Annotated in this window: 42 protein-coding genes (1 of these 42 only partly in view); 7 read left to right on the forward strand and 35 right to left on the reverse strand. The window is 69.5% G+C overall.

Annotated features, from left to right (window positions below):
- Nucleotides 1-239 precede the first annotated feature (239 nt).
- The 4 genes from AC07XP_RS10110 to AC07XP_RS10125 all read left to right on the forward strand — a co-directional run bounded on the left by AC07XP_RS10110 (nucleotide 240) and on the right by AC07XP_RS10125 (nucleotide 5,168).
- Nucleotides 240-2,825 carry an FtsX-like permease family protein gene (locus AC07XP_RS10110; protein WP_495264567.1) on the forward strand — a complete coding sequence of 862 codons (2,586 nt, stop codon included), beginning with the start codon at nucleotides 240-242 and terminating at the stop codon, nucleotides 2,823-2,825.
- 293 nt (nucleotides 2,826-3,118) lie between these two features.
- Nucleotides 3,119-4,258, forward strand: coding sequence for an acyl-CoA dehydrogenase family protein (locus AC07XP_RS10115; protein WP_495264568.1), 1,140 nt, complete (start codon nucleotides 3,119-3,121; stop codon nucleotides 4,256-4,258).
- Between the two features lie 36 nt (nucleotides 4,259-4,294).
- Nucleotides 4,295-4,735, forward strand: a complete 441-nt coding sequence (locus tag AC07XP_RS10120; RefSeq protein ID WP_354345040.1) for a MaoC family dehydratase N-terminal domain-containing protein — start codon at nucleotides 4,295-4,297, stop codon at nucleotides 4,733-4,735.
- A 16-nt stretch (nucleotides 4,736-4,751) separates the two neighbouring features.
- Nucleotides 4,752-5,168 (forward strand): MaoC family dehydratase, encoded by a 417-nt coding sequence (locus tag AC07XP_RS10125; RefSeq protein ID WP_062482834.1) that lies wholly within the window; start codon nucleotides 4,752-4,754, stop codon nucleotides 5,166-5,168.
- A gap of 52 nt (nucleotides 5,169-5,220) precedes the next feature.
- Here the strand turns inward: AC07XP_RS10125 and AC07XP_RS10130 are convergent, their stop codons facing one another.
- From AC07XP_RS10130 to AC07XP_RS10210, 17 genes are all read right to left on the reverse strand, one after another.
- A complete protein-coding gene (locus AC07XP_RS10130) occupies nucleotides 5,221-6,201 on the reverse strand; it encodes a tripartite tricarboxylate transporter substrate binding protein (RefSeq protein ID WP_495264569.1) in 981 nt (326 codons plus the stop codon).
- A 22-nt stretch (nucleotides 6,202-6,223) separates the two neighbouring features.
- Nucleotides 6,224-7,933, reverse strand: coding sequence for an AMP-binding protein (locus tag AC07XP_RS10135; RefSeq protein ID WP_495264570.1), 1,710 nt, complete (start codon nucleotides 7,931-7,933; stop codon nucleotides 6,224-6,226).
- 25 nt (nucleotides 7,934-7,958) lie between these two features.
- Entirely contained in the window at nucleotides 7,959-8,789 is an 831-nt protein-coding gene (locus AC07XP_RS10140; RefSeq protein ID WP_495264571.1) for an SDR family NAD(P)-dependent oxidoreductase, read from the reverse strand.
- A gap of 25 nt (nucleotides 8,790-8,814) precedes the next feature.
- Nucleotides 8,815-9,234 (reverse strand): MaoC family dehydratase, encoded by a 420-nt coding sequence (locus AC07XP_RS10145; protein WP_307585625.1) that lies wholly within the window; start codon nucleotides 9,232-9,234, stop codon nucleotides 8,815-8,817.
- Between the two features lie 4 nt (nucleotides 9,235-9,238).
- Nucleotides 9,239-9,691: a MaoC family dehydratase N-terminal domain-containing protein gene (locus AC07XP_RS10150; RefSeq protein WP_495264572.1), complete on the reverse strand. Its 453-nt coding sequence runs from the start codon at nucleotides 9,689-9,691 to the stop codon at nucleotides 9,239-9,241.
- 13 nt (nucleotides 9,692-9,704) lie between these two features.
- The gene (locus AC07XP_RS10155) at nucleotides 9,705-10,892 is read right to left on the reverse strand and encodes a lipid-transfer protein (RefSeq protein WP_062474020.1); all 1,188 of its coding nucleotides are present in this window, start codon (nucleotides 10,890-10,892) and stop codon (nucleotides 9,705-9,707) included.
- A gap of 57 nt (nucleotides 10,893-10,949) precedes the next feature.
- On the reverse strand, nucleotides 10,950-12,089 hold the full coding sequence (locus AC07XP_RS10160; protein WP_492736280.1) for an acyl-CoA dehydrogenase family protein: 1,140 nt from the start codon (nucleotides 12,087-12,089) through the stop codon (nucleotides 10,950-10,952).
- A gap of 126 nt (nucleotides 12,090-12,215) precedes the next feature.
- On the reverse strand, nucleotides 12,216-13,187 hold the full coding sequence (locus AC07XP_RS10165; RefSeq protein ID WP_492727702.1) for a Bug family tripartite tricarboxylate transporter substrate binding protein: 972 nt from the start codon (nucleotides 13,185-13,187) through the stop codon (nucleotides 12,216-12,218).
- 77 nt (nucleotides 13,188-13,264) lie between these two features.
- Nucleotides 13,265-14,266 carry a Bug family tripartite tricarboxylate transporter substrate binding protein gene (locus AC07XP_RS10170; protein ID WP_062474026.1) on the reverse strand — a complete coding sequence of 334 codons (1,002 nt, stop codon included), beginning with the start codon at nucleotides 14,264-14,266 and terminating at the stop codon, nucleotides 13,265-13,267.
- A 57-nt stretch (nucleotides 14,267-14,323) separates the two neighbouring features.
- Entirely contained in the window at nucleotides 14,324-15,511 is a 1,188-nt protein-coding gene (locus tag AC07XP_RS10175; RefSeq protein ID WP_495264573.1) for a lipid-transfer protein, read from the reverse strand.
- Nucleotides 15,512-15,530: 19 nt separating this feature from the next.
- Entirely contained in the window at nucleotides 15,531-16,373 is an 843-nt protein-coding gene (locus AC07XP_RS10180; RefSeq protein WP_159276127.1) for an enoyl-CoA hydratase/isomerase family protein, read from the reverse strand.
- Complete coding sequence (locus tag AC07XP_RS10185; RefSeq protein WP_495264574.1) at nucleotides 16,370-17,941, reverse strand: acyl-CoA synthetase; 1,572 nt, start codon at nucleotides 17,939-17,941, stop codon at nucleotides 16,370-16,372. Before AC07XP_RS10185 ends, AC07XP_RS10180 begins: the two co-directional genes overlap by 4 nt.
- 45 nt (nucleotides 17,942-17,986) lie before the next feature.
- Nucleotides 17,987-18,925, reverse strand: a complete 939-nt coding sequence (locus AC07XP_RS10190) for an SDR family oxidoreductase (protein WP_495264575.1) — start codon at nucleotides 18,923-18,925, stop codon at nucleotides 17,987-17,989.
- A 140-nt stretch (nucleotides 18,926-19,065) separates the two neighbouring features.
- On the reverse strand, nucleotides 19,066-21,828 hold the full coding sequence (locus tag AC07XP_RS10195) for a winged helix-turn-helix domain-containing protein (RefSeq protein ID WP_495264576.1): 2,763 nt from the start codon (nucleotides 21,826-21,828) through the stop codon (nucleotides 19,066-19,068).
- Between the two features lie 60 nt (nucleotides 21,829-21,888).
- Nucleotides 21,889-22,998 (reverse strand): CaiB/BaiF CoA transferase family protein, encoded by a 1,110-nt coding sequence (locus AC07XP_RS10200; protein WP_495264577.1) that lies wholly within the window; start codon nucleotides 22,996-22,998, stop codon nucleotides 21,889-21,891.
- Nucleotides 22,999-23,052: 54 nt separating this feature from the next.
- Nucleotides 23,053-24,069 carry an acyl-CoA dehydrogenase family protein gene (locus tag AC07XP_RS10205; protein ID WP_495264578.1) on the reverse strand — a complete coding sequence of 339 codons (1,017 nt, stop codon included), beginning with the start codon at nucleotides 24,067-24,069 and terminating at the stop codon, nucleotides 23,053-23,055.
- A gap of 24 nt (nucleotides 24,070-24,093) precedes the next feature.
- Nucleotides 24,094-25,251, reverse strand: a complete 1,158-nt coding sequence (locus AC07XP_RS10210; protein WP_495264579.1) for an acyl-CoA dehydrogenase family protein — start codon at nucleotides 25,249-25,251, stop codon at nucleotides 24,094-24,096.
- A gap of 144 nt (nucleotides 25,252-25,395) precedes the next feature.
- Between AC07XP_RS10210 and AC07XP_RS10215 the strand changes: the two genes are divergently transcribed.
- A complete protein-coding gene (locus AC07XP_RS10215) occupies nucleotides 25,396-26,319 on the forward strand; it encodes a LysR family transcriptional regulator (RefSeq protein ID WP_062474040.1) in 924 nt (307 codons plus the stop codon).
- Here the strand turns inward: AC07XP_RS10215 and AC07XP_RS10220 are convergent.
- The 11 genes from AC07XP_RS10220 to AC07XP_RS10270 all read right to left on the reverse strand — a co-directional run bounded on the left by AC07XP_RS10220 (nucleotide 26,307) and on the right by AC07XP_RS10270 (nucleotide 48,932).
- Entirely contained in the window at nucleotides 26,307-27,278 is a 972-nt protein-coding gene (locus AC07XP_RS10220) for a Bug family tripartite tricarboxylate transporter substrate binding protein (protein ID WP_495264580.1), read from the reverse strand. The two genes, AC07XP_RS10215 and AC07XP_RS10220, sit on opposite strands and share 13 nt — an antisense overlap.
- A gap of 60 nt (nucleotides 27,279-27,338) precedes the next feature.
- Nucleotides 27,339-28,319 (reverse strand): tripartite tricarboxylate transporter substrate binding protein, encoded by a 981-nt coding sequence (locus tag AC07XP_RS10225; RefSeq protein ID WP_495264581.1) that lies wholly within the window; start codon nucleotides 28,317-28,319, stop codon nucleotides 27,339-27,341.
- A 15-nt stretch (nucleotides 28,320-28,334) separates the two neighbouring features.
- Complete coding sequence (locus AC07XP_RS10230) at nucleotides 28,335-29,138, reverse strand: crotonase/enoyl-CoA hydratase family protein (RefSeq protein ID WP_492727713.1); 804 nt, start codon at nucleotides 29,136-29,138, stop codon at nucleotides 28,335-28,337.
- 1 nt (nucleotide 29,139) lies between these two features.
- Nucleotides 29,140-29,562: a hotdog family protein gene (locus AC07XP_RS10235; protein ID WP_354345135.1), complete on the reverse strand. Its 423-nt coding sequence runs from the start codon at nucleotides 29,560-29,562 to the stop codon at nucleotides 29,140-29,142.
- Nucleotides 29,563-29,644: 82 nt separating this feature from the next.
- Nucleotides 29,645-30,868, reverse strand: coding sequence for a CaiB/BaiF CoA transferase family protein (locus AC07XP_RS10240; RefSeq protein ID WP_495264582.1), 1,224 nt, complete (start codon nucleotides 30,866-30,868; stop codon nucleotides 29,645-29,647).
- Between the two features lie 276 nt (nucleotides 30,869-31,144).
- On the reverse strand, nucleotides 31,145-31,825 hold the full coding sequence (locus AC07XP_RS10245; RefSeq protein WP_495264583.1) for an RNA polymerase sigma factor: 681 nt from the start codon (nucleotides 31,823-31,825) through the stop codon (nucleotides 31,145-31,147).
- Nucleotides 31,812-43,490 (reverse strand): filamentous hemagglutinin family protein, encoded by an 11,679-nt coding sequence (locus AC07XP_RS10250; RefSeq protein ID WP_495264584.1) that lies wholly within the window; start codon nucleotides 43,488-43,490, stop codon nucleotides 31,812-31,814. The genes AC07XP_RS10245 and AC07XP_RS10250 overlap by 14 nt, the downstream gene beginning before the upstream one ends.
- A gap of 404 nt (nucleotides 43,491-43,894) precedes the next feature.
- Nucleotides 43,895-44,890, reverse strand: a complete 996-nt coding sequence (locus tag AC07XP_RS10255) for a FecR family protein (protein WP_495264585.1) — start codon at nucleotides 44,888-44,890, stop codon at nucleotides 43,895-43,897.
- A gap of 72 nt (nucleotides 44,891-44,962) precedes the next feature.
- Entirely contained in the window at nucleotides 44,963-45,490 is a 528-nt protein-coding gene (locus tag AC07XP_RS10260) for an RNA polymerase sigma factor (RefSeq protein ID WP_307635466.1), read from the reverse strand.
- Nucleotides 45,491-45,493: 3 nt separating this feature from the next.
- Nucleotides 45,494-46,126: an STN domain-containing protein gene (locus AC07XP_RS10265; protein ID WP_495264586.1), complete on the reverse strand. Its 633-nt coding sequence runs from the start codon at nucleotides 46,124-46,126 to the stop codon at nucleotides 45,494-45,496.
- 298 nt (nucleotides 46,127-46,424) lie between these two features.
- Nucleotides 46,425-48,932, reverse strand: a complete 2,508-nt coding sequence (locus AC07XP_RS10270) for a penicillin acylase family protein (RefSeq protein WP_495264587.1) — start codon at nucleotides 48,930-48,932, stop codon at nucleotides 46,425-46,427.
- Between the two features lie 98 nt (nucleotides 48,933-49,030).
- Between AC07XP_RS10270 and AC07XP_RS10275 the strand changes: the two genes are divergently transcribed.
- Both AC07XP_RS10275 and AC07XP_RS10280 read left to right on the forward strand, forming a co-directional pair.
- A complete protein-coding gene (locus AC07XP_RS10275) occupies nucleotides 49,031-50,110 on the forward strand; it encodes a PLP-dependent cysteine synthase family protein (RefSeq protein WP_495264588.1) in 1,080 nt (359 codons plus the stop codon).
- 5 nt (nucleotides 50,111-50,115) lie between these two features.
- Nucleotides 50,116-51,207, forward strand: a complete 1,092-nt coding sequence (locus AC07XP_RS10280) for a lipocalin-like domain-containing protein (protein WP_495264589.1) — start codon at nucleotides 50,116-50,118, stop codon at nucleotides 51,205-51,207.
- Nucleotides 51,208-51,228: 21 nt separating this feature from the next.
- Here AC07XP_RS10280 and AC07XP_RS10285 read toward each other — a convergent pair whose 3' ends face one another.
- The 7 genes from AC07XP_RS10285 to AC07XP_RS10315 form a co-directional block, all read right to left on the reverse strand.
- Entirely contained in the window at nucleotides 51,229-51,987 is a 759-nt protein-coding gene (locus AC07XP_RS10285) for a hypothetical protein (protein WP_495264590.1), read from the reverse strand.
- Between the two features lie 141 nt (nucleotides 51,988-52,128).
- Nucleotides 52,129-52,578: a cupin domain-containing protein gene (locus tag AC07XP_RS10290; RefSeq protein ID WP_495264591.1), complete on the reverse strand. Its 450-nt coding sequence runs from the start codon at nucleotides 52,576-52,578 to the stop codon at nucleotides 52,129-52,131.
- A gap of 107 nt (nucleotides 52,579-52,685) precedes the next feature.
- Nucleotides 52,686-53,672 carry a branched-chain amino acid ABC transporter permease gene (locus tag AC07XP_RS10295; RefSeq protein WP_174254353.1) on the reverse strand — a complete coding sequence of 329 codons (987 nt, stop codon included), beginning with the start codon at nucleotides 53,670-53,672 and terminating at the stop codon, nucleotides 52,686-52,688.
- A 10-nt stretch (nucleotides 53,673-53,682) separates the two neighbouring features.
- Nucleotides 53,683-54,558: a branched-chain amino acid ABC transporter permease gene (locus tag AC07XP_RS10300; RefSeq protein ID WP_062474069.1), complete on the reverse strand. Its 876-nt coding sequence runs from the start codon at nucleotides 54,556-54,558 to the stop codon at nucleotides 53,683-53,685.
- Between the two features lie 45 nt (nucleotides 54,559-54,603).
- Nucleotides 54,604-55,800 carry an ABC transporter substrate-binding protein gene (locus AC07XP_RS10305; RefSeq protein WP_095746043.1) on the reverse strand — a complete coding sequence of 399 codons (1,197 nt, stop codon included), beginning with the start codon at nucleotides 55,798-55,800 and terminating at the stop codon, nucleotides 54,604-54,606.
- Nucleotides 55,801-55,831: 31 nt separating this feature from the next.
- Nucleotides 55,832-57,031: an ABC transporter substrate-binding protein gene (locus tag AC07XP_RS10310; protein WP_062474073.1), complete on the reverse strand. Its 1,200-nt coding sequence runs from the start codon at nucleotides 57,029-57,031 to the stop codon at nucleotides 55,832-55,834.
- A gap of 37 nt (nucleotides 57,032-57,068) precedes the next feature.
- Nucleotides 57,069-57,671 carry the 3' portion of an ABC transporter ATP-binding protein gene (locus AC07XP_RS10315; protein WP_062474075.1) on the reverse strand. Its footprint extends 105 nt past the window's final position, so 603 of the gene's 708 nt are visible here — the last part of the coding sequence; the start codon falls outside the window, past its right edge; its stop codon occupies nucleotides 57,069-57,071.

Raw genomic sequence — 57,671 nt, forward strand, 5'->3', positions numbered from 1 at the left:
GCGCTCGGCGCCGAGCGCGGTGCGGGCCAGCACGGCGGGGTCGCTGGCGAGCGAGAGCGGTGCGGTGGGCGGTGCGAGTTGCGCACTCGCCGCGCCCGCCAGCCAGGGCACGAGAAGCCAGGGCGCCAGCCAGCGGCGGCACCAGGCGGAGGGCAGAAGCCGCATCGTCGGAATCCTCGGGCGTGAAGTCGTCATCGTCGAAAGAGCCGCCATCCTGCCACGGCGGCCACAATGACCCCATGCGTGCATTGCTTTCGACTTTCTCCTGGCAGGAACTGCGCCACCACCCCTGGCGCAACGCGGCGGCCGTGCTGGCCGTGATGCTGGGCGTGGCGCTGGCGTTTTCGGTGCAGCTCATCAACGCCTCGGCGCTCGACGAGTTCTCCAGCGCGGTGCGCTCGGTGAACGGCCAGCCCGACCTCGAGGTGCGCGCCGCGCAGGGCAGCTTCGACGAGGCCGTGTTCGGCCGGCTCGCGCGCCGGCCCGAGGTGGCGCTGGCGAGCCCGGTGCTCGAGTTCCAGGCCCTGGCCCTGGGCCACGACGGGCGCCAGGTGCCGTTGCGCGTGATCGGCGTCGATGCGCTCGCGCTGCCCACGATCGCGCCCGCGCTGATGCCGCAGCCGGCCGCCGGTGCCGACCGCTTCGCGCTGTTCGCGCCCGGCCATGTGTTCCTCAACGCGGCGGCACGCCAGGCATTGCAGCTGCCGCTGCAGCCCGCGTCCGTTGAAAGCCTGCAGCTGCGCAGCGGTGCCGCGTGGCAGCGCCTCGCGGTGTCGGGCCACGTGACCGCCGGCGGCGCGGCGTTGGCGGTGATGGACATTGCGGTCGCGCAGGAGCTGTTCGGCCCGCTCGGCCAGCTGAGCCGCATCGACCTGCGGCTCGCGCCGGGCACCGACCGCGCGGCCTTCGTGGCCGCGCTCGAGAAGTCGCCCGATTGGCCGGCGGGCCTGAAGTTCGCCGAGCCGGGCGACGCGGCCGAGCGCGTGAGCAACCTGTCGCGCGCCTACCGCGTCAACCTCACGGTGCTGGCGCTGGTGGCGTTGTTCACGGGCGCGTTCCTGGTGTTCTCGGTGCTCGCGCTCAGCGTGGCCAAGCGCGCGCAGCAGTTCGCGCTGCTCGGCGTGCTGGGCCTCACGCCGCGCGGACGGCTGCGGCTGGTGCTGGCCGAATCGCTGGTGCTCGGACTGATCGGCAGCGCGGCCGGCTTGGCGCTCGGCACCGCGCTCGCGACTTTCGCGTTGCGCGTGCTGGGCGGCGACCTGGGCGGCGGCTACTTCGAAGGCGTGGCGCCCCGGCTGCACTGGAGCAGCGGCGCCGCGCTGCTGTACGGCGGGCTCGGCGTGGTGGCCGCGCTGGTGGGCGGCTGGTGGCCCGCGCGCGCCGCGCAGGCATTGCCCGAGGCGCAGACGCTCAAGGGCCTGGGCGCGGCGCCCGCGCAGGGCCGCCACCACTGGCTCGCGCTCGGGCTCATCGGCGCGGGCGCGGCGCTGGCCAACCTGCCGGCCATCGGCGGCATTCCGGTGGCGGCGTACCTGTCGGTGGCCTGCCTGCTGGTGGGCGGCATCACCGCCCTGCCCTGGCTCATCGCGCTGCTGTACGACCGCGTGGCGCCGGCGTTCGCACGACGCGTGCTGCCGATGCTTGCTGTCGAGCGCGCGCGGCGCATGCGCGGCACGGCGGCCGTGGCGGTGAGCGGCGTGGTCGCGAGCCTGAGCCTGGCGGTGGCGCTCACGGTGATGGTCGCGAGCTTTCGCGAGTCGGTCACGCACTGGCTCGACGTGGTGCTGCCGGCCGACCTGTACGTGCGCGCCACCTCGGGCGGGCGCGGCAGCGGCAACAGCGGCGGCACCAGCAGCACCGACACCGCGACCTTCGCGCCGGCCTTCGTGCAGGCGCTGGCGCAGCTGCCCGGCGTGGCGCGCACCGGCACGCTGCGCACGCAGTCGCTGCAGCTCGACCCCGCGCAGCCTGCCGTGACGCTGATCGCGCGCAGCCTCGAAGGCGGCGTGGTGCGCGGCCTGCCGCTGGTGGGCGAGGCGCTGCCGGTGCCGCCCGGGCAGACCGGCATCTACGTGAGCGAGCCGATGGTCGAGCTGTACGGCGCGAAGCCGGGCACCGCGTTTTCGCCGCTGTCCGATGCGATGCGCACGTCAACGCCGCAGGTGTTCTTCGTGGCCGGCGTGTGGCGCGACTACGCGCGGCAGTTCGGCGCCATCGCGATGGACGCAGGCGACTTCGAGCGCATCACCGGCGAGCACGACGTGAGCGACGTCGCGCTGTGGCTCGCGCCCGGTGCGTCCGAAGCAGAAGTGCAGGCAGCCGTTCGCGCGCTCGCCTCGCGCGCATCACGCGACGGCGCGGTGGAGCTGGCCTCGGTCGGCCAGATCCGCGCCACCTCGCTGCGCATCTTCGACCGCAGCTTTGCCGTCACCTACTGGCTGCAGGCCGTGGCCATCGCCATCGGCCTGTTCGGCATCGCGGCCAGCTTCAGCGCGCAGGTGCTGGCGCGGCGCAAGGAGTTCGGCCTGCTCGCGCACCTGGGCTTCACGCGGCGGCAGGTGCTGGCCGTGGTGGCCGGCGAAGGCGCGGCCTGGACCGCCATCGGCGCGGTGGCCGGGCTGCTGCTCGGGCTGGCCGTGTCGGTGGTGCTGGTGAAGGTGGTGAACCCGCAGAGCTTCCACTGGAGCATGGACCTGCTGGTGCCCTGGGTGCGGCTGCTGGCGCTGTGCGCGGCCGTGGTGGCGGCCGGCACGTTCACGGCGTGGATGGCCGGGCGCGCCGCGGCGGGGCGCGACGTGGTGCTGGCGGTGAAAGAGGACTGGTAGCGCCCGACATCCGCTGGACCCGTTCCACGGTCTCCTTCTCGCCAGCCGGGCGGCAGGTCTTCGGTGGCCAGGTGATCGGTGTCGCCAAAGGCCTGCCACTGGCCGTTGGCTACCTTGCGGGCCGGTCCGTCGGTCGCAACGCGCCCGGCCACGGCCCTTGATCGCGCGAACACGCCCTAGCCATCGCGGCTAGTGCGCCTGCGCCCCTGTCGCACGACGATCACCAAGGGAACGGATTGCGCCGTGACGCCTTCGGCGGATCGCTCCGTTCCGTCACCCAAGGAGATCGCGACATGCAGGTCGAACGCAGCGTCTATCGTGAGGACCACGAGACATTCCGCACCACGGTGCGCCGCTTTCTCGAACGCGAGTGCGTGCCCCACCAGGCCGATTGGGACCGCGACGGCCAGGTCGGCCGCGAGGTCTGGCTAAAGGCCGGCCGCGAGGGCCTGCTGTGCACCACGCTGCCCACCGAATACGGCGGCGGTGGCGGCGACTTCGGCCACGCGGCCATCATTGCCGAGGAGATCGCGCACGCCGGTGTCGGCGGCCTGTCGATCGGGCTGCATTCGGACATCGTGGCGCCCTACATCCACCGCCTGGGCACCGAGGCGCAAAAGCGGAAATGGCTGCCGGGCATCTGCCGCGGCGAGCAGATCCTGGCGGTGGCCATCACCGAACCGGGCGGCGGCTCGGACGTGAAATCGCTGCGCACCACCGCCGTGCGCGACGGCGACGACTACCTCATCAACGGCAGCAAGACCTTCATCAGCAACGGCTTCCTCAGCGACCTGGTGGTCGTGGTGTGCAAGACCGACCCGGCCGCCGGCGCCAAGGGCGTGAGCCTGGTCGTGGTCGAGACGGACCGCCCCGGCTTTCGCCGCGGCCGCAAGCTCGACAAGGTCGGCATGCGCGCCCAGGACACGGCCGAGCTGTTCTTCGACAACATCCGCGTGCCGGTGGCGAACCGGCTGGGTGAAGAAGGCAAGGGCTTCGCCTACCTGATGCAGGAGCTGCCGCAGGAACGCTTCATGATCGCCGTCAGCGCCGCGACCAAGCTCGAGCGGCTGCTGCAGCAGACCCTCGACTACGTGAAGGACCGCCGCGCCTTCGACCAGACGGTGTGGGATTTCCAGAACACGAAGTTCAAGCTGGCCGACATCAAGGCCCAGTCGGTGGCGCTGCGCACGATGGTCGACCACTACCTCGCGGCGCACATGAGCCGGCGGCTGACGGTGGAAGAAGCCGCGATCGCCAAACTGTTCGCCACCGAGACGCTGTGGAAGTGCATCGACGACATGGTGCAGCTGCACGGCGGCTACGGCTACATGCTGGAGTACCCCATCGCACGCGCCTTCGTCGACATGCGCGTGAGCCGCATCTACGGCGGCACCAGCGAAGTGATGCGCGACCTGATCTCGCGCAAGCTGTAGGCCGGGCAAGCCGGCATTCAAACAAGGAGCATCTTCATGATCGACAGAAACATCATCGGCATGGCTTTCCCGCCCTTTGCCATCACCGCCGAAGCCGGGCAGCTGCGCTTCTTCGCCAAGGCCATCGGCGAGACCGATCCGGTCTACTTTGACGAGTCCGCCGCGCGCGATGCCGGCCACCCCACCTTGCCGCTGCCGCCCACCTTCCTGTTCTCGCTGGAACTCGCGCGTCCGCCGAGCAACTGGCGCGAGGAAGCCGGCATCGAATTGGCGCGCGTGCTGCACGGCGAGCAGTCTTTTACCTACCGGCGCATGGCCCATGCGGGCGACACGCTGCACTTCGACAGCCGGGTCACCGACGTCTACGAGAAGAAAGGCGGCGCGCTCGAGTTCGTCGTCATGGAAACCCGCGTCACCAACCAGCGCTCGGAGCACGTGGCCGACATCCGCAAGGTGCTGGTGCACCGCAATGGCTGAACACAAGGAACACCCGATGAAGACCCTGAATTTCGACGCCCTCGAACCTGGCGATACCTTGCCCCCACTGGCACTCGCCCCGATCAACCGCACGACCCTGGCGCTTTTTGCCGGCGCATCGAACGACCACAACCCGATGCACATCGACCTGGACTTCGCGCAGCGCGGCGGCATGCCCGACGTGTTCGCGCACGGCATGCTGTCGATGGCCTACCTGGGCCGCCTGCTGACGCAGTGGGTCGACCAGCGCAAGGTGCGCCAGTTCAACGCGCGCTTCGCCGGCATCACGCACCTGGGCCATGCCATCACCTGCACGGGCGAGGTCATCGAGAAGTTCGAGGCCGGCGGCGAGGAGCGGGTGAAGGTGGAGATCCGCACCACCAACCAGGACGGCGAGGTGAAGATCCTGGGCGACGCGGTCATCGCGCGCTGACCCGGCCCGAACGTGGTCCCCGGTGCCACGGCGCTGGGGACCGCGCGATCGATCACTGCATGAAATTCGGCCCGGCCAGCTTGACCAGTTCGCGCGTGCGCACCGATTCGCTGGCGATCATGGCGCTGAACGGCTCCCGGCCCGTGCCGGCAAACTCCCCACCGCTGATGCGCACCACCTGCTCGCGGAACGCCGGGTCGGCGGCCGCGCGCACCATCAGTGCCTCGAACTTGCCGGCAATCGGCGCCGGCGTCTTGGCGCGGATCGCAAAGCCGATGAAGGTGAAGAGCGTGTAGTCGGCCACGCCGCCTTCCTGCACGGTGGGCACTCCCGGCATCAACGCATGGCGCTTGCCCGAGGACACGCCCAGCCCCCGCACCTTGCCCGAGGCGATCAGCGGCGCCGCGCCGCCGACATCGGTCAGCGCCGCATCGGCCACGCCGCCGATCACGTCGGCGATGGCCTGCGAGGCGCCCTTGTAGGGAATGGCATTGAACTTCACGCCCGCCCGGCGCGCGAGGTCCAGCGCGCCCAGCCGGTACGAATTGCCGTAGACACCGATGCTGACCGACCCCGGCGCCTTGCGGGCCGCATCGAGCAGGTCGCCCAGCGTCTTGAACCGCGAGTCGGGCGATGTCACCAGCACGGCCGGAATGCGCACCAGGTCGAGCATCGGCGTCAGGTCTTCCACCTTGTAGGGCAGGTCCTTGATGACCAGCGGGTTGATCACCATGGTGCTGTTGCTGACGAGCACCACCGAATGGCCGTCCGGCGGCGCCCCCAGCAGGTTCTGCGTGCCCACGACAAGATCGGCGCCGGGCCGGTTCTCGACGAAGGTCGCCTGCCCCGAGACGGCCCTGAACTGCTCCGCCATCAGCCGCGTGAGCGTGTCGCCGCTGCTGCCGGGCCCGATGGGCACGATGAAGCGCACCGCGCGAGAGGGGTACCCCTCGTCGGCCTGGGCCTGCGAGAGCGTGGGGACGGCCACGGCCACGGCCAGGGCCAGCCACACGGCACCGATCTTCTTGTTCATGTCTTGTCTCCTTGGAGGATCTTCACGTGAGCGCGAGTGCGGCAGCGCGCGCGGCCTGGTCGTTCGCGTCCTGCTGCGCCTGCATCTCGCGCCACAGGATCTTTCCGGTCGCGGTCTTGGGCAGGGCCTCGACGAACTCGACCAGGCGCGGCACCTTGTAGGCCGACAGGCGCGTGCGCGCCCATTCCGTCACCGCCTCCGGCGCCAGCGTGCCGCGCGCCGCCGGACGCAGCACGACGAAGGCCTTGACGGTCTCGCCGCGGCGCGCATCGAAGGCCGAGATCACGCAGGCTTCCTGCACCGCCGGGTGGCCGTACAGCGAGGTCTCGATCTCGGCGGGCCAGATCTTCAGGCCCGCCGCGTTGATCATCCGCTTGAGCCGGTCGGTGACATAGAAATAGCCGTCCTCGTCGTGATGGCCGATGTCGCCGCTGCGCAGGAAGCGCTTGCCGTCGATCTCGATCGTCGCCGCCGCCGTGGCCTCCGGCTGGTTCCAATAGCCCTCGAACAGGGTCGGCGCGTGGATCACGATTTCCCCGGGGTGCGCGGGCCCCAGCTCCGCGCCCGAATCCGGATCGATCACGCGGGCATCGCAGTTGATGTGCGGCACGCCCGCGCACTGGCGCCGCGCCGCCTGGGGCGGGTTGATGTGCGAGGCGCCGCAGGCCTCCGTGAGGCCGTAGCTTTCGATGAAGGACAGCCCCAGCCGTTCCTCGATCTTGCGGATCAGCGCCTCGGGCATGGCCGTGGCGCCGCCATAGAGCCGCCGCAGCGACGACAGGTCGCGCTGCGCAATGTCGGGCCGCGAGAACACCTCGGCCAGCATCGGCGTGACGGCGCACCAGGCGTACAGGCGCAGCCGCTCGATCAGCTCGACCACCGCGTCGCCATCCCAGCGCGACAGCAGCACGACCGTGCGCCCGACGTAGATCGCCAGGTTCATCACGTTCATGCCGGCCAGATGGCTGGCCGGCAGCACCAGCAGCTCGGACTGGTCGGCCTGCTCCGACAGCCACTGCACGCGCTGCAGCGATGCATGGGCAAAGTTGCGATGGGTCAGCATGGCGCCCTTGGGTTTGCCGGTGGTGCCCGAGGTGTAGGCCACCACGGCAAGGTCGCCGCCCCCGCCCTGCATCGGGGTCGGCGCGATGCCTGCCGCGAGCGCGCCGGAGAACGTGTGCAGCCCGGGGCCGACCAACGGCCGCCGCGCTTCGCGCACGAACTCGGGAATCTCGAGGAAGGACACATCCTGCGGCCTTCCGGCCAGCTCGCAGACCGCGCCGACCACGCAGCCGTCCAGGCGGTTGTCGTCGAGCAGGGACTGCGCCCGGTCCATCATGTCCTGCGTGGCGATCAGCACCCGCGCGCCGGAATCGCTGGCGTAGTAGGCGACCTCCTCGGCGGTGCTCATGGCGTTCATCGCCACCACCACGGCATCGCACCGCAGCACCGCGTAGTAGGCGATGACGAACTGCGGGCAGTTCTGCATCAGCAGCATCACGCGGTCGCCGCGCCGCACGCCCAGCCGCTGCTGCAGGTAGCCGGCCAGCGCCAGTGCATCCGCATGCAGGCTGCGGTAGCTGGTCGAGCGTCCGTAGTAGGAGATCGCGACCTTGTCCGGCGCGGCCTCGGCGCTTCTGGCGAGGTGGCTGAACAGGTTGCGATCGGCCACTTCCAGCGTCTGCGGAACGCCGGCGGGCCAGTGTGCGTAGTGGCGGGTCAACCGTGCCATGAAAGCTGCCTTGAGGCGTGCCTGGCTAGAAACCGCCGCGCCCGCCGCCGCAGATCAGCGTCTGGCCGGTGACGTAGTTCGACTCCGGAATGCAGAACATGTAGACCGAACCCGCCGCTTCCTCGGGCGTGCCGGGGCGGCCCAGCGGAATCTCGCTGCTGGCGCGCTCGATGGTCTCGGGGCGCACGCCGATGCGGATTTCCTTGCCCTCGATCTGGATCGTCTTGGCTTCCTTCACGGGCTGCGTGAGCCGGGTCGCGATGAAGCCGAAGGCCACGCAGTTCACGTTGACCTTCATGCGGCCCCATTCCTTGGCCAGCGTCTTGGTCATGCCGACCAGGCCCGCCTTGGCCGCCGAGTAGTTGACCTGTCCCGTGCTGCCCTGCGTGCCCGAGATCGAGGAGATGTTCACCACCTTGCGAAACACCTCCTTGCCGTTCTCGGCCTCGGCCTTGCTCACTTCGCGAAAGTACGGCTGCGCGGCGCGCAGCACCTGGAACGGCGCCTTCAGGTGGCAGTCCAGGATCGCGTCCCACTGCTCATCGCTCATCTTCTGGATCACGTTGTCCCAGGTGTAGCCGGCGTTGTTGACGATGATGTCGATGGCGCCGAAGGCGTCGAGCGTCGCCTTGACGAAGTTGGTGCCGAAGTCCGGCGCGGTCACGCTGCTGGCGAACGCGACGGCCTGGCCGCCGGCGGCGCGGATCTCGGCCACCACCTCTTCGGCCGGTGCGGCGTCGAGGTCGTTGACCACCACCTTGGCGCCTTCATGGGCGAGCTTCAGCGCGGTGCACCGGCCGATGCCGCGTCCTGCGCCGGTGACCATGGCCACTTTGCCTTCGAGATTTCTGTTCATGCTTGCTTTCTCCTGTGGATGAATGTCAAAGGGCGGCCACCACGGCTTCGCCGAGGATCTTCACGTCGCCGTTCTGGTTGGCGCACTGCACTTCGACACGCAGGCGCGGCTCGCCTTCGTGCGCGAAGCGCTCGGTCACGCGGCCGGTGCACAGCGGCACGTCGTGCACCTGCGTGATGCCGGTGAAGCGCACATGCAGGCGCCGCAGCCGCTCCTGCCCTGCCCAGTTCGTGACCAGCCGTCCCACGTAGGCGGCCGATAACATGCCGTGCGCGAACACGTCGTCCAGGCCGGCATTGCGGGCGAAGTCGATGTCGATGTGAATCGGGTTGTGGTCGCCCGAGGCGCCGGCATACAGCGCCAGCGTGGTGCGGGAGATCGCGGGCAACTGCAGCGCGGGAATGCTGTCGCCCACCTGCAGGTCTTTCAGTGCCGGGGTCGTCATGTGGTCATGCCTCCGCAAGCTGGCGTTGCACGAGGGCCGTGCGCAGGTCGGCGATGTGCACGCCGTCCTGGTTGATCACGCGGGTCTGCTTCACCAGGAACTCCAGCGCGCCGCCCTTCTTGTCGTAGACGTCGACGATCTTCGGCTCGTAGCTGAGGACATCGCCGGCATAGGCCTGTGCGTGGTACTCGTAGCTTTGCTCCGCATGCAGCAGGCGCTTGAGGTCGATGCGGGCCAGGTCCAGCAGCGCGCGCGTCTGGAACAGCCGGCCTTCCAGGCACGACAGGAAGGTGGGCGGCACGCGCAGCGCGCGGTGGCCGGCGTCGCGTGCGGCCGACGCATCGAGGTAGGTGGCATCGGTCTCGCCGATGGCCTGCGCATACGAGCGCACGGCGCCCTCTTCGACGGTGAGGCTGCGCTTGCCGAGGGCGTGGCCGATCAGGTTGCGGTCGAGCATGTCGCTTCCCCGCTCAGTTGCGGCCGTACAGCGTCACCACGCAGGCGCCGCCCAGACCCAGGTTGTGCTGCAGTGCGAGCGTCACGCCGTCCACCTGCCGCTGGTCGGCCGTGCCGCGCAGCTGGTGCGTCAGCTCGTAGCACTGCGCGAGACCCGTTGCGCCCAGCGGATGGCCCTTGGACAACAGGCCGCCCGACGGATTGGTCACCACCCGCCCGCCGTAGGTGTTGTCGCCGTCCTCGACGAACTTCTCGCCCTCGCCCACCGGGCACAGGCCCAGTGCTTCGTAGGTCAGCAGTTCGTTCTGGGCAAAGCAGTCGTGCAACTCGCAGACGCGGATGTCCGCGGGGTCGACGCCGGCCTTCTCATAGACCTTGTTCGCCGCCGCCTGCGCCATGTGGAAACCGGCGTAGCTGATCATCGACGGCGGATCGAAGGACGCGACCGGGTCGGTGGTCATCGCCTGCGCCAGGATCTGCACGTCGCTGCGCAGGCCGTGCTTCTTCGCGAACTTCTCGGACACGATCAGCGCGGCGGCCGCGCCGCAGGTCGGCGGGCAGGCCATCAGGCGCGTCATCACGCCGGGCCACATCACCTTGTCGTTCATCACGTCCTCGGTGCTGAGCACGTTCCTGAAGATCGCCAGCGGATTGGCGGCAGCATGCCGGCTGGCCTTGGCGCGGATGGCGGCGAAGGTCTGCATCTTCGTGCCGTACTTCTGCATGTGCTCGCGGCCCGCGCCGCCGAAGGTGCGCAGGGCCTGCGGCAGCTCGGGCACGTCGGCCGTGAGGTCGCTCACGATGTGCGAGACGCGGGCCCGCGTGCGGGGCCGGTCGTCCCAGTGCGATTTGAGCGCGCCGGCCTGCATCTGCTCGAAGCCCAGTGCCAGCACGCAGTCGGCGTCGCCCAGCGCGACGGCCTGGCGCGCCAGGTACAGCGCGGTCGAGCCGGTCGAGCAGTTGTTGTTGACGTTGACGACCGGAATACCGGTGAGCCCGACTTCATAAAGTGCCGTCTGCCCGCAGGTCGAGTCGCCGTACACGTAGCCCACATAGGCCTGCTGCACCAGCTCGTAGCCGATGCCGGCATCGGCCAGCGCGCGGCGCACCGCATCGGCGCCCATGTCGGTGTAGCTCGGGCTCGCGCCAGGCTTGGCAAACGGGATCATGCCGACACCGCCGACCAGGACTTTTTCACTCATGGTTTCTCCAGTTCAGTAAGGGGGAAGAAGGAAGGAAAGTTGCAGGCAGCGCGGTGCCTACAGCTTGCGTGCGATGAGGTCGCGCATGACCTCGTTGGCGCCGCCCACCACGCGCGAGACGCGGTAGTCGGTGAAGGCGCGTGCGATGGGGTACTCCAGCATGTAGCCGTAGCCGCCGTGCAGCTGCACCATGTCGTCCAGGCACTTCCACAGCGCCTCGGTGGCGTACATCTTGGCGATGGCCGCCTCCTGCACGCTGAGCTTGCGGCGCAGGTGTTCGCCCAGGTAGTAGTCGACCAGCGTGCGCACGGCCACCGACTGCGCCTTGACGTCGGCCAGCTTGAACTTCGTGTTCTGGAAGTCCCACACGGTCTGGTTGAAGGCGCGGCGGTCCTTCACGTACTCGAGCGTGAGGCCGAGCAGGCGCTCCAGCGCAACAGCGGCATACAGGGCGATGATCAGGCGCTCCTGCGCCAGCTCCTGCATAAGGTAGGCGAAGCCCTGGTTCTCTTCGCCCAGGCGATTGGCCACGGGCACGCGCACGTTGTCGAAGAACAATTCGGCGGTGTCGGCCGCGGGCTGGCCCACCTTGTCGAGCTTGCGGCCGCGGCGAAAGCCTGCGCGGTCGGCCTCGACCATGATCAGGCTCACGCCCTTGGCGCCGGCGGCCGGATCGGTCTTGCACACCAGCAGCACCATGTCGCAGCTCAGGCCGTTGCTGATGAAGATCTTGCTGCCGTTGATGACGTAGTCGTCGCCGTCGCGCACGGCGGTGGTGCGGATCGCCTTCACGTCGGAGCCGCCGCCCGGCTCGGTGATGCCCACCGCCAGGATCTGCTCGCCGCGGCAGATGCCGGGCAGCCACTTCTGCTTCTGCGCTTCGGTGCCCAGGCGCACGATGTACGGCGCAATGATGTCGGAGTGCAGCGAGAACCCCGCGCCCGACACACCCGCGCGGTGCACCTCTTCGAGCACCACCGCCGCATGGCCGAAGTCGCCGCCACCGCCGCCGTACTCGGCCGGCACCGTCACGCACAACAGGCCCTCGCGGCCGGCCTTGAGCCAGGTCTCGCGGTCGATCCGGCCGGCCTGGTCCCACGCCGCCTGGCGAGGCACGCACTCGCGTTCAAAGAAGCGCTGTGCGCTGGGCCTGAGCATTTCGTGGTCTTCGCGAAAGACCGTGCGATTCACATCCACTGGGAGCTCCTCTCGATGCGTCTGTTGATGGAACTTCGGCGTTGGGGAAACCGGTCGCCTTGGGGTTCATGATCGCCACTCGCCGCGCAAGATTCACTAGCCGTAATGGCGAGTCGGCGCGCGCATTCAGTCCATCTTTGCCCCGGAGATCCGCACGAGCTTCTCGATGACCGGCCCGCTGGCTTCGAAGCCCTCGCGCGCCTCCTTGGCGCTGTTGCCAACGCCGATCAGGCCGAAGACCTGGAACCGCGCCTTGAGCTGCACGGTTTGAATGGCCGCCCTCGCCTCCTTCTCCAGACGGGCGAGCACGGGCGCCGGGGTGCCCGCGGCCACCATCATGGTCAGCCCGCCGATGATCTTGAACTCCGGGTCGCGAAAGCCGGCCTCGATCAGCGTCGGCACGCCCGGCAGGTCGTCGAGCCGCTGCTCGCCCACCACGGCCAGCGGCCGCAACTGGCCGCTCGCGAAGTGCGGCGACAGGGAGCCGGCCGTGGCGAAGGCCCAGGGGATGTGGCCTCCGATGAGGTCCTGGATCATGGGCGCCTCGCCCTTGTAGGGCACATGCGACATGCCGAGTTGCCGTGATTCGCCGAGGTAGGAACTCATCAGGTGCCCGGACGAGCCCACGCCATAGGAGCCGTAGCTGACCTTGCCTTTGTTGGACCTGGCCCATGCGATGAACTCCGTCATGTTCCTGGCAGGCACATCCTTGTGCACTGCCAGCACCAGGCTCGCATCGCAGATGTGCGTCACGAAGGCGAGGTCCCTGCGCACGTCGTAGGGCACCTTCGAGAAGGTGTGGTGCGCGTAGTAGATGGGCGTGGTGTGCGTCACCAGCAGCGTGTAGCCATCGGCAGGTGCGCGCGCGACGAGCTGCGTGGCCAGCATGCCCGACGCGCCGGGCTTGTTGTCGACGACGATGACCTGCCCCAGCGCCTTGCCCATCGCGTCGGCCAGCGAGCGTGCAATGGCATCCGACGCGCCGCCGGCCGGCGCGGGCACGACCATGGTGATGGAACGGGTCGGAAAACCCTGGGCGAAGCCCGGAGCGCTGCACGCCAGGGCGGCGGCGAGCACGAAGGTCTGGATGCGGTGCATGGCGGGTTCCTCGCCGGACGCACGGTCCGGACAGATGGCAAGACGGACAGGTCGAACGCGAAAGGGCCGCCGGCGCGCTACTCCGGCTGAAGGCCCGTGGTCGTGATGTAGTGCTTCCAGCGCGCCTGGTCTTCGCGGATGGCCTTCGTGAACTCAGCCGAGGCCGCCGGGTAGGCCGCCGTGCCGCGCCGCGCGAAATGCGCCTGGGCTTCAGGCGATGCGACGAACTCCACGGCCAGCAGCGAGAGCTTGTCCACGATGGGCCGCGGCGTGCCGGCCGGCGCGAACAGGCCCAGCCAGCTCGTCAGCGTGGCATCGCCCAGGCCCAATTCGCCCAGCGTGGGCACATCGGGCAGCGCCGCAACGCGCACCGGGCTCGACACCGCCAGTGCCCGGAGCTTGCCGCCCTCCACCTGCGGCACGGCCTGCGACACTTCCAGCATCGCGTAGTCGATGGTGCCGGCGAGCAGGTCGGGCAGCATGCCCGACGAACTCTTGTAGGGCACGTCCAGCGCCTGGACCTTCGCCAGGCCGTTGATCGCCGCGGTCATGACCTTGTAGCCCGATGTGCTGGTGCCATAGCTGAGCTTTCCGGGATGGGCGCGCGCGGCCGCCAGCAAGGCGTCCAGGCTGCGGTACGGCGACGTGGCCGGCACCGTCACCACGATGGGGACCACGGACATGCGCGCGATCGGCAGCAGGTCCTTGTTCGCGTCGTAGGGCAGGCTCTTGAACATGTAGGGGTTGGCGGCCACAGCGCTGGCCACCGCCAGCAGCAGCGTGTAGCCGTCGGGCGCCGCCTTGGCCACGTGGTCCGACGCCAGGATGCTGTTGGCGCCGGGCCGGTTCTCTACATAGAACGACTTGCCGGTCTTGTCGCTGAGGTACTTGGCGGCCAGCCGGGTGAAGTCGTCGACCCCGGTGCCCGCGCCGCTGACCGACACGATGCGCACCGGCCGGTCGGGATAGGCCGCGGGCTGCGCCGTCGCCGATGCGGCAAGGCCCAGCAAGGCCCCCCACAGGCTGAGCCGCAGGACCCGCCGGTGCAGGGTGGTGGCATCTTGCGAGTGCGTGAACATGGTCTTGTCTCCTGGTGAAAGTCGGAAAGCCGCAACGACGGGAACCGTCTGAAAAACTCAATGCCTGCCGTACAGCGTGACCACGCAGGCGCCGCCCAGGCCCAGGTTGTGCTGCAGCGCCAGCCGCGCGCCCTCGACCTGGCGTTGGTCCGCGATGCCGCGCAGCTGGTGCGTCAGCTCGTAGCACTGCGCCAGGCCGGTGGCGCCCAGCGGATGGCCCTTGCACAGCAGGCCTCCGGAAGGATTGGTGACGACACGGCCGCCGTAGGTGTTGTCGCCGTCCAGCACGAACTGCTCGGCACCGCCTTCGGGGCACAGGCCCAGCGATTCGTAGCTCAGCAGTTCGTTGTGCGCGAAGCAGTCGTGCAGTTCGACCACCGGGATGTCCCGCGGATCGACACCGGCCTGCTCGTAGACCGCACGCGAGGCGCGCTGAGCCATGTAGCTGCCGACGAAGCCTTTCATGGTCGGCGGCTCGAAGGACTCCTGCGGGTCCGTGACCATGGCCTGCGCCAGGATCGCGACGTCGGTGCGCAGGCCGTGCCGCCGCGCGAACGCGGGCGAGCAGACGACCGCGGCAGCCGCGCCGCAGGTGGGCGGGCAGGCCATCATGCGGGTCATCACGCCGTCCCACATGACCTGGTCGTTCATGACGTCTTCGGTCGTCACGACCTTCCTGAACAGCGCCAGCGGGTTGTTCGCCGCATGGCGGCTGGCCTTGGCGCGGATCGCGGCGAAGGTGGACATCCGCGTGCCGTACTGGCGCATGTGCTCGCGGCCGGCGCCGCCGAAGGTCACCAGGTTGCGCGGGATCTCGCCGGCATCGCCGCACAGCGCGTCCTGGATCGGCAGCACGTCGCCGCGCGGGATCGGGCGATCCGGAAAGTTGGAGCGCGTGGCCCCGGGCTGCATCTGTTCGAAGCCCAGTGCCAGCGCGCACTCGACCTGTCCGCTCTGTACCGCGGCGCGCGCCAGGTAGAGCGCGCTGGAGCCAGTGGCACAGGCGTTGTTGACGTTGAACACGGGGATGGCCGTACGGCCCACGCGGTACAGCACGCCCTGCCCGCAACTGGTGTCGCCATAGACATAGCCGGCGAACGCCATCTGCAACTGCCCGTAGCCGATGCCGGCGTCGGCCAACGCCAGGCGCACGGCATCGCCGCCCATCTCGAGGTAGCTGGGGCCCGCGCCGGGCTTGGTGAAAGGCACCATGCCGACGCCGGCGACCAGAACGTTGTCAGTCATGCGGTTGTTCCTTCGCGATTCAGGAGGTGGACCGCCCGGCCGCCATGCGGTCCCAGTCGTAGCGGAAGGCGCCGTCGCGCGCGAAGTCGGCCACGGCCTGGGCGTGATAAGGCGTCTGCATGGCCACGGCCTGCGCGCTGGCCTCGGCCGTGAACATCGCGGCGCAGTCGGTCTCGAAACTTCGGTTGACCAGGTTCTTGGTCATGCCGGCCGCCTCGCGCGGGCCTGCGCACAGGCGCTGCGCAAACGCCCTCGCCTCGGCCTGCAGCGCATCGTCCGCATGGACCGCATGCACGAGGCCCCAGGCCTGCGCCTCCTCGGCCCCCAGGCGGCGCGCCGTCAGCATGAGCTCCTTCGCGCGGGACAGGCCCACGATGCGCGGCAGCGTGTGCAGCAGGCCGAAGTCGGGCACGGCACCCAGGCGCGCGAACGAGGCGCAGAACACCGCGCGTGTCGACGCGAGCACGAAGTCCGCCTGCAATGCCAGGCCGAAGCCCGCGCCGTAGGCCGGCCCGTCGACCGCGGCGACCACCGGCACCTCGAGTTCGCGCAGGCGGGTCAGCCACTGGTGCGCCTTGCGCAGCCGGCTGCGCATGTAGTCCGCCGTCGCCACGCTCGGATCGGTCAGCCGTTCGCGCATGAACTTGACGTCGCCGCCGGCCGAGAAACTGCCGTCCGAGCCGGTGATCAGCAGCACGCGGATCTCGCGGTCGCTCTCGACGCGCGCGATCACGTCGACGTAGTCCATCTGCAGTTCGGTCGACAGCGCATTGCGCAGCGCCGGGCGCTGATGACTGAGTTCGGCGATACCGCCCTCGATGCGCAACTGCGACGCACGCAGGGTTTCGGTGGTGTCGTTCATGTCTGTGGCTCCTGGTTCAGTTCAGGCCTGGCATAGCGCTCGCGCAGCGCGCGCTTGTAGAGCTTTCCGGTGGGAAGGCGCGGCATCTCGTCGATGAAGTCCACCGAGCGCGGCAGCATGTAGCTCGCGACCTTGCCGCGCAGGAAGGCGATCAGCGCTTCGGCCAAGGCCGGCGTGGGCGCCACGCCGGGCGCGGGCTCGATGACGGCCTTCACGGCCTCGCCCATCTCGGCGTCGGGCACGCCGATCACGGCGGCGTCCTGCACGCTGGGGTGCAGGGCCAACGCATCCTCGATGGCCTGCGGGTAGATGTTCACCCCGCCCGAAATGATCATGTAGAAGAGCCGGTCGGTCAGGTACAGGTAGCCGTCCGTGTCGAGGTGGCCGATGTCGCCGATCGCGGTCCAGTTCGGGTGCCGTGGATGCTGGGCCGCGCGGGTCTTGCCGGGGTCGCGGTGATAGTGAAAGGGCAGCTTGTCGCGCTCGAAGTAGATCAGCCCGTCCTGGCCCGCCGCGAGCTCGTTGCCGTCGTCGTCGCAGATGCGCAGCACGCCCAGCACGGCACGGCCCACCGAGCCGGGGTGCGCGAGCGCTTCACGGCTGTCGATGGAGGTCAGGCCGTTGCCTTCGCTGCCGCCGTAGTACTCCACCACGATCGGGCCCCACCAATCGATCATGCGCCGCTTGACCTCGGCGGGGCACGGCGCCGCGGCATGGATCGCCACGCGGTGGCTGGACAGGTCGAAGGCTTCGCGGGAGGCGTCCGGCAGCTTCAGCAACCGGATGAACATGGTCGGCACCCACTGGCTGTGGGTGACGCGGTAACGCTCGATCAGCGCCAGCGACTCGACCGCATCGAACTTGGGCATGAACACCACGGTGCCGCCGAAGAAGTGCGTGTTGGTCGCATAGGACAGCGGGGCCGCGTGGTACAGCGGCGCCGTCGACAGGTAGACCGAATCGGCGTCGAACTTGTACCGGTGCATCATCATCAGGCGCGGGTCGGCCACGTCGTCGTCGAAGCGCGCGCGGGCCGCCGCGCGCACGATGCCCTTGGGCCGGCCGGTCGTGCCGGAGCTGTACAGCAGCGTGCCGCCCACCCACTCCTCGGCCAGCCGCTGCGCCGGCGCGCCGGCCACGGCTTGCTCGTAGGACTCCCACCCGGGAATGACGCCGTCGATCATCAGCCGCCGCGCGCAGTGCGGCGTGGTGCCGACCAGCTCGGCCGCGACGCCGACCATCGCGACCGAGGAGATCAGCACCTGCGCACCGCTGTCCTCCACGATGTAGGCCACCTCCCCCGCCGTGAGGAACCGGTTGACCGCCGTCAGCAGCAGCCCCGAGCGAAAGGCCGCCCAGGCCACCTCGAAGCAGCGCATGTGGTTCTCCAGCAGCATCGCGATGCAATCGCCGCGGCGCAGGCCCTGGGCGTACAGCACCTGTGCGAGCCGGTTGGAGCGTTCGTCCAGTTCGCGGTAGCTGAGGCGCTCGCCGCTGCTGCCGTTGATGACGGCGGGCTTGTCCGGCGTCAGGGCGGCAAAGTCTCCAAGGTAGTTCGCCGTTTTCATGCGGTGCCTCCTGGGGCGGACCGGTGTCCGCAGTCCTTGTTCATGTCACGCGTTCGACGCATTCAGCTGGCCGCTCAGGTCGGCATTCGGCGCCGCGCGCGCGACAAGGCCGGGCAGCACCTCGCCCAACTCGGCGACGGTCCAGCGGCTGTCCTTCTGCACGTGAGGACCGGCGCGCCACCCTTCGGCCACCGTGATGCGCCCGCCCTTGGCGCCGAACACCCGGCCGGTGACGGCGCTGGAATGCACGCTGCCCAGCCAGACGACCAGCGGCGCCACGTTCGCCGCGTCCAGCGGGTCGAATCCGGCGGCGCCGGCCGGTGCCTTGGGGTTGAGCTGGCCGCTCTTGAACAGGTCTTCCGTGAGACGGCTCATCGCGGTCGGGTAGATCGCATTGACCGTCGCGCCATAGCGCTCCAGCTCGCGCGACGCGACGATGGTCATGTTGGCGATGCCGGCCTTGGCCGCGCCATAGTTGGTCTGGCCAACGATGCCGTACAGCCCGGACGACGAACTGGTGTTGACGACGCGCGCCACGCGCGGCCGGCCGGCCTTGGCCTCTTCGCGCCAGTACGCGGCGGCATGGCGCATCGGCGCGAAGGTGCCGCGCAGGTGGACGCGGATCACGGCGTCGAAATCGTCGATGTCCATGTTCACGAGCGTCTTGTCGCGCAGGATGCCGGCGTTGTTGACCAGCACGTCGAGCCCGCCGAACGCGGTGATCGCGGACTGGATCAGCCGCCTGGCGCCCTCCCAGTCGGACACGTCGTCGGTGTTGGCCACGGCTTCGCCGCCCATCGCGCGGATCTCGGCCACCACTTCCTGCGCGGGGCCGTTCATGGCGCCCGTGCCGTCGGGCCTGGCGCCCAGGTCGTTGACGACCACCTTCGCGCCCTGGCGCGCGAATTCCAGTGCGTATTCGCGGCCGAGGCCGCGGCCGGCGCCGGTGATGACGACCACGCGGTCCTTGCAGAGCTGTTGCATCTCCATTCCTTTCGTTTCGCTGGGATCGATGTGCCGGACCGGACGGTCCGCAGCGGCAGTCGCCCGGCAGGCGCTGTCGCATGCATCGATGATGCGAAGCCGAAGGCCGCGAGCCACTAGCCGCGATGGCTAGCCGGTGTTCAGTGCAGCTTGGGGGTTTCCCGGACCAGCGAGAGATCGCGCATGCGCGCAACCGCTTCGTCGCGCTCGGCGACGCCCAGCTTGCTGTAGATCTTGCGCAGATGCCACTTCACGGTGTGGGGCGTGACGCCCAGCACGCGGGCAATCTTCTTGTTGGGCATGGCCTGCGCCACGAGGTCGAGCACCTCGCGCTCGCGCTCGTTGAGCAGGTCGACGGCCACGCCTTCGGCTGCGGCGCTCTTGGCCATGCGGACGGCCGCCCGTGCGCGTCGCGTGGCCGTGGCCGCGTCCAGCAGCCGTCGTGCATAGAACGCAAGGACCGGGTCGAGCGCCGCATCCGCCAGCAGCGCATCGAGGAGCGACGGCACGTTCGCCGATACGTCCAGCAGGCTGCGCACGAGGCCGAGCCGATGGCCCAGCCGCAAGGCTTCGATCGCCTGCTCACGCGCGGGCCGCTGGTTGCCGCGCCCCGACTCCGCGATGGCCAGTTGCAGCCGAAGGGCCGCGAGGATGCGCAACCGGCCGGCCGATTCGGTGCACGCCACGAGGGGCTTCAGGCAATCGACGGCGCCGTCGAAGTCGTTCCAGTGCAGGCACATGTCGGCACGCGCACGCTCGGTGATGCGCCAGGTTTCGGCGGCCGTGCCCTTGCCCGCATCGGCATGGCGCACGTTCAGCACCTTGATCCGCTCGAACACCTGATCGGCCTGCGCGGTCTCGCCTTGCTTGAGATACAGGCGCAGACGCAGGACCAGCGCATGCGCGAGCAGGCGGTCCAGGCTGTGGCGCACGGCGTAGTCCTCCAGGTGGTCGAGGTGGTCGAGCGCTTCGAGGCGCCGGCCCGCCAGCCAGTGCGCGCACGCCAGGACGACGAAGGCGCGCAGCACCGCATCGGGAATCGAGGCGCGCTCCAGCACTTCGATGCGGGGTTCGAGCAGGCTGCAGGCGGCTTCGAGTTCGTTCCACTCGTAGAGCACATCGCTTTGCAGGCCCGCGGCCATGCTGGCCACGCCGATCCGGGCGGCGCCGTGCCCTTGCGCCTCCTGCAGTACCGCGCGGAACAGGTGTTCGGCTTCGGTCATGCGGCCTTCGAGCGCGAAGCTCATGCCGGCGAGGCAGCGCGCGATCAGGCCGCGCCCGGTCGAGGTGCCGTGCTGCTGCGCGGCCTCTTCCAGCAGCGCGCGGGCCTCGGCGTAGGCATCGCGGTACATGTGCATCCAGGCCAGCAGGTGGTTGCACCCGGCGAAGATGGCCTGCGCGTCGTCGGGAATGGCTTCGAGCTGCGGCGCGATCGCCAGCAGGGTCTCGGTGTCGTCGCGCTGAAGGGCCAGGCCACCGCGCAGCAGCGTGAGACCCCGGCGCTGCAGTGCGTCCAGCGTGTCGAATTCCGCCTCCAGCTGCGAGATGCTGCCCTCCAGCGCTTCGATGTCGCGCGCATACAGGCGCAGGTAGGCCGCCACGAGCCGCAGCCCGAAGCGCGCCTGCACCTGGGTCGTCGGCAGCCGCCGCATGAGGCCACCCAGCGAGGTCAGTTCGCCCCGGGCCAGCAGGTCGGACGCGCAGGCCTCCACGATGTCGGCTGCCGCGTGCGCATCGCCCGCCAGCACCGCATGGCGCACGGCTTCGTCGAAGTGTCCGTGCGCCTCGAACCAGCGCCAGGCCGCGCCGTGCAGCGCACCGCGTTCCTCGCCCGGCAGCCTTTCCAGGCGCGCCAGCAGGATCTCGCGCAGCAGCGGATGCACGCGATACCAGGTCTCGCGGTCGTGGCTGCTGACCTGGCTGATGAACAGGTTCTCGCTATCGAGGCGCGCCAGCCGCAACGCCATGTCCGCACCGGCGTGCGGCAGCACCAGCAACGCGGCGCACAGGGAGGCGCAGAAACGGTTGCACAGGGCCAGCCGCGTGAGCAGCGCCAGCTCATCGGGCGGCAGGTGCGCCAGCACCTCGCCTTCGAAGTAGCTGGCGAAGGCCTGCGCGTCGCGCACCTGCACCCGGGCATACGGGGCGCCCCGCTTGGCCTGCATGTCGACCACGAACAGCTGCAGGCCGGCCACCCAGCCATCGGTGAGCTCGTGCAGCACCTGCACGTCGCGCTTGTCGATGCTGGCCAGCTGCTCGCGCAGGAAGCGCTCGGTTTCCTCGGCGGTGAAGCGCAGGTCGCGCAGGTCGAACTCGCTCACGAGGCCCTGGGAGCGCAGCCGCGCGAACGACAGCGGCAAGGCGGTGCGCGAAGCGAAGGCCAGGTGCAGCCGCGGTGGTGCGTAGTCGAGCAGCCATTGCAGCACCTGGAAGATGCGGGCGTCCTCCAGGTGCTGGAGATCGTCGAGCATCAGCACCAGCTCCCGCGAGCGCGACGAGATGGCCTGCACGACGGTGATCACGGCATGCTCGAGCGCCGACTCGTCGCTGTCCCGCCCCATCAGCAGCGCCGCCTCGCGCACCGCGTCGGGATCGACTTCGCCGATGCTGGCCAGCAGGCAGTCGAAGAAGCGTGTCGGCTCGCAGTCTTCGGCGGACAGTGAGAGCCAGGCGACATCGAAGTCCAGCGCCAGCAGGGCCTGCCGCCAGGCCACCAGCGTGCTGGTCTTGCCGCTGCCCGCGGGCCCCTGCACGACCACGCAGCGCTGGCGCCGGGCCTCCAGCAGCCGCGCCTGCAAGGCGTCGCGCGGCACCAGCCGGCGCGACGGGCGTGGCGGAAGCAGCTTGGTGCTGGCGACCGGTTCGATCCTGCGCTCCGGCACCGTCGCAAGGCTGGGGTTCAAGGATTCATCCATGGACACGAAGGAAGAAACTCCCCGCAGTATGGAGCGCCGATGCGCAAGTCAGCGTCGCGCGGTGCGCCATTCGGCGGCGATGGCGGCGAGGTCGGCGTCCGGCGATTCCTGGGGCGCCCTGGGCATGGCGAGCACGGTGCGGCTGAAGCGCGGCGCCGGGGCCGGCTGCACCACGCCCTCGACCTCGACGAAGGTGCCGCGCGCCTTCATGTGCGCATGCTGCGGCGCCTCGGCAAAGGACAGCACCGGCGCAAAGCAGACATCGCTGCCTTCGAGAAGGTCGCACCACTGTCGCCGCGTGCGCGACTTGAAACGCTGCGCGATCTGCACCTTGGCCTGTGCCCATGCGCCGCGGTCGTGCTGGTCGCCGAGCGCTGCGGCATCGAGGTCCAGCTTCTGCAGCAGCTGCGCATAGAAGCGCGCCTCGATCGGGCCGACCGAGATCCATCCGCCGTCCTGGCATTCGTAGACCTCGTAGAACGGCGCGCCGGTGTCCAGGATGTTGGTGCCGCGCCGCTCGTCCCACAAGCCCGCGGCATGCAGGCCGTAGAAGGAGGTGGCCAGCGAGGCCGCGCCGTCGACGATGGCGGCATCGACGACCTGGCCCTGGCCGGAGCTGCGCGCTTCCAGCAGCGCCGCCAGCACGCCCATCACCAGGTAGAGCGCGCCGCCGCCCATGTCGCCGGCCAGGGCCAGGGGAATCGAAGGCGCCTGGTCCTTGCGGCCGATGGCGTTCAGCGCACCGGTGAGCGCGAGGTAATTCACGTCGTGGCCCGCGGCGTGCGCGAGCGGGCCGGTCTGGCCCCAGCCCGTCATGCGGCCGTACACGAGGCGTGCATTGCGCGCGAGGCAGGGCTCGGGCCCGAGCCCGAGGCGCTCCGCCACGCCGGGTCTGAATCCCTCGATCAGCACGTCGGCGTGCTCCACGAGTTCCAGCACCTGCTCGACGGCCGCGGGCTGCTTCAGATCGAGCATCGCGCATTGGCGGTTGCGCAGCAGCAGGTTGTATTTGGCCGGGCGCTTGACGCCCAGGTCGGCCGCCTCGGTGCGATCGATGCGCAGCACCGTGGCGCCAAGGTCGGCCAGCAGCATGCAGGCCATGGGGCCCGGGCCGATGCCTGCGAGCTCCACGATCCTGATTCCTTGCAAGGGTCCCATTCGCTTGTCTCCTTCTATGCGTGGCGGCTTCCTGCCACGCGGATTGGTCAAAACTCAGGCCAGGGCCGGCGCGGACAAGCGCAGCCGGACGAAATCGAACAGCCCGTCGGGTTGCGCGAGCAGGGCCTCACCCAACAGGCGCGCGCACTGCGTCTCCGTGCCCGGCACCGCCCGCCACTCATGCAGGCGGCGCGTGTACAGGCCGAGCACATGCTCCTCGGTGATGCCGATGGCACCGAACACGGCGTGCGCGATGGCGCAGACGCTGCGCGCCGCCTCGCAGGCCCGCAGCTTCGCGGTGGCCGCCAGCAACGGATCGGGTTGCACGCCCGCAGCGCTGCATCCCAATCGTGCGGCCAGCGTGGCCGAATGCGCCTGCTCGCCCAGCACGCTGAGTTCCTGCTGCACGGCCTGGAACTGCGCGATCGGCCGGCCGAACTGCTTGCGGTCGCGCGCGTAGTCGGTCACCAGTTCGAGCACGCGCGCCATGGCGCCCGCCATGCCTGCGGCGTGAAGCGCGTTGCAAAGCGCCACGGCGTCGGCCGCGCCCGCATCGAAGCGCGCCACGGCGAGATCGGGTGTGTGCCACAGCAGGGTGGCCGAAGCCTGCGGGCGCCACGCACCCGGCGTGGCCGTTGCACGCTCGCGCGGCAGCAGCAGCCATTCGCCCTGCCAGCTCACGAGCACCTGCTGCGCGAGCGCGCCGCCGGGCACGTCGCGGCAAACGATGGAACCCGCGTCGCCGGGAACACCCGGTGCGATCGCGATGGGGCCGGCGCCGCGCCGCTCGCCATGCCCCGCCGCAGCCAGCAGTGCGCGCGCGACGGCGGTCTCGCCGAAGGGAAGCCCGAGCCCGGCCTTGCCGGCGGCGAACACGAGCGCGAACAGCTCGCGCAGCGACAGGCCCGCGCCGCCCTGCGCTTCCGCCACGAGTGCATCGGTGTAGCCGAGCGCATCGATGGCCTGCCACAGCGCGTCGGTGGGCGCGCCGGCTTCGACGGCGCGCAAGGTGTCGTCGGTGCACAGCGCGCGCAGCGGGCGTTCGAAATCGTCAAGGAGTGTGTCGTCCATCATGTGTCCTTGTGTGCGGCGCTGCTAGCGAACGCCCAGCCCGCGGGCGATGATGCCGCGCATGATCTGGCGCGTGCCGCCGCGCAGGGAAAAGCTGGGGGCCAGTTGCGTCACGTAGGCCAGGGTCTGCAACAGGCCAGCCGACGGCACGGGATGGCCGGGCGCGTCGAAGGCTTCCTCGATCCATCCGGGGACCGCCTGTTCGAACTCGGTGCCCAGGTCTTTCACCAGCGAGGCTTCGAAAGCGGGATCGAGCCCGCGGCCCAACTGCTCCGCCACCGCCAGAGACATCGCGCGCAGCACCGCCATGCGCGCGGCGATGCGGCCCGCGATGACCTGCACGCCGGCGGCCGGCGCCGGGCCCTGGCGCAGTTCGGCGAGCCAGGCTTCGGCGAGCACGAGGCTGGAGTAGATGCGTTCGGGCCCGCTGCGCTCGAAGGCCAGTTCGGCCGTCACCTGTTGCCAGCCCGCGCCCTCTTCGCCGACCAGCGCATCGGCCGGCAGCTCGACGTCCTCGAAGAGCACTTCGCAGAAGTGCCCGTCGCCGCTGAGATCGCGGATCGGCCGCACGGTGATGCCGGGCAGCGTCAGGTCGACCAGCAACTGCGACAGCCCCTTGTGCCGGTCTTCCGACGTGCCCGAGGTGCGGACCAGCGTGCACATGTAGTGCGCGCGGTGCGCATTGGTCGTCCAGATCTTGCGACCGTTCAGGCGCCAGCCGGTGGCGGTGGGCACGGCCCGCGAGCGGACACTGGCCAGGTCGGAGCCGGTGTCGGGCTCGCTCATGCCGATGCTGGTGAAGAGTTCGCCGCGCGCGATGCGCGGCACGAAGAACGCGCGCTGCGCCTCGCTGCCGTAGCGCAGGATCAGCGGCGCGGTCTGCCGGTCCGCGATCCAGTGGGCCGACACGGGTGCGCCCGCGGCGAGCAGTTCTTCGAGCAGCACGAAGCGCGCGAAGCTGCTGCGCCCGGCGCCGCCATAGGCCTTGGGCAGCGTCAGCCCGATCCAGCCCTGGCGCCCGAGCGCGCGGCTGAAGTCGGCGTCGAACCCCATCCAGGAGCGCGCCCGCACGGCCGGCGCGACACCGCGCAGCGCCGACTGCAGAAAGGCGCGCACCGGCGCGCGCAGGGCTTCGTCCTCCGGTGGAATCGCGACCAGCGAAAACGATTGCAGGGTATTCAATGGTGTGTCCTCACAGATGCTTCATCGGGTTTTGCCCGCTTCGTTCGGGTGGGTGCAAGCGCCATAATCCGCGTGGCTCCTGCACCGTTTGGCAGCCGCAGCGGGCCACCCGTTACTGCCGCAATCACCGAGACATTCGCCCCCATGGAGCTTCGCCAACTGCGGCAGGTCGTCGTCCTGTCGGAGACGCTCAACTTTCATCGCGCCGCAGAGCGGCTGCACATGGCGCAGCCGCCGCTGTCTACCTCGATCAAGAAGCTCGAGGAAGAACTCGGCGTGCTCCTGTTCGACCGGCTCTCCACCGGCCTGCGGCTCACGGCCGCCGGCGAAGCCGTGCTGCAGAACGCCAAGCGCGCGCTGTTCTTCGTCGACGAGGTCCGCCGCGCGGCCCGCGACGGCGTGGCGGGCGAAGAGGGCCTGCTGCGCATCGGCTTCGTCGGCTCGGCCACCTATTCGCTGATGCCTCAGATCGTGCGCAGCTTTCACCGCCAGTACCCGCGCGTGGACCTGGAGATCGAGGAGTCGACCACCACCGATCTGCTGCGGCGCATCGAAGACCACTCGCTCGACCTCGCACTGGTGCGCTATCCGGTACTGACGCCGACCGCAGCGGAACTCACGGTGCTGCAACTGGACCACCTGGTGCTGGCCGTGAGCGCCGATTCGGCCTTCGCGCAGCGCAGCGAGATCGCCATCGCTGAGCTGGAGGGCGAGCCCTTCATCGCGTACTCGCGCACGCTGGTGCCCACCATGCATGTGCTGACCATGCAGGTGTTCCAGGATGCCGGCGTGCAGCCGCGCATCACGCAGGAGGCGGTGCAGGTTCAAACGATCCTCGGCCTGGTGGAAAGCGGCCTGGGCATGGCGCTGGTGCCGGCGGTGGTGCAGCGCTACGCCAGCAACGGCGTGCGCCTGATCCCGCTGACCGACATGCCCTCCAAGTACACCGTGGGCATCGCGATGGCCACGCTGCCCGACGCCTTGACGCCGGCCGCACGCAATTTCATCGCGGTGGCGCATGCTGCTGTCCAGCCTTCTGCAACGCAGCCACCGGCTCAATCTTCGTAGCCGATGTTGGCGGTCTTCACGATGCGCCGGGTCTTCTCGATCTCGGCCCGCTGGAACTCGCCGAAGGCCTGCGGCGCGCCGTAGAACACCGCCCCGCCCTGCAAGGTGATGAAGGTCCTGGCCTCGTCGCTGTCCATCAGCTCCTTGATGGCCTGTGACGCCCGGGTGAGCACGGGCTCGGGCACGCCCGCGGGAAAGAACACGCCGGTCCAGGCATAGGACTCGTAGCCGGGCGTACCGCTCTCGCTCACGGTCGGCACCTGCGGCAGTTCCTTGATGCGTTCGTTGGCGGCGACGGCCAGCGCACGCACCTTGCCGCCGCGCAGCAGCGGCATCACCGCGCTGACCTCCGCCATCGTGTAGTCGATGTTGCCGCCGGCCAGGTCGGTCATGGCCGCCGAGGTGCCCTTGTAGGGCACGGCCGTGGCCTTGATCTGGTTGCGCTCGTGCAGCAGTTCGAGCGCGACGCGGTAGGTGGCGGTGCCGCTGCCGAAGTTGAGCTTGCCCGGCGCCTGGCGCGCGGCCGCCACCAGGTCCTGCAGGGTCTTGAAGGGCGAGCTGGCGGGCACGACCAGCACCATCGGGAAACGCGCGATGCGCGCCAGTGGCTGGAAGTCTTTCACCGCGTCGTAGGGCAACTGCCGGAACACGGCCACGTTGGTCACCATCGGCGAATTGCTGGCGACGAACATCGTGTAGCCGTCGGCCGGTGCGGTGGCCACGGCACGCGCGGCAATGAAGCTGTCGGCGCCGGGCCGGTTGTCCACGAGGAAAGGCTGACCGAGCTTTTCGCTCAGGTGCCGGGCCAGGAAGCGCGCGGTGGTGTCGGCGCCGCTGCCGGGCGGCAGCGACACGATGATCTTGACGGGCTTGTCCGGATACCCGGCCGCGGTCGCCAGCGCGGCGGCGCAACCCAATGAAAGCGCCAGCAGCCAGCGCGCGAGGAAAGGGGTCTTCATGTCTCTGGTTCCTTGTAGTTGTCGTCCGGCCCGCCGATCGCAGGTCCGATGCCTGTCTTCCTACTCGGCCTCGATGCCCGCGGCCTGCACCGCGCCGGCCCAGCGCTTGAGCTCCGCGCGCAGGTAGATGCCGAACTGCTCGGGCGTGGAAGACTGGAGCAGCACGCCTTGCGGCTCGAACTGGCCGCGCAGGCCCGGGTCGGCCACCACCTTGTTGACGGCTTCGTTGAGCGCCTTGACGATGGCCGGCGGCGTGCCCTTGGGCACCAGCAGGCCGTGCCAGGTGGGGGCATCGAAGCCCGGAATCAGCGACTCGCCCAACGCAGGCACGCCGGGCAGCACGCCGATCCGCGCCTTGCCGGCCACGGCCAGCGCGCGCACGCGGCCATCGCGGATGAAAGGCAGCGACGAGTTCACGGCGTCGAGCAGGAACTGGGTCTGTCCGCTCATGAGGTCGGCCATGGCGGGGGCGGTGCCCTTGTAGGGCACATGCATCGCATCGAGCTTCAGGGCCTGCAGGAACAGCGCGACGCCCAGGTGCGTGACGTTGCCCTGTCCGCCCGAGCCGTAGGCGAGCTTGCCGGGCCGCGCCTTCATGTACTGCACGAACTCCTCGATGTTGGCGACGGGCAAGCTCGGGCTTGCCATGAGCACGGTCGGGATCAGCGCGGGCAGCGCCACGGGCACGAGGTCGCGCAGCGCGTCGTAGGGCAGGTTCTTGTGCAGCGCCGGGCTGATGGCCAGACCCGACGAGTGGTACAGCACCGTGTAGCCGTCCGGTGCGGAGCGGGCCACGAACTCGGTCGCGATGTTGCCGCTGGCGCCGGTGCGGTTGTCGACGACCACCGGCTGCCCCAGCAGTTGCGAGAGCTTGAATCCGATGGCGCGTGCCACGACGTCGGTGGGCCCGCCCGCAGCGTAAGGCAGCACCAGCCGGATCGGCTTCTGCGGCCAGGCTTTGGGTTCATCGGCCGCGCGGGCCAGGGGCATTGCTGCGAGCGCACCCGCAGCGGCAAGGATGTGGCGCCGTTGAAAGGACATGGTCATTCCCCGCTGTCAGGCGCGCGCCGCGGCACGGGCCTTCGCCGCATCGAGAAAGGCATCGAGCGCGGACTCGTGCGCGGCGGTGTGGTGAGCCAGCGCCTGGAAGCCCGCCGACATCTCCAGCACCGTGTCGAGCCGCGCATGCTGTGCCTCGCGCAGCAGCCGCTTGGTCATGCGCAGGGCATGCGACGGATTGCTGGCGATGCGCTGCGCGAGCCGCAATGCCGTGGGCATCAGCGCATCGGGCTCGACCACATCGGAGACCAGCCCCCATTGCAGGGCCTGCGCGGCATCGATGGGATCGCCGGTGAAGGCCATCTCGCAGGCGCGCGACATGCCGACCGCCCGGGGCAGCAGCCACGCGCCGCCGTCACCCGGAATCAGCCCGAGCTTGACGAAGCTTTCGGCGAACACGGCCGTGCGGGACGCGATGCGGATGTCGCACATGCAGGCCAGGTCGCTGCCCGCGCCGTAGGCCGGCCCGTTGACGGCCGCGATGGTCGGCACCTCGAGGTTGCACAGCGCCAGCGGCAGGCGCTGGATGCCATCGCGATAGGCGTAACGGCTGTGCACCGGCTCGCCGAGCCCGCTGCCGATGGTGTCACGTAGCGTCTTCAGGTTGCCGCCCGACGAGAACGCCGTGCCCGCACCGGTCAGCACCACGGCGCGCACGGACAGGTCGCGGTTGACGGTGTCGCACAGCGCGATCAGCGACTCGACGGCATCTGCGTCGGACAGTGCATTGCGGGTCTGCGGACGGTTCATCGTCACCACGGCCACGCCGCCGTCGCGTTCGATCTTGAGGAAGTCTTCCATGTCAGTGCGCCTTCTTTTCGTCTGCCGGCTTCATGCGCATCATGCGCAGCGGCGTGTAGGTGAGAACGGTCTTGCCATCCTGGTTGAGAACCGAATTGCGGGTGCGCACGAGGCCGCGTCCCGGCTTGGCGGTGGGGCGTCGCTCGATCACTTCGCATTCGACATGGATCGTGTCGCCCACGAAGGTCGGCGCGGCGATGTCGAGCTCCGCATTCAGGAACGCGAGGCCCGTTCCCTGCATGGACGGCGTGATCAGCCCCTCGGCGAAGGCATAGACCAGCGCACCCGGCACCACCCGGCCCGCGATCGCCATGTGCGCCCGGTCGCTGGTGTCGGTGAACAGCTCCTCGTTCAGCCAGCTCAGGTTGATGAAGCTCACGAGGTCCGCCTCGGTCACGGTGCGGGAACGGGAACGAAAGCGCATGCCTGTTGGCAGCTCGTCGAAATGGAAGCCGGTGTTCAGCTGGATCAAGGGTGCGCTCCGTTCAGGTCCATGCGATGGCGGTTCAACTCGCTTCGGAAATCAGTTCGGCGGGCAACAAGGTGGCGCCCTGTGCAGCCAGCGCTTCGATCTGCGCCGCGCTGTAGCCGGCCTCGGCCAGCACCTCGGCGCTGTGCTCTCCAAGCCTGGGCGCCTGGCGCACCACCGTGGGGGGCGAGTCGGACCATCGCGTCGCGATCGCCATGGCGCGCAGGCGTCCTTCGCTGGGGTGTTCCACGGTTTCGAAGAACCCCACGGCCTTGAGATGCGGGTCGTCCATCAGCGACTCGAGGGTGTGCATCGGCATGACCGGGATGTCCGCGGCTTCGAGCCGTGCGGTCCAGTCGGCCGATGTGCGGGTCTTCATCACCTGGCCCACCAGCTGGTACAGCTCGCCGATGTTCTCGGTGCGCCGGCCGATGGTGCTGAAGCGCGGATCGGCCTCCATCTCCTGCGACTTGCCGATCAGGCCGAAGAAGGTCTTCCACTGCTTGTCGTTGTAGATCAGCACGCACAGATGACCGTCCAGCGTGGCATAGGGGCGGCGGTGCTCGTTGAGCAGCCGCGCATAGCCGGCAGGCCCGATCGGCGGCTCGAAGGTGCAGCCGCCCATGTGGTCGCCGAGAACGAACTGCGCCATGGTCTCGAACATGGGCACGTCGATCGATTGCCCCCTGCCCGTGCGCTCGCGGTGGAAGAGCCCCGCCGACACGGCGTTGGCCGCGCTCATGCCCACGATGCGGTCGACCATGGCACTGGGCACGTAGCGCGGCACGTCGGCGCCCGCGCGCACGCCCAAGGTGGGAATCGCGGCCGCGCCCTGGATCAGGTCGTCATAGGCCGGCTTGGCCGCATAGGGCCCGTCTTGCCCATAGCCGTACACACCGACATACAGGATGCGCGGATTGACGGCAGCAATGGCGGCGTAATCCAGCCCCAGGCGCGCCATGGCCTGCGGCCGGACGTTGTAGATGAGCACGTCGGCATCGGCGGCGAGCCGCAACAGCGCCTCGCGGCCGTCGGGCTGCTTGAGGTCCAGCACCACGCTGCGCTTGCTGCGATTGGCGTGCAGGAAGATGCCACCCATGCCGGGATTCCGGCCGGGCCCGATGCCGCGCACCGTGTCGCCGCCGGGCGACTCGATCTTGATGACGTCGGCGCCCAGGTCGCCGAGGATCTGGGTGGCATAGGGCCCCATCAGCACCGCGGTCATGTCGATGATGCGCACACCGTCGAGAGGTCCGCTCATGGGGCCCCCTGGCTTTTCGAAGCCGATAGTGCGGTGCGCGAAAGGAAGCGACCCGCCGCTTCTGTCCTTGTGTCCATTCGGTCTCCCGTGTCGTTGGAACGATGCTAGGGGAACCGGTGTTGGCCGTGAAATACCGTCTTCATGTCGGGCGATACGCATTGGGTATCGGGTGCTCGATCGGACAGATCGTGCGTCCCGCAACCACGCCCACCCGAACGCCGGCGAGATCGGCAGCAGCAAGTTGCTACCGGTCCGGCGCCGCCCGCAGGCGGGATTTCATTTCTCCAAGCGTGGCGCGCCGGCGCGCATCGAGGCGACGACCTTCTCCTGCCATCGCCGGGAAAGACCGCGTCGGGGCGAAGCGCCCTCCGCCCGCACGGTGTGACCGGACGCATGCGCGCAGTAGTCCAGGGCCTGGCGAAGTGCCGTGTCCACTCTGCGCAAGGAGATGCAATGCCGGTCTGCCACGTCCTGGCGGGTCATCTCCTCGATCTGCAGTGCCACGAGCACCGAGCGATGCCGGTGCGAAAGCCGCTGCATCGCCTGCTCGACGGCCTCCACGGCCGAACGCGCCTCGGCGATGGCATCGGGGCCGGGCGCGTGATCGGCCAGGAGATCGAGGGCCGTATCCCATTCGCCCACGTACTGCCAGGACCGATCGCTGCGCAGGCGATCCATGGCCAGGTTGCGCGCCGTTCGGTAGACATAGGCCCCGGGACTGCGCACGGGCTCCGATGCCGTCATCTCGCCCAGGCGCAGCCAGGCGTCGTGCAGGCACTCGCTGGCCTGGTCGGAACAACCGAGGTCGCGGGCCAAGCGGCGATGCAGGTACGCGTAGTTCGCCGTCAGGAACGCCCGCAGCACGACGCCGACGGGCTCGCCGTGCCCCGCGAATGGCCCTTGAAAACAAGGACCGGGATCGAACTCGGCCGCGGCCATCGTCTTACTTGCCGGCATGGCGCAACCTGCTCTTCTCGGCGTCGGTCAGCAACGACATCACCGATGCGTCGAACTGGTTGCCGTGCCCAAAGACCTGCACGGGATTGGCAGGGTCGTACCGAGGCGCAGCGCCCGCTTGCGCGCCGGGGCGTGACGGCGACGATGCACCCGCACCGCCCGACGGCAGGCTGTCGTTGCCGAAACCCAGCACCCGCACCGTGAACACCGAGGGCAGGTTCTGCCGTGCCGCGGCCCGCTCCTGGCGCATGGACTCCTGCGCCGCCATGGCCGCCGCCGACGCCGCCGCGCTGGCGGTGGTCAGTGCCCCGATGTTCACCGCGGCCACCACCGGCAGCCCGGTCGTTTCGCCCTTGACCTGGATGTTGTCGGCGTTGCGCACCTGCAGCGCGGCGATGTTGAGGTTGCTCGCGACCCGGATGCCGGCATCGCCCGCATCGATGGTGCCCCGGGGCGCGACCAGGTCCACGTCGCCTTCGCCCACGGTGCCGATGCCGGCGCCGCTCATGTCGCGCTTTTCCTCCACGGTGATGTTGCCGTCGGCGTCCGACGTGACTTCCGGCGCCTGCGGGATGCGCACGGTCTTGGCGCCGCGGCCGGCGTCGATGTCGCCCTGGCTGGACCACAACACCTGGTCGCTGCCCAGCGGCTCGGCCTGCGAGACGAAGGACAGGATGCGCGAGCGGTTCACGATGATGTCTCGGTCGGTGAACACATTGACCTGCCCCGGCGAGGCCAGCGTCACCAGGCCGTATCCGTCCGGCACCACGGCGCCCAGCCCCGCCACCTGCAGGCCGCCGCCGGGAGTGAAGACGTTGATGTCCCCCCCCTGGTGGGTGCGCGCCGCCATCCGGGTCGCGGCGATGCTGCCCACGCCGGACCAGCTGCTGCGCCAGTTGTCCGGCAGGTCCGCGGCGTAGCGAACGGGCTGGCCTTCGGCCGTCGCACCGCGGAACAGCGTGTCGATGGCCGCGGAGCCGCGGCGGTAGCCGCCGTTGATCGGACCGTTCTGCCCATCGCCCCCGTTCTGGTCGCGCCCTCCTTCGCGCAGTTCATAGACAAAGACCTGGCGCAGGAACTGCTCGCGCACCAGGGGCGGCAGTTGCCGGTATTGCTCCCACGCCTGCTGCGGGCTCAGCTTGCCGTCCGCAGTGCCGGTGAGGCTGGCGACCTTGTCGGCACCGAGCATGCCTTCCACGAAGGACACCAGGCCCCGGCGCGTGAGCTTGGCCAGGTCGCCGCGGTTTTCCACCCCGTCGCTCAGGTACAGCGGCGCCACGGTGCCGTCGGCCAGGGTGGTCTTCAGATAGTCCGGCATGGCGGCCACGTTGGCCGGGTTCAGGTAGGCCCGCTCGAAGGCGTCGTAGCTGGCGGCCTTGTTCATGCCGGCCATCAGGGTGATGCCGGCGCCCTCGGCGGGCAGGGCCTTGATGACGTTCGATTCTTCGCCGAGCGGCGTTGCCGACACGTAGTCCCAATAGCGATTGGCATTGGTGTACAGCGACAGGTTGTTGCCCTGGATGTCGCGCCCGGCCAGCAGCAGCAGGGATCCCGGCCCTTGCAGCGCGGTGCGGCTGCCCCTGTCGTAGTAGTAGGCCGCCGCGTCGCCGCTGTATCGCGCATATCGGTGCGACAGGAGCCTGTTGGCGACAGCCAGGATGTCGTTGCCCGCCGCCAGCATGGTGGTGTCGGTGGGGCGCAGGTTGCGCGCGCTGAGCTCGAAGTTGCGGATGTCGGTGCCGGCCTGCACGTGCACCGATTCCGACGCGATCAGATTCAGGTCGCTGATGGAACCGGTCGCCGCGTACAAGCGGCTGGGCGTGAAGTCATGCACCTGCATCGGCAGCACATCGGGGTTGTCGAACAGCTCCATGCCATTGAGGCTGTTGGTCAGGAACGTGTTCGTCACCGAGAAGCCGCCATAGACCGACTTCAGCGGCGCGCCGAACGCCGATGCCCCGCCCAGCGTGATCGTGAAACCCATCCACGGCCGGAATATCGACGGCCACTTGTCCAGCGTGGTCTGGGTCATGACGATGGCACCCGTGTTCTGCAGGCTGCTGCCGCGCAGGAAGCGCAGGTCTTTCGCGGCCAGCAAAGACAGGTCGCTGCTGTTCGCCGGCGCCATCGCCAGCAGGCCCGCGACGTCGATGTTGCCGCTCAGGGCCGACACGCTGACCTTGGCCGGGTACAGGCCCACCATGTCCGTCTGGAGCTTGGTGTCCGTCATGCCGCTCACCAGCCTGGTGGTGTTCTCCGTGTCGTTTCCTGCCACGAATTCCGACTGGTTGACCAGGCGCACGTTGCCGCCGATGGACACCAGGCTGACGGCGCTGCGCTCTGTCTGACTGCTCATGAACATCGCATGGCTGGACGCGCCGCTGGTGTCCCGGTCGACCTGGTCGACGTAGGCACGGCGTATCTGCATCGGGTCGATCACGGTCTGCAGGACCAGGTCGCCCAGCGTCTGCAGCTTGAGCGTGGCGTCCGACAGCGCCAGCACGGGCGCGATGTCGTAGGCATAGGCGGTGTTGGGCCAGCTGCTCGAGATGCCGGTCAGGGCATAGCCGGAGGCGCTTGCGCCGGCTTCGATCTCGCCGGCGCCGCGGCCCACGTAGTACTGGCCGGCCTTCAGGGTGCCGCCCGCCGCCACCTGCAGCTGCCCGCCGTTGCGGGTCACCGTGGAGGCCGCGGCATCGCCAGCGGAACGCCCGCCCGTCACGCGCATGGTGCTGGGCAAGGCCACCACCAGGTTCACCAGGTCGCCGCCCGCCGACAGCTTCACGTTGCCGCCGCCCAGCGCGCCCAGGCCCTGCTGGAAGCTGGCGTGGTTCACCCACCAGCTCGGTTGCTGGCCCCGGGCGGACATGACCGGCGCCCAGCTCTCGCCCATGTTGTACGCGTCGTAGTAGCCGGTGGGACTGCTGAGATCTCCGCCATAGCGGCCCTGGCGGAACAGCCATTCGGTCAGGATCTGGTCCGAACGCGCGCCCTGCGCGGTGGGCGCACGCACGCTGCCCTGGACCGCGACATCCACGTGGCCACCTGCGGTGCCGTACTGGGCATCGACGCTGGCGGTGTCGAAGCCGCCGCCCAAGGTGGGATCGGCCTCGGCCCGGCCCGCCGTGTACAGCGCGGACTCCTTGTGGGCGAGCACCAGGTCGCGCCCGGCGCGTACCGTCAGGTCGCCGCTGCCGGTGCGCACCAGCTTGCCGGCGCCCGACTCGGTGCCGGCCGTGCCCACGCGGATCGTGCCGGTGTCGGCTGCAAGCGCGCCCGATGGCCGCGTGGCCAGTGCATCGACCGACCCCAGGTCCGCACCCGCCACCAGGCGCAGGTTCCACGACGCGGCCTGCTGCAGCCGCGCCGCCCGGCCCGCGCCGTTGTCGCGGCCTGCCACGTCGAAGCCGTCGCTCAGATGGCCGTCGATGTTCAGGTTGCCGCCGGCGCGCAGCGTGAGCGTGCCTTCGCGGTGCGCCGCACCGAAGCTGTCGAACAGGTTCCAGTCGCGGCCCAGCGTCAGGTCGCCCGGGCTGGTGATCTCGATGCCCGCCGCCAAGGTGTAGGCGGCGGCGTTGCCACCCAGGCTCGCCAGGATGCCGGTGTGGCCTGCAAAGGCATTGGCCTCGGCGATCGCCTGCGGGGCCACGGATTCCACTGTGCCATCCGTGCTCGCATGGCGGCGCACGCCTTCGAGCACCGCGGAGCGCGCGCCCTGCACGGCGGCGTTCAGCGCCGTGACGTTCAGGCCGTCGTTGCCTGCAGTGCGCTGCGCCCGCAGCCGCAGCTTGCCGCCTTCGCCGCCGCTCAGGTCCAGCGTGCCGCCGGCCAGGTTCAGTTGGCCGTCGACCGCTTCCAGGTCGATGCGGCTGCTGCCCAGGCCATCGACGGCGTCGGTGGCATGGGCCGCCAGCACCGCGCCAGGCTGCATCGTCAGCCCTGCCCCGCCGACCAGGCGGATGCTGCCGCCGTAGGCCGCGTGGGCCTCGACGCGCGCCGTGCCGTCGACAGCAATCACGCCGCGGTCGGTGATGACTTCGAAGTCGGCCACGCGCGTGGTGCCCGTGATCGTGAGGTCGCCCTGGCGGACGCGGAACTGGCGCGAGCGGCTGAAGCCCGCATCGTTGAGCGTTCGCGCCAGCGCGCCGAAATCGTCCAGCCGATCGATGGCCAGCGCAAAGTTGCCACCGTTGCCGCCGGCACCCGCCTGCGCTTGCACAGTGCCACCGAAGTGGACCCGTCCACCGGCCGATGCATCCACCGTCAGGCGGCCGGCGTCGCCACCGTGCGGATGGGCCGACAGGTCCAGCAGGCTGCCCGGAGCCAGGTCGATCAGGCCGCCTCGCGTCGCCAGGCTGATCTGGCCCGCATCCACGTACTGGGCCGCGTCGAAGAAGACTTTTTCCAGGCCCCCCGCGTGCAGGCGGCCCGACTCTGCAACCGTGAGGTTGCCCGTGCCGGCATCGACCGCGATGCTGCCGCCCAGCGCGAGCACCGGCAGCGCCACGGTCACGCCCTGGCCCGACAGATTGAGGCGCGCGCCCAGGCTGGCGCGGCCCAGTGACGCCATCTCTTGCGCATCCAGCGGCACGTCTTGCTGCAACACCAGTTGCCCCTGCGTTCGCAGGGCCTGGTCGGCGCCGGACACCCCTTGCAGCACCGGCGTGCGCAGCGTCAGCGCCGCCGCACCGGCGTCCAGGCTCCCGGTGCCTTCGCCGGCGATGCGCCGGCTGGCCGACAGCAGCACCTGGTCGAAGCCGGACATCGTCTTGTCGCCCGCGCCCAGCACCAGCTCGCCGGCCGACAGTTCCAGGCGACCACTGCCTGTGCCCGCGCTGCCGAGCGACGCGCCCGTGTTCTGCAGCGTCAGGTGGGAGGCCTGCACCTGCACGGCATCGGCGCCATGGCCCCGCAAGGCTGCGGCGTCGAACACCACCTGCGCCAGGCCGCGCATGTCCAGCGAGCGATAGAAGTCCAGGCTGCCGTAGCTGTGCAGCGTCAATGACTGCGCGCGCGACAGCTGCGCCAGGGCGTCGGTGTCCAGCACCAGGCCGCCGCTGCCGCCGCCGATGCCGATGCGGCTCGCGGCCACCGACAAGGCCTTGCCCGACAACTGCGCGCCGGCGGCCATCTCGGTGTTGTTGGTAGCGTCGAGCAGCAGCGCCTCGCCGCCCTGTAGCAGCGCACCGGCGCCGATGCGCACCTGGCCGCCGACGGTGGTGTCCACGTTCTCGCGCAGCGCTCGCACGGCCTGGCCGCGGCTCACGCGCACCAGCGCACCCCAGTCTTTGGAGGGTGTGACGATGTGGTCGTCGCTGGTGTCGTTGGGCGTGTTGTTGTCGCTCCACACGGCCGCCACCTGCGGCTTGAGCACCAGGTTCGCCTCGTCGCCCGACGCGGCACCGTTCGCGCGCAGCACGCTGCCCGACTCGATCGACACGGCATTCGCCGCGGCCAGGATCACCTCCGGGCCGCTCAACGCGGTGCCTGCCGTGTTGCGCAGCACCACATCGCTGGCGGCCACGTCCACCTGCAGGCCGCGCACATTGCCCGTGCGCGTGCCGCCCACCAGCAGGCTGCCCGCGCCGAAGCGCGTCAGGCTGCCGGCATCCACGACCAGGTAGCCGTCGGCGCGCAGGTCGCTGCTGTCCTGCCCCGCGCCGACGATGGCGATCTTGGCGGCGGCAATGTCCACCAGGCTGCCGCGCCCGCCCGCATCGGGTTGTGCGCGCAGTTCGCCGTCCAGCGTCAGCGCGCGGTCGGCCTTGAACACCACGGCGCCGCCATCGCGCGCCAGGCGCGGGGTCACGACGTCCTGCCCCGTGAGGCGGTATTGCGTCAGCTTGAACGCATCCGATGAGAAGAAGGCGTTGCCTCGCGCTTCGTTGTATTCACTGACCTTGCGCACCAGGCTGGCGGGCAGCACGCGCCAGCCCGAGGCCGTGGCATCGCGCGCGCCGCTGATCGTGTTCTGTTCCCGCCCGGCCACGATCGTCGAGCCGTCACGCAGGCTGACCACCTCGCCACGGGACGCAGCCCACGCCGGCAAAGCCTGGCCCGTGCTCTGCACCGCGAAGGCGCCGGGCAGCAGCGCATAGCGCGCCGGCAGCAGCGTGTACCAGCCGGCCCCCAGGCCGCCGCCGGCCAGCCAGACCTTCTGGCCCGCCGCACCGCCCGCCACGGGCGACAGGCCCTGGTAGCCCGGCAACACGGCGTACATGCCGGGCAGCGTCAGCACATCGTGCGAGCCGCCCGAGCCGGGCACGTGCTCCCACGCATGCAGGTCGCCGCCGCCCGCGATGTCCACCACCGCGCCCGCGGCCATGGCCACATCCGGTGCTTGCAGGAGCACGCGCTTTTCCGGCAGGGACGACAGATAGCGGTTTTCGTCCAGGGAATTGGCATCGCCGGCATTGGCACGATTGCGGCCCTGCGGGTTGGCCGGGTCCAGCCAGTATTCGGCGTTGCGCAGGCTGCCGTAGAGCACGTCCAGGCCCGCACCGGACACCGAGGTCAGGCTGTTCGTGCCCAGCGTCAGGCGCTCGCCGGCATTCAGCGCGATCTGCCCGAAGGGCGCGCGCAGCACGCCGTCCTGCTCGATGACGGGCGCGTTCAGCGTCAGGCTGCCGCCGGCCGACAGAGGCGCCGCGGCGCTCCCGTTGCCGCGCACGGTGATGGAGTGGTCCGAGTTGATTCGCGCCGTGACGGCGGTGGCCGGGTAGACCTGCGCGGCCTTGATCTCCAGCGCGCCCCCCACGTCCAGCGTGGCCCGCAGCTGGGGGTCGTCGTAGTCGGTGCCGCCTTCGCTGTAGGCCCCCGCCACGAAGCGCAGGTCGCCGGTGTCCAGCACCGTGCGTTCGAAGCCGCGCAGCTTGACGTCGACGGGCGACGCGGACTCGCCCTTCGCACCCCTGCCTGCGATGTCGATGGCCTGGGTGGCCGACAGGATCAGTTCGCCCGCATTGCGGGCCGTGGCGCCGACCGCACCCACCGCACCTGTCAGTGGGTTCAGTTGCAGATGGTGGGCATGCAGGCGCACCACGCCGCCCAGCCCGTCGCTCTGGATGACCGGGGCGGTGATGCCCAGACGACCGGCAACGCTCAGGTCGACGCCACCGGCCAGTTGCACGCCCACTTGCGTGGAGCGCAGATCGACCGCCGAGAAGCCGGTGTCCTGCAGCGCCTTCGCCGACACGTGCAGGGTGCCGTCCGAGGTGGCGATGTTGCCGATGTGGATCTTGTGGCTCAGCGCCGTTCCGGTGCCGCTCCAGAAATACTTGTTGAGCAGTTCGACCACCCGCTTGTCGATGGTCGCGTCGTGCTCCCACGGCGCCCTGTCGGCGCCCGGCCCCGCGGCCAGCGCCGCGCCCGCGTCGAGGACGAGCCCCTTGCTGCTGGACACCGACGTCGGCAGCGTGGTGTTGATCGCGGTGCGCATGGCGCTGCTCATCTTGACGTCGCCGGCGTACTCGTCGCGCACGTCGAGGTTGCCGCTGGTGCCGATGATCCGCGCGTACTTTTCACCGTTGAACGTGTACGTGCCGGTGGGGCTCTTGTAGTAGAGGAAGGAACCGATGTCCGGCGCCACCAGGTCCCCGGACGCACGCCCGGCCGCGCTGGTGTCCGTGATGGACAGCGACCCGCCCGCCGCCTGGGCATTGCCGCCGTGGGCGCGCAGCCTGGCATTCATGGCGCCGCCGGCGGCGGCTTCCATCACGACCGCGCCGCCATTGCTGCCCAGTTCCTGTTCCACGCGCCGCAGGGCACCGAGCGCGCCCGTGCCGCGGTCCCAATACGCCACCGTGCCCCGCGCGCCCGACACGTCGATCAGCGCACCGGCCTGCGCGTCCAGCGTGCCGGCGCTCAGTGTGACCGTGCCGCCCGGCAGCACCTTGCCCTGGGGCAGGCGCATGGCCGGGTCGTGGAAGATCTGCGCCACGCCGGGCAGCAGCAACTCGGCCCCGTCGGCCAGCGTCAGGGTGTTCTTGGCGCGGATGTTCAGCGTCCCGGCCGGCGCCAGGAGGCGGCCCGCCACCCGCACGGAAGCCTGCCCGGACCCGTCCGCGTCCAGCGAGATCGTGCCGCCGGGTTCTGTCTGGATGCTGGCGTTCGCGTCGATGCGGATGCCGCCGCCGGTCGCGCCGGTCGCCAGCGACAGGCCACCGGGCGCGCGCGCGGCGCGGCGCTGTTCGCTCAGTTCGTCCAGTGTCTTGGGGGCCAGCACCTCGCCCAAGGCGCTGCCGCTGGGCAGCGTGCGCAGCGTCGACACCGCGGCGGGCATGTCCCAGCTCGTGGGCTGGATGTGCACCTGTGCGCCTTCCGCGACCACGACGTCCCCGCCGAGCGAACGGATGCCGATCGTGCCGAAGCCGCGCTCGGTGTACAGGGTCTGCGGCAGGTGCAACGGCTTTGCTGCGCCCGATGCCTTCCCGCCCGTGGCGTCGGCCGCGGGCGCGGCGCCGCCCACCTGCACGTCGCCGATCGCCGTGAGCGTGAGCCGGGACGCATCGCCCCCCGCCCAGCCGCGCAGGTCCAGCGTCTCGAGCGCCGTGTTGTCGAAGGCCGTCAGGCTGATGGCCCCGCCGTTGCCTGCCTTCACCTTGCCGGCCTTGCCGCCCGCCGTGGCACCGGACAGCCAGCCGCCGCCGGACACGTCCAGCGCCGCGCCGGCGGCCACCTCCACGTTGCCGTACACCGTGCCCAGGCCCTCCTTCATCGGGGTCCCCAGTGCAATCGAACCGCCGTGGATGGCGCGGCCCAGCGTGACGCCGCTGCCGGTGTCGTTGACCCACTGGCCCGCGACGCTCAGCAGGCTGTTCGCACCCAGGCGCAGCACGCTGTCCGCCTTGCCGCCGGCGCTCAGCGCAATGGAGCCACCCGGGGCGATGAGCTTGCCCTGGATGTCGAAGTTGCCGGGGATGCCCTGCCCGTCGTAGACCGCGGCCGTGAAGCGCGCCCCTGGCTGCAGAGTCACCACCGCGCTGTCTTCCAGCACGAAGCCGGTGTTGAGGTTCAACTCGATGGCGCCCAGGCCCGAATGGCTCAACCCCGCGGCGGACAGCCAGGTGGTGCGGCCCACGCCCGCGCCCGCGCCGGGGGCTTGCCCTTCCGGCTCGGTCAGGAAGGCGTCCTTGCCCAGCGGGCTGTCGATGCTGAAACCCGCCGGCAGCAACGCGGGCTTGTCGCTGATGACGACCTGGCCCAGGGTCCACATGCCCTCTTGTGCCCGGTTGGAACCCACCGTCAGACGGCCGGCCCGAGGCAGCTCGGCCACTTCCTGCACCCGGTCGCCGGGCTGCACCGAGCCCCTGAACTCACCCTCCAGGATGAAGGCGCTGCCGGCACGGATGTCGATCGAACCGGCATTGCGACCTTCCTCGTAGCCCGGCTCCCAGCGCCGCCCCGACAGCATCGGATTGACATAGGTCTGCGTGACGCCCCAGCGCGCATGCGCCTGCAGGTACTGGCCCGCGATGCCCGTGTAGGTCATGTCCGCCGGCGCGGACGACATGGTGTAGGTGCGCCCGTCCGCGCCGCGCAGCAGGGTTTCCGTGTTCCAGCCATCGCTGTAGCGCACCGAGCCGCCCGACACATCCAGGATGGAGCCGGGCCGCGTGATCACCGAGCCGTTGGACTGGATGGTGATGTCGCCGCCTCGCGCAGCCAGCTCCGACAAGCCGACCAGGCCGTTGCCCACCCAGCCCGTCACGTCCGCCAGCGGGGTGCCGACCCAGACGCCCTTGAGCGCCTTGCCGGACTCGTCGGTGACCCATTCGACGCCCGCCATGAGCCCCTTGAAGGTGCCCGACCGGCGTCGATCCACGATGACCTTGCGGCCGTACAGCCAAGTGTTCGCCTGCAGGTGGGAGTCGCGCAGTTCGTTGATGCGCAGTTCGGCCTCGACGAAGTTGCTGGCCATGTCCACCGGCATCTGCATCAGACCCGCGGTGCTGACGGTGGCGTGTTCACCGATGAGGATGCGGCTGCCGTCGCCCACCTGGGTGTTGCGCTGCAGGGCCGCCGGGTTGGCCTGGGCCTGGATGTCGATGTGGCCCGCGGCGGCGGTGACCTGGGCACGGGTCTGCACGTCGATCGTCTTGCCGTAGAGCTCGATGCGCCCGGGCTGGTAGCGGTTGGCCAGCGAGCCGCTTTCGATCCGCGTGGTGTCCTGCCAGTCGTTGACGACCTGGGTGATGCTGTCCGGCCCCAGGGTCAGCGTGCCGCCCGACCAGGCCGTCAGGCGCGGGACGTCGGCCGCCAGGTTGATGTCGATGTTGTGCACGCCTTGGCCCCAGGCGCGCAGGCGGATGGAGCCCGTGCGGTTGTTCAGCGCGGTGCTGGCTTGCAGGATGCCGCCCTGGTGGATGTCGCGCGACACCATGGTGATGTCGCCGTGATCGGCCTGGACGATGCCGGTGTTGTGCACGCTGTAGCCGACCTGGGCCGCGCGCTGCTCCATCAGCGGCAGGATGTCGGACACGATGCGCCCGATGAGGTAGGGCTGGAAGGCGGGCGCCGTCTGCGGATTGATCAGGAACTTGGCCGGAAAGAGCCAGGGCCGCACCGACGAGGTGACGGCGTCGAAGCCGCGCACGGTGGGGCTGATTTCCTTGGCCTCCAGCCACACGTTTTCGCCGGCGCCCAGCAGCGTCTGGCCGCTCGGCGTGCGGATGCTGCCCGCGTTGCTGACCTTGGGCGCGAACATCAGCACGTGGCCGCCCTGCCCCGTGATCTGCGCACCGGCCGCCACCTTCACGTCGCCCGGCGGCTTGCCCGGATCGAAGGCCGGGCCCATGTCGGCGAACTGCACGTTCGAATCGGCCGGCATCTGCTTGGAGTTCTCGCCGAAGGTGGGAATCCCGACGCCCACTTCGAGGCCGCTCCAGTAACCGGGGTCACCCGATTTCGCGCCCAGGCGCGTGTTGAGGCCGGCCTTGAACTGTTCGTCGCTGAGCTTCAGGCTGGAGGCGACCAGGTTGCGCACGTTGACCTGGCTGCTGCCGGTGAACAGGATGCCGTTGCGATTGATGAGGTAGACGCTGCCCTCGGCCTCGATGCGGCCGGCGATCTGGCTGGGGCGCCCGCTGGGATCGTTGATGCGGTTGAGCGCGATCCATTCGTTGGCGCCGGTCTTGACGTGGGTGCCGGCACGCTGGTCGAACTTCACCGTCGTGTTCTTGCCGACGTTGAAGGTCTCCCAGTTCAGGATGGCCTTGTCGGCGGTCTGCTCGATGGTGACCGTGGTCCTGCCGTTGGCTGCGGCCTGCACGGGGTCCCTGGCATTGAGCCAGCCGGCTGTCAGCGAATTCGTGTCGACCTTCAGGCCGCCTTCGGCCAGGCCGTCCGGCGCGGATTCGCCGCTGGCCAGCGCCTCGGCCCGCTTCTGTGTCTGCTGTGCCTGCTGCGCGGCGATCGCGCGCGCGGCCAGGTTCAGGTTGGTGATGGACGTCTGCAGCTGCTGGCTCGCCGCCGACGACGGCTGCGCCGGGTGGACCAGGCTGGACGCCGGCGCGCCGTTCGGCAGCTTGCCCGTGGCGATCGCGCCCGCCTGCGCCGCGCCCTTGTCGGCGAACCACGCCGGACTGAACGCCCGCTGGGCGTGCGCGCTGCCGAGGACCCCACCGGCAGCCAGCGCCACCGCGATGGCCCGCGCGAGGGGCGCCATCCTGAAAACCTGCTGCGCCGCGCGCGCCGGTCGCTTCTTTTCGTTGCACCCACTGATGGTCATGTCTCGTTCCCGCCGAAGTAAAGCCTGTGCCGAAGGGGCTGCGCGCATCGCGCAAGCACACCCCATTCAAGAAGCCCCTGCGATGGCGATCGAAAGCCAACGCGACAGGAGCCGTCAGTTTCTTGACGGGACGGAAACGTCGAATTCCAGAAGAATATTTTTGGGTTCGTTGCGGGCGCGCGCGTGTCGCTGCGGCCTCGGTCCGGAAAGTCCTTGCAGATCAACGGCAAGGGCGCGCTGCACCTCGGCAAAGTCACGAAAGCTTCACAGTGGCTGCGCACCACCACTATGAGAAGCCGCGACATCGAGACAGGGTCACCACCCAATCCCGAGGTCCACCTCTAGCTCAGGACCAGCACGCCGGCGGGGAGCGACCGGGCATTCAAACCGAAGGAACGCTGCATCTGGAGCAAGGCCAGATCGAGGCGGTCGAGCTTGAAGGTCGCGGTGACCGTTTTCCCCCGCAGCGCATCCACCATCAGCACCACACGCCCGGGGCGGTAGCGATTGATCTCGTCCAGCACCACCGACAAGGGCGCCTGCTTGAACACGAGCTCACCGCGCCGCCAGGCAGAAGCCACCTCGGGGTCCGCGGCGGCGATGCCGCTGATGGAATGATCGCGGTAGACCGCTTGCTGGCGCGCCAGCAGCACACGGTCGCCGGCCGGGTGCTCGATGCGCACGCGCCCCGCCAGGCAGGTCACGCACACCCGCCCTTCCAGTCGGCTGATCTCGAAGCGCGCCGACTCGCCAATGCTGCGGCCGGCGCCGGCCACGACGCTGAAGGTGAGCGCACTGGGCAGCATCTCGATCGCCGCTTCGCCGTTCAGCAACTCCAGCCCCTCGGCCTGGTCGTCGTCCGAGGCCACCCGGCGGATGCTGGTGCGGGTGTTCAAGGTCACGTCGATCTGATCGGACCACGCGATCGCGCGCTGCTCGCCGGCGGCCGTGCGCCAGTCCGCACGCCATTCATTGGCCGCGGGCCACAACCCCAGGGGCGAATAGACCGCCACCCCCGCGACACCGGCCGCGGCGGCTGCGCCGGCCACGCCCAGGAAGGCCCGGCGGCCCGCCGCGGGCTTGCGCAGGGTCTCGCGGTGAAGGCTCGCCGCTTCGGCGTCGGTGCGCACCAGCCGGTTCAGCGCGGGTTGAAGCACGCGCCACTGCTGCCGGGCCTCGATGAACGCCGCCTGATGCAAGGGACTCGCGTCGCGCCAGCGCCGGAACGCCTGCGCCTCCCACTGCGTGGCGGCGCCCGAATGCAGCTTGCGCACCCACGCGCGCGCGTCTTCGCGCAGCGTCTCGGGAAGCGTCGGTGGTGAAGGGTGCGTCGTCATGTGGGTTTCAGGGGCCCCGTACTTGATAGACGGTTGCCGACACCGCAATCCGCAAACTATTTCTTCGTGCCGTCATGAAGACCTGCCAGAGCGCGGTTCCAGCCGCGAGAACAGAAGATCCTGCGCGGCCTTCAGTTCGTACTCGACGGTCCGCACAGGAATGCCAAGCCGCGTGGCCACGTCCCGCTGGGACCAGCCCTCCAGTCGAACCAGTAGCAGGATTTCGCGGCGGCGCGGCGGCAGGCGCGACAGCAGGCCGTCCAGCGCCTCCAGCTGCGAACGGGCTTCGGCGACCTCGGCGGGACCGGGCGCCGGGTCCGGCAGCTCGTTCATCAGCATGTCGATGTCGTCCGACAGCAAGACCTGGCTCTGTGCGCGCCGGACATCGATGGCCAGGTTGACCGCCATGCGCAGCAGGTACGCCTGGGGTGTGGCAATGGGGCCCGCCATGGGCTGGCTGCGCTCCAGCTTCAGCCAGGTTTCGTGCAGGGCGTCTTCCGCCAGTTCGCGATTGCCCAGCCGCACGGCCAGGCGCTGCCTGAGCTGCTCGTAGCGTTGCACCAGGAAGCTGCGCAGCAGCGGGATGACGTTCTCCGTCATGCGTCAGTGCACCGTGGCACAGCGGGGCCCGGGCAACACGTCGTGCGGAAGGATGGCCAGCGTGAGCGGCAGCGCCAGGTCCGCCGGCGGGGGACGGTCCATCTTCAGAGGGGCCAATGCCGCAAGCATGGCGGCGTCCCGCGCGGGGTCTCCCGAAGACGACACCAGGCGGGCCTGGCTGATGCGGCCCGACGCGGTCACCTGCAGTTGCAGGATCGCGCGGTAGTGGCCGGGGGCCGTACGCAGATCGGCGCACAGCGCGTCCCAGACACGGGCCTGGACCAGGGCGTCGTACCCGCGTTGCGAAGCGGCGGTCGATGCCAGCCCGGGCGCCGCGGCGACGCGCTTCAGGATGAAGGCACCGGAAAGCTGCGTGTCCACGTCGTCCGCGGTGAAACCCGTGCCGGCCAGCAAGGCCCGCAAGGCGGCATGCGGCGTATGGCGCCCGCGCACCGGGGCGGACGTTCGCCCCGCCACCCACTCGTCGATGAACATCACCGACCGCCCCGACACCGCGGCGTATTGCGCCAGGGCAGCCGCCAAGGGCTGCGCCGGCAGGTCGAAGTCGAGCATCTGCGATTCGGACGACGCGCGGGTGGCGGCATCTGCCGACTGCACGTCGGTGCCCGCGGCCACGGCCTTCGCTGTCGATCCCCAGGCGATGCAGACGCACACCACGGTGCACGTCAGGCCACAGACAAAGGCTCGCACGAGCCTGTCGTCCCTGCCCCGGCCCAAGCCCCGTCCAACCACTCGCCCACGACCACCATGCGCTGAAGTCAACAAGGAAGAAGTGGATCGTGTCAGCAAGCTTGTGGGCAGTATTTCAACTCCTGCAAGCATCACATCGGCGAATGACGACCTCGTGACGAGCGGCATGGCCGGGCGCGCCGCGGCGGGGCGCGGGCAGCGCCCTCTTGCGTGACCGGTCCTGCTAGCGCCCCGGCGTCAGCTGGATCCGTTCCACCGTTTCTTTCTCGACCGCCCCGCGGCTGTAGACCAGCGGCACGTACTTGCCTTCGAGCCACAGCGGCGCCAGGTCGCGGTAGTTCGGACTGTCGGGGTTGCCCGACTGGCCCGGCGTGTTGATGACCCGCGACGCGTCCCAGTTGCCCACGTCGAGCACCATGCGAAACGACGCGCCCGAGGTCAGCTTGTAGTCGTTCGCGCGGTAGGTGGCCGCCATCGGCGTGAACGACGAGCCGGACATCGGCCAGTCGCCCACCTCGAGCTTCTTGCGCGTGGCCGCATCGACCACGCCGCCCAGCGGATGCCGGAACTCGGCGCGGTGCAAGGCGCCCCACTTCCACGCCGCCGGGTCGGGCCCGAGCTTGGCGGACAGCTCCTGCATGGCGGCGGGCAAGGTCGTCAACAGCAAGGCGTCGCGCTGCGCGTTGCTCACCCAGCCGGACGGGTTCTCCAGCAGCAGCACCATGCGCGTGTTGTCGCCGGGTGCGGCCAGCGCGGCGGCGGCATCGCCCGCCCCGGCCTTGAGCACGGCCTGGCGCAGGAACTTGCTGCTCCACACCTCGTACAGCGCGGCCGCCGCGCTGTCGCGGTCCATGGCGCCGTCCCAGCCTTGCAGCAGGCGCAGCGCCGCCGCGGTCTGGGCGTCGTCGCTGCGCTGGCCGGCCAAGAGCTTCAGCACGCGCTGCGCCGGCGTCGCGACGATGTCGTTCTGCATGCGCTCCGAGTCCTCGATGGTGAAGCGCGAACCCGCCGCCACCTTGGCCGCGAACAGTTCCTTGAGGCGGCGCGCGCGGGCCGCATCGCTCCACTCGTAGCCCACGCCCTTCGTCGCGGCCGGATGGTCGGGCGGGATGTTGTTCTCGTTGGCCGTGACCACGTAGCCGCGCGCGGGATTGAACTCCGAGGGCAGCTCGTCGCCATTACGGAAGCCCGACCATTCATAGCGGCCGTCGCCCGGCACCGGCATGAGGCCGTCCCAGTTCGGACGGATCGGCGTGAGGCCGCCCGGAATCCAGCCGACGTTGCCGCTGCTGTCGGCATACACCTGGTTCTCGCCCGGTGCGCCCCAGCGGTTCATGGCCGCGCGGAACTGGTCCCAGTTGCGCGCGCGCATGTAGTCCATCGAACCGAAGTACGGCGCCATGCCGGGCTCCAGCCAGGCGGCGCGCAAGGCGAAGGCGCGGCGCTTGCCGGGCTCCACGACCAGCACCGGGCCGTGGCGCGTGAAGGTGTTGACCACCTCGCGCGGCGCGCCCTCGCCCTTGACCGCGATGCGCTCGGTGACGCGCGTCATCGGCTCCCAGCGGCCCTGGTAGCGGTACTCCTCGGGGTTGCTGGGGTTCAGCTCGTACACGTACAGGTCTTCCTGGTCCATGTAGAAGCGCGTGAGGCCGAAGGCGATGGTGCCGTTGTGGCCGATCGACAGGCCCGGCAGGAAGGGCTCGCCCGCGCCGATGGCGTCCATGCCGGGCGCGCTCAGGTGCGTCATGTAGCGCAGGCTCGGTGCGCCGTGCGCGCGGTGCGGGTCGTTGGCCAGGATGGGCCGGCCCGTGGACGTGAGCTTCGGCGCGATGACCCAGTTGTTGCTGCCGTAGGCGGCCGTGGGATCACCTTGCGACGCCTCGTCCTGCTCGGCCTTCGCGGCGATCGCCTCCGCACTGCCCGGCAGCAGCGCGACCGGCGCGGAAGACGCGCCCGCGTTCATGCCCACGCGCGTGTTCTCCTTGGTGAAGCGCGGCGCATCGGTCGCCCGCAGGTAGGCCGCGCGCAGCTCCGCCACCGGAAGGCTGCAGGGATCGAAGCCCTCGGGCACCTTCGGCGTGACCGGCGGATCGAGCTCGCGGCGCAGCCAGTCGGCCTTGGCGCCCGACGCGCCGGCGCAGAACGCGCGTGCGCGGTCGACCTCCGACGTGAAATTGAGCGTGAGCCCGTGGTGCCGGATGCGCACCACGTCCTCGGGTGACCACGTGGCCGGCTGGTAGCCCAGCAGCGCGAACTCGGTCGGCAGCAGCGCGGGTTGCGCGCGCACCTGCGCCACGTAGGCATTGACGCCGGCCGTGAAGGCCTCGGCCACGCGCTTGGCGTCGGAGCCGTAGGCCAGCCATTCGCGGTACATGTCGCCGCGGTAGAGCACGGCGCGCGCGGCGCGGTCGCTCTCGACCCAGGCGGGGCCGAAGTCCTTCGCCATCTCGCCCAGGCCGCGCTTGCGCCACAGGTCCATCTGCCAGAGCCGGTCGCGCGCGGCGATGAAGCCCTGCGCCACGAAGGCGTCGTAGAGCGTGCCGGCGTACAGGTGCGGCACACCCCAGCGGTCGACCAGCACTTCGGCGGGCTTCTCCAGACCAGGCACCGCGAAGGATGAGGAGGGTCGCGTGGGCGTGTTCACGCCCGGGGCATTGGACGCACACCCTGCGAGGGCGAGCACCGCCAGCGACACGGCGCCCAGGGAAAGCCGATGGTTCATTCTCTTCATGCAGTTCGTCTCCGGTCTTGTTGTGGATTGGCAGCGGGCAGTATCCCGATTTCTGTCACCCACCGGGTTACAAGGCATGACTTGTAGACTGGCGCGCTATGCAGCCCACCACCCCTTCAACCTCTTCCTGCGACAGCTGGCTCGCCGGCGCGATCCGCCGCATCGAAGCCGACTACCAGCGCAGCGCCGACACGCACCTCATTCCGCTGCCGCTGCCCGCGCTGGCCGCGCACGGCATCGACCTGTACCTGAAGGACGAATCGACGCACCCCACCGGCAGCCTCAAGCACCGGCTCGCGCGCTCGCTGTTCCTGTACGCGCTGTGCAACGGCTGGGTGCGCGAAGGCACGACCATCGTCGAGGCCTCGAGCGGCTCCACCGCCGTGAGCGAGGCCTACTTCGCGCGGCTGCTGGGCCTGCCCTTCATCGCCGTGATGCCGCGCAGCACCTCGCCCGAGAAGGTCGCGCAGATCGCCTTCTACGGCGCGAGCTGCCACTTCGTCGACCACGCGGCGCAGGTGTACGACGAGGCCCGCGCGCTGGCCGAGCGCACCGGCGGCCACTACATGGACCAGTTCACCTACGCCGAGCGCGCGACCGACTGGCGCGGCAACAACAACATCGCCGAGAGCATGTTCCAGCAGATGGCGCACGAGCGGCACCCGGTGCCCGCGTGGATCGTGGTGGGTGCCGGCACCGGCGGCACCAGCGCCACCATCGGGCGCTACCTGCGCTTTCGCTGCCACGACACGCAGGTGTGCGTGGCCGACCCCGAGGGCTCGGTGTTCTCGGCCTACCACCGCAGCGGCGACGCCACGCTCACGGCACCCGGCTCGCGCATCGAAGGCATCGGCCGCCCGCGCGTGGAACCCAGCTTCGTGCGCACGCTGGTCGACCGCATGCTCGAAGTGCCCAACCTCGACTCGGTGGCCGCCATGCATGCGCTGTCGGCGCTGCTGGGGCGCAAGGTCGGCCCGTCGACCGGCACCAACTTCGTCGGCATGCTGGCCGTGGCGCACGAGATGCGCGCGGCCGGCCAGCAGGGCTCGATCCTTTCGCTGCTGTGCGACGCGGGCGAACGCTACCTGCCGAGCTACCACGACGCCGACTGGGTGCGCAACGCCTTCGGCGACATCGCGCCCGCGCAGCAACGCATCGACGCGCTGGTGGCGGGCTGATGGCCATGCGCCCGCCCCGTGGCCTCATCGCGCGGCGGCAGCTGTTGCTGCTGGCGGCGCTGGCGGCGTCGGGCGCGCCGCATGCCGCCTGGGCCCTGCCCGCGAAGGCGCTGCAGTTTCCGCGTGACTTCGGCAGCCACCCCGAGCTGCGCACCGAGTGGTGGTACATCACCGGCCACGGCCAGACCGCCGCGGGGCGCGCGTTCGGCTTCCAGGTCACCTTCTTCCGCTCGCGCGTCGACGCCACGCAGGCCATGCGCTCGGCCTTCGCGGCCAAGCAGCTGGTGTTCGCGCACGCCGCCGTCACCGACCTCGAAGGCCGCGTGCTGCGGCACGACCAGCGCATCGCACGCGCGGGCTTCGACGTGGCCTCGGCCGGCGAGGCCGACACCGACGTGCGGCTGCGCGACTGGTCGCTGGTGCGCGATGCCGGCAACGGCGCCTACACCGCGCGCATCCCCGCCGGCGAGTTCACGCTCGACCTGCGCTTCGCGCCGTCGCAACCCGTGCTGCTGCAGGGCCGCGAAGGCCTGTCGCGCAAAGGCCCCGACCCCGAGCAGGCGAGCTACTACTACAGCGAGCCGCAGCTGCAGGCGCAGGGCCGCCTCACCTTGCAAGGCCAGGCCCCGTTCGAGATCGCCGGCACCGCCTGGCTCGACCACGAATGGAGCGAGGCGCTGATGCACCCCGAGGCCGTGGGCTGGGACTGGATCGGCATGAACCTCGACGACGGCAGCGCGCTCACCGCCTTCCACCTGCGCCGCCGCGACGGCAGCGCGCTGTGGTCCGGCGGCTCGTTCCGCCCGCGCGGTGGCGCGGCGCGCATCTTCCAGCCCGGCGAGGTGCGCTTCGAGGCGCTGCGCAGCTGGACCAGCCCGCGCACGCGCGCGAGCTACCCGACGCACTGGCGCATCGACACGCCCGCGGGCCGCTTCGAGGTGCAGGCCCTGCTCGACGACCAGGAACTGGACAGCCGCGGCTCCACGGGCGGTGTGTACTGGGAAGGCTTGAGCGAGCTGCGCGACGCGCAACAAGGCCGGCGCGTGGGGCGCGGATACCTCGAGATGACGGGCTACGCGGCGCCGCTGCGGCTGTGAGCCGAAGCCCGGCGCGATGGGTTACTTCACGCCCTGGCTCAGCGCCTGCGCCGTGTTGCGCGACAGCGCGCGGACGTGGTCGTCGATCGCCGAAGCGACCGGCGCGAACTCGGCAGCGCTCAACCGCTTGAGGTCGCGCGGCTCCTGGAAATCCTTGAGTTGCCGCACCCGTTGCCGCTGCTGGGCGAGCATCGGCTCGTAGGCCGCGAGGTTCAGCGGCGGGTCCATGACGAAGACCTTGGCTTCGATCGCGGGCACCGCGAAGTACCGCGTCGACCCCAGCATGCTTCGCGTGAAGAGGCCCGAGTTCTGCATGACGCTCTCGCCGCAGGGCCCACCGGTGCACTCCAGGCGCGCCTGCGTTCGCGTCGCCTCGACGAGGACCACCGCGGCAATCTGGTCGTCCTTCAGCTTGCGTGTCGCCCACGCTTGCGCAGGATTCGCGATCCATCGATCGTGCTTGAAGACGGCCAGCGCGTTGACGGAGGTCGTGGCAAAGCTCGTGAGCCGCACCACCTGGAAGCCCGCCTTTTCGAGCTCCGACGTGAAGGCCTCGTAGACCTTGGCCGTGGGGTTCCAGGGGAACGGGTACGTGGTCGAGAAATTGTTGAAGACGGTCGTGCCCACATGCATGTGTTCCGCAGAGGCGGTGGGGATGCGGACCAGCAGGCCGACCTTCGCGCCCTTCGCGAGCTGGCCGCCGTTCGGCGGCAGCGGCGGCGGGGTCATGCACCCTGTCAGCGCGAGCGCCACGAAAAGTGCGAGCAGCCATCTGCGCATGGGGGTCTCCTCCATCTTCTTGTCGGTGTGGGCCGGTGCGGCCGGGTGCGGATGATTGTGCCGAGCGCTGCATGCGGCGTCGCCACGGGAACCGGTGGTTTTGGACAGCGTCGGCTTGTCAGTGCCGATGAGGGTCGCGGCTCACGCCGAGACCGTCACCCCATTGCGCGCCAGCACCGCCAGCAGCTTCGGAATGTCGGGCGCCGGCCCGACCGGAATCTCGCGGTCGATGGCGGTGAACATCTGCGCGGCCATCGCGTCCTGCCCTGTGATCTCGAGCATCTGCCCGCCGCCGTTGCCGTAGTGAAAGCCGTGCACCGTGCCGCGCGGCACGTGCACCAGCGTGCCAGGCTGGCACCGATGCGCCTGGCCGTCGCAGAGGAATTCGACCTCGCCGCCGAGCACGTAGAACGATTCGTCCCAGTCGTGGCTGTGCGGTGGCGGGCCCGTGCCTTCGTCGCCGCGCTGGAAGGTGACGCCGTAGCTCTGCGTCGAGGCGTTCGACGCCAGCACCGTCACCTGCGTTCCGAGCACGTTCAAGGGCGTTTCGCGCCGCTCGGGCGGGAGGACAAAGTACGGAAGAAGGGCCATGGCCGGCTCCTCGAAGTGGGAGCCGGATTCTGCGCCCCGGCCACAGGGGGCACAAGCGGTGGCGCCGCAGGGAGGGTAACCTCCCCGCCGTCACGCCACCGGCATCGCTACTTCGCGCGGCGGCGCTCGATGAAGGCGATGATCTCGCCCATGATGCCCTTGCGGAAGGCCAGCACGCAGATCACGAAGATCAGGCCCGTGACCATGGTGACCGACTCGCCCAGCGTGTTGAACCAGTCGACGGTCGTGATGCGCGCCAGGAAGTTGCCGAGTTCGCCGATCTTGTTCTCGAGCAGCACGACCACCGCCGAGCCCACAATGGGGCCCGACAGCGTGCCCAGGCCGCCCACCAGCGTCATCAGGATGACCTGGCCCGAGGCGGTCCAGTGCACGTCGGACAGCGTGGCAAAGCCCAGCACCAGCGTCTTGAGCGAGCCGGCCAGGCCCGACAGCGCGGCCGAGATCACGAAGGCCAGCAGCTTGAAGCGGCTCACGTCGTAGCCCAGCGAGAGCGCGCGCGGCTCGTTTTCCTTGATGCCCTTGAGCACCTGCCCGAACGGCGAGTGGATGGTGCGCACGATCAGCAGGAAGGCCGCCACCACGATCACCAGCGCCACGTAGTACATGGTCAGGTCGTTGGACAGGTCGACGATGCCGAAGAGCTTGCCGCGCGGCACGCCCTGCAGGCCGTCTTCGCCGCCCGTGAACTTGGCCTGCAGTGCGACGAAGAACATCATCTGCGCGAGCGCCAGCGTGATCATCGCGAAGTAGATGCCCTGGCGGCGGATGGCCAGCACGCCGAACAGCCAGCCCAGCAGCGCGCCGGTGAGCGTGCCCGCGATCAGGCCCAGCTCGGGCGTGAGGCCCCAGACCTTGATCGCATGGCCCGCCACGTACGCGGAGCCGCCCAGGAAGGCCGCGTGGCCGAAGGACAGCAGCCCGGTGTAGCCCAGCAGCAGGTTGAAAGCCGCGGCGAACAGCGCGAAGCACATGAGCTTCATCACGAACACCGGGTAGGCGCCGAAGAACGGTGCGAGCACCAGGGCGACCAGCAGCAGCGCGTAGACGACGGTGGAGATTTTTTTCATGTTCATGCCGCTCGCCTTATTTCTCTTTGCCGAACAGGCCGGCGGGGCGGATGAGCAGCACGATGACCATGATCACGAACACAACCGTCGAAGAAGCCTCGGGATAGAAAACCTTCGTGAGCCCCTCGATCACGCCCAGGCCCAGGCCCGTGAGGATGGCGCCCATGATGGAGCCCATGCCGCCGATCACGACCACCGCGAACACCACGATGATGAGGTTCTGCCCCATCAGCGGCGACACCTGCATCACCGGCGCGGCCAGCACGCCGGCGAAGGCGGCGAGCGCACAGCCGAAGGCGTAGGTCAGCGTGATCATCAGCGGCACGTTGACGCCGAAGGCTTCCACCAGGCGCGGGTTCTCGGTGCCGGCGCGCAGGTAGGCACCCAGGCGCGTCTTCTCGATCACGTACCAGGTCGCAAAGCAGATCACCAGCGAGGCCACGACCACCCAGGCACGGTAGTTGGGCAGCACCATGAAGCCCAGGTCAGTGGCACTGGACAGCAGCTCGGGCGCGTCGTAGGGCAGCCCCGACACGCCGTAGACCGAGCGGAACACGCCTTCGATCAGCAACGTGAGGCCCAGCGTGAGCAGCAGGCCGTAGAGGTGGTCGAGCTTGTAGATCCAGCGCAGCAACAGCCGTTCGATGACCACGCCGAACAGGCCGATGAGGACCGGCGCGGCGATCAGCATCACCCAGTAGTTGACGCCCAGGTACTCCATCGCCATCCAGGTGAGGACGGCCCCGAGCATGAACAGCGCGCCGTGCGCGAAGTTGATGACGTTGAGCAAACCGAAGATCACCGCCAGCCCGAGGCTCAGGATGGCGTAGAACGAGCCGTTGACCAGCCCCAGAAGGAGCTGGCTCAACAAGGCGGGAAGGGAAATGTTCATAAGCGTTTCAACGAACCCGGGCGCCGCAGGGGCGCCCGCGGGAGGTCACTTCCAGAGGGCGCAGCGGCTTTCGGCCTTGGTCGTGAAGACTTCTTCGCCCTTCAACTTCTGGACCACCTTGTAGTAGTCCCACGGCTGCTTGGATTCGGCGGGCGACTTGACCTGCACCAGGTACATGTCGTGCACGAAGCGGCCGTCGGCGCGGATGCTGCCCTTGGCGTAGAAGTCGTCGATGGGCGTGGACTTGAGCGTGGCCATGACCTTGTCGGCATCGACCGTCTTGGCGGCCTGCACGGCCTTCAGGTAGGTCATGGTGGCCGAGTAGTCGGCGGCCTGGATGTCGGTGGGCATGCGCTTGGTCTTCTCGAAGAAGCGCTTGCCGAAGGCGCGCGTCTTGTCGTCCAGGTTCCAGTCCCAGCTGGTGGTGAGCAGCAGGCCTTCGGTGTTCTTCAGGCCCAGGCTGTGCACGTCGGTCACGAACACCAGCAGGCCCACCATCTTCATGCTCTTGGTGATGCCGAACTCTTTCGCGGCCTTGATGCTGTTGATGGTGTCGCCGCCGGCGTTGGCCAGCGCCAGCACCTGCGCCTTGGAGTTCTGCGCCTGCAGCAGGAAGGACGAGAAGTCGGAGGTGTTGAGCGGTGCCTTCACCGAGCCCAGCACGGTGCCGCCCTTTTCCTTCACGACCTTGGTCGCGTCGGCTTCGAGGGCCTGGCCGAAGGCGTAGTCGGCGGTCAGGAAGTACCAGCTCTTGTCGCCACGGCCGATCACGGCCGCGCCGGTGCCCTTGGCGAGCGCGACGGTGTCGTAGGCGTAGTGCACGGTGTAGGGCGAGCACTGTTCGTTGGTGAGCGCCGAGCTGCCGGCGCCGTTCACGACGAAGACGCGCTTCTTCTCCTGCGCCACCTTGGCCATGGCCAGGGCCGTGCCGGAGCTGGTGCCGCCGAACAGCATGGTCAGGCCCTGCGTGTCGATCCACTCGCGCGCCTTGGAGGCGGCGATGTCGGCCTTGTTCTGGTGGTCGGCCGTGAGCAGCTCGATGGGCATGCCGTTGACCTTGCCGCCGAAGTCGTCGATGGCCATCTGGATCGCCAGCGCGCCGTTCTTGCCTTCGACGTCGGCGTACAGGCTCGACATGTCGGTGACGAAGCCGATCTTGACCTTGTCCTGTGCCTGGGCGGTGCCGGCGGCCAGCGCGGCGGCGGCGAAAACGGCGGAGAGAGCGAATGTGGTGGTCTTCATGGATGTTGTTCCTGTGGGGTGTTCGGTGGTGTCACTTCCAGAGCGTGCACTTGGACTCGGCCTTGGTGGTGAACACCGTGTCGCCGGGCAGCTTCTTCACGAGCTTGTAGTAGTCCCACGGCGTCTTCGATTCGGCGGGCGACTTGACCTGCATCAGGTACATGTCGTGCACGTAGCGGCCGTCGGGGCGGATCTGGCCGGTGCCGAAGAAGTCGTTGAGCTTCATCTTCTTGAGCTCTGCCATGACCTTGTCGGCATCGTCGGTCTTGGCGGCGTCCACGGCCTTGAGGTAGGTCATGGTGGCCGAGTAGTCGGCGGCCTGGATCTCGGTGGGCATGCGCTTGGTCTTGTCGAAGAAGCGCTTGGCGAACTTGCGGGTCTCGTCGTTCAGGTCCCAGTACCAGCTGGTGGTGAACTGCAGGCCCTCGGTGTTCTTCAGGCCCAGGCTGTGCACGTCGCTCAGGAAGATCAGCAGGCCGGCCAGCTTCATGGTCTTGCCGATGCCGAATTCCTTGGCGGCCTTGATGCTGTTGACGGTGTCGCCGCCCGCATTGGCCAGGCCCAGGATCTGCGCCTTGGAGTTCTGCGCCTGCAGCAGGAACGACGAGAAGTCGGACGCGTTGAGCGGGTGGCGCACCGCGCCGACGATCGTGCCGCCCTTGGCCTTCACGACGGTGGAGGTGTCGGCTTCGAGCGCGTGGCCGAAGGCGTAGTCGGCGGTCAGGAAGAACCAGGTCTTGCCGCCGCCGTCGACCACCGCGGCGCCGGTGCCCTTGGCGAGCGCGACGGTGTCGTAGGCGTAGTGCACGGTGTAGGGCGAGCACTGTTCGTTGGTGAGCGCCGACGAGGCCGCGCCGTTGTTGAAGTACACGCGCTTCTTCTCGGCCGCGACCTTGGCCAGCGCCAGGCCCACGCCCGAGTTGGTGCCGCCGAAGACCATGCTCAGGCCTTGCGTGTCGATCCACTCGCGCGCCTTCGAGGCGGCGATGTCGGGTTTGTTCTGGTGGTCGACGGTGAGCAGCTCGACCGGCTTGCCGGCCGCCTTGCCACCGAAGTCGTCGATGGCCATCTGGATCGCCAGCGCGCCGTTCTTGCCTTCGAGGTCGGCGTACAGGCTGGACATGTCGGTGATGAAGCCGATCTTGACCTTGTCCTGGCCTTGCGCCTGGGCGGACGCAGCGAGCGCCAATGCGCTGAAAGCCAGGGCGAAAGCGGTGAGCTGATTTTTCATGGATGTCTCCGGCAGTAGCAAGAAGGGGTGAAAGAACTCAGACGCCGAGCAGCTCGGTCAGCACGGGCATCTTGGCTTCGAGCTCGGCGGCGCCGAACTTCTCGACGATGCGGCCGTGCTCCATCACGTAGAAACGGTCGGCCAGCGGCGCGGCGAAGCGGAAGTTCTGCTCGACCATGACGATGGTGTAGCCCTTGGCGCGCAGCGTGGTGATCATGCGGGCCAGCGCCTGCACGATGACGGGCGCGAGGCCTTCGGAGATTTCGTCGAGCAGCAGCAGCTTGGCGCCGGTGCGCAGGATGCGCGCCACGGCCAGCATCTGCTGCTCGCCGCCCGACAGGCGCGTGCCCTGGCTGTGGCGGCGCTCGGCGAGGTTGGGGAACATGGCGTAGATCTCGTCGACCGACATGCCCTGCCCCGCGCCCTTGAGCTCGGGCGGCAGCATCAGGTTTTCTTCGCACGAGAGGCTGGCGAAGATGCCGCGCTCTTCGGGGCAGTAGCCGATGCCCAGGTGCGCGATGCGGTGCGTCGCCATCGAGACGGTCTCGACGCCGTTGACCTTGATGCTGCCCTTGCGGGCGCCGGTGAGTCCCATCACGGCGCGCATCGTCGTCGTGCGGCCCGCACCATTGCGGCCCAG

The sequence above is a fragment of the Variovorax sp. GW531-E2 genome, assembly GCF_059423125.1.

Bases quoted from the DNA above. Each gene is read 5' to 3' on its own strand.
- AC07XP_RS10110 (WP_495264567.1), top strand. From the start codon at position 240: ATGCGTGCATTGCTTTCGACTTTCTCCTGGCAGGAACTGCGCCACCAC.
- AC07XP_RS10115 (WP_495264568.1), top strand. From the start codon at position 3,119: ATGCAGGTCGAACGCAGCGTCTATCGTGAGGACCACGAGACATTCCGC.
- AC07XP_RS10120 (WP_354345040.1), top strand. From the start codon at position 4,295: ATGATCGACAGAAACATCATCGGCATGGCTTTCCCGCCCTTTGCCATC.
- AC07XP_RS10125 (WP_062482834.1), top strand. From the start codon at position 4,752: ATGAAGACCCTGAATTTCGACGCCCTCGAACCTGGCGATACCTTGCCC.
- AC07XP_RS10130 (WP_495264569.1), bottom strand. From the start codon at position 6,201: ATGAACAAGAAGATCGGTGCCGTGTGGCTGGCCCTGGCCGTGGCCGTG.
- AC07XP_RS10135 (WP_495264570.1), bottom strand. From the start codon at position 7,933: ATGGCACGGTTGACCCGCCACTACGCACACTGGCCCGCCGGCGTTCCG.
- AC07XP_RS10140 (WP_495264571.1), bottom strand. From the start codon at position 8,789: ATGAACAGAAATCTCGAAGGCAAAGTGGCCATGGTCACCGGCGCAGGA.
- AC07XP_RS10145 (WP_307585625.1), bottom strand. From the start codon at position 9,234: ATGACGACCCCGGCACTGAAAGACCTGCAGGTGGGCGACAGCATTCCC.
- AC07XP_RS10150 (WP_495264572.1), bottom strand. From the start codon at position 9,691: ATGCTCGACCGCAACCTGATCGGCCACGCCCTCGGCAAGCGCAGCCTC.
- AC07XP_RS10155 (WP_062474020.1), bottom strand. From the start codon at position 10,892: ATGAGTGAAAAAGTCCTGGTCGGCGGTGTCGGCATGATCCCGTTTGCC.
- AC07XP_RS10165 (WP_492727702.1), bottom strand. From the start codon at position 13,187: ATGCACCGCATCCAGACCTTCGTGCTCGCCGCCGCCCTGGCGTGCAGC.
- AC07XP_RS10170 (WP_062474026.1), bottom strand. From the start codon at position 14,266: ATGTTCACGCACTCGCAAGATGCCACCACCCTGCACCGGCGGGTCCTG.
- AC07XP_RS10175 (WP_495264573.1), bottom strand. From the start codon at position 15,511: ATGACTGACAACGTTCTGGTCGCCGGCGTCGGCATGGTGCCTTTCACC.
- AC07XP_RS10180 (WP_159276127.1), bottom strand. From the start codon at position 16,373: ATGAACGACACCACCGAAACCCTGCGTGCGTCGCAGTTGCGCATCGAG.
- AC07XP_RS10185 (WP_495264574.1), bottom strand. From the start codon at position 17,941: ATGAAAACGGCGAACTACCTTGGAGACTTTGCCGCCCTGACGCCGGAC.
- AC07XP_RS10190 (WP_495264575.1), bottom strand. From the start codon at position 18,925: ATGCAACAGCTCTGCAAGGACCGCGTGGTCGTCATCACCGGCGCCGGC.
- AC07XP_RS10200 (WP_495264577.1), bottom strand. From the start codon at position 22,998: ATGGGACCCTTGCAAGGAATCAGGATCGTGGAGCTCGCAGGCATCGGC.
- AC07XP_RS10205 (WP_495264578.1), bottom strand. From the start codon at position 24,069: ATGGACGACACACTCCTTGACGATTTCGAACGCCCGCTGCGCGCGCTG.
- AC07XP_RS10215 (WP_062474040.1), top strand. From the start codon at position 25,396: ATGGAGCTTCGCCAACTGCGGCAGGTCGTCGTCCTGTCGGAGACGCTC.
- AC07XP_RS10220 (WP_495264580.1), bottom strand. From the start codon at position 27,278: ATGAAGACCCCTTTCCTCGCGCGCTGGCTGCTGGCGCTTTCATTGGGT.
- AC07XP_RS10225 (WP_495264581.1), bottom strand. From the start codon at position 28,319: ATGTCCTTTCAACGGCGCCACATCCTTGCCGCTGCGGGTGCGCTCGCA.
- AC07XP_RS10230 (WP_492727713.1), bottom strand. From the start codon at position 29,138: ATGGAAGACTTCCTCAAGATCGAACGCGACGGCGGCGTGGCCGTGGTG.
- AC07XP_RS10235 (WP_354345135.1), bottom strand. From the start codon at position 29,562: ATGCGCTTTCGTTCCCGTTCCCGCACCGTGACCGAGGCGGACCTCGTG.
- AC07XP_RS10240 (WP_495264582.1), bottom strand. From the start codon at position 30,868: ATGAGCGGACCTCTCGACGGTGTGCGCATCATCGACATGACCGCGGTG.
- AC07XP_RS10245 (WP_495264583.1), bottom strand. From the start codon at position 31,825: ATGCCGGCAAGTAAGACGATGGCCGCGGCCGAGTTCGATCCCGGTCCT.
- AC07XP_RS10250 (WP_495264584.1), bottom strand. From the start codon at position 43,490: ATGGCGCCCCTCGCGCGGGCCATCGCGGTGGCGCTGGCTGCCGGTGGG.
- AC07XP_RS10255 (WP_495264585.1), bottom strand. From the start codon at position 44,890: ATGACGACGCACCCTTCACCACCGACGCTTCCCGAGACGCTGCGCGAA.
- AC07XP_RS10260 (WP_307635466.1), bottom strand. From the start codon at position 45,490: ATGACGGAGAACGTCATCCCGCTGCTGCGCAGCTTCCTGGTGCAACGC.
- AC07XP_RS10270 (WP_495264587.1), bottom strand. From the start codon at position 48,932: ATGAAGAGAATGAACCATCGGCTTTCCCTGGGCGCCGTGTCGCTGGCG.
- AC07XP_RS10275 (WP_495264588.1), top strand. From the start codon at position 49,031: ATGCAGCCCACCACCCCTTCAACCTCTTCCTGCGACAGCTGGCTCGCC.
- AC07XP_RS10280 (WP_495264589.1), top strand. From the start codon at position 50,116: ATGCGCCCGCCCCGTGGCCTCATCGCGCGGCGGCAGCTGTTGCTGCTG.
- AC07XP_RS10285 (WP_495264590.1), bottom strand. From the start codon at position 51,987: ATGCGCAGATGGCTGCTCGCACTTTTCGTGGCGCTCGCGCTGACAGGG.
- AC07XP_RS10290 (WP_495264591.1), bottom strand. From the start codon at position 52,578: ATGGCCCTTCTTCCGTACTTTGTCCTCCCGCCCGAGCGGCGCGAAACG.
- AC07XP_RS10295 (WP_174254353.1), bottom strand. From the start codon at position 53,672: ATGAACATGAAAAAAATCTCCACCGTCGTCTACGCGCTGCTGCTGGTC.
- AC07XP_RS10300 (WP_062474069.1), bottom strand. From the start codon at position 54,558: ATGAACATTTCCCTTCCCGCCTTGTTGAGCCAGCTCCTTCTGGGGCTG.
- AC07XP_RS10305 (WP_095746043.1), bottom strand. From the start codon at position 55,800: ATGAAGACCACCACATTCGCTCTCTCCGCCGTTTTCGCCGCCGCCGCG.
- AC07XP_RS10310 (WP_062474073.1), bottom strand. From the start codon at position 57,031: ATGAAAAATCAGCTCACCGCTTTCGCCCTGGCTTTCAGCGCATTGGCG.